Source organism: Streptomyces sp. NPDC052687, assembly GCF_040678395.1.
Taxonomy (GTDB): domain Bacteria; phylum Actinomycetota; class Actinomycetes; order Streptomycetales; family Streptomycetaceae; genus Streptomyces.
The window spans coordinates 1-56,611 of sequence record NZ_JBFATR010000022.1 but is presented as its reverse complement, the minus strand read 5'-3'; the positions used below and the strand labels follow the sequence as shown (position 1 = coordinate 56,611).

Annotated in this window: 52 protein-coding genes and 1 tRNA gene (1 of these 53 cut by a window edge); 12 read left to right on the top strand and 41 right to left on the bottom strand. The window is 72.0% G+C overall.

Going from position 1 to position 56,611, the window contains the following annotated elements; genetic code table 11:
* The 7 genes from AB0K92_RS19305 to hisI form a co-directional block, all read right to left on the bottom strand.
* Positions 1-169: the 5' portion of a tryptophan biosynthesis modulator TrpM gene (locus tag AB0K92_RS19305; RefSeq protein ID WP_165997571.1), read on the bottom strand. 44 nt of this gene lie to the left of the window's left edge; 169 of the gene's 213 nt are visible here — the first part of the coding sequence; it begins with the start codon at positions 167-169; the stop codon falls past the left edge of the window.
* Between the two features lie 22 nt (positions 170-191).
* Positions 192-1,001: an indole-3-glycerol phosphate synthase TrpC gene (trpC, locus tag AB0K92_RS19300; protein WP_165997573.1), complete on the bottom strand. Its 810-nt coding sequence runs from the start codon at positions 999-1,001 to the stop codon at positions 192-194.
* A 138-nt stretch (positions 1,002-1,139) separates the two neighbouring features.
* Entirely contained in the window at positions 1,140-1,673 is a 534-nt protein-coding gene (locus AB0K92_RS19295; RefSeq protein ID WP_365924364.1) for a DUF2752 domain-containing protein, read from the bottom strand.
* A 93-nt stretch (positions 1,674-1,766) separates the two neighbouring features.
* A complete protein-coding gene (locus AB0K92_RS19290; protein ID WP_365924362.1) occupies positions 1,767-2,051 on the bottom strand; it encodes an HGxxPAAW family protein in 285 nt (94 codons plus the stop codon).
* Positions 2,052-2,193: 142 nt separating this feature from the next.
* Positions 2,194-2,844, bottom strand: a complete 651-nt coding sequence (locus AB0K92_RS19285; protein ID WP_365924360.1) for a TIGR02234 family membrane protein — start codon at positions 2,842-2,844, stop codon at positions 2,194-2,196.
* Positions 2,845-2,904: 60 nt separating this feature from the next.
* Entirely contained in the window at positions 2,905-4,392 is a 1,488-nt protein-coding gene (locus AB0K92_RS19280) for an anthranilate synthase component I (RefSeq protein WP_365924358.1), read from the bottom strand.
* Between the two features lie 11 nt (positions 4,393-4,403).
* Positions 4,404-4,799 (bottom strand): phosphoribosyl-AMP cyclohydrolase, encoded by a 396-nt coding sequence (gene hisI, locus AB0K92_RS19275; RefSeq protein WP_165997583.1) that lies wholly within the window; start codon positions 4,797-4,799, stop codon positions 4,404-4,406.
* A 140-nt stretch (positions 4,800-4,939) separates the two neighbouring features.
* On the opposite strand from hisI, the gene AB0K92_RS19270 reads away from it, so the two are divergent.
* On the top strand, positions 4,940-5,575 hold the full coding sequence (locus tag AB0K92_RS19270) for a TIGR03085 family metal-binding protein (RefSeq protein ID WP_365924356.1): 636 nt from the start codon (positions 4,940-4,942) through the stop codon (positions 5,573-5,575).
* Between the two features lie 28 nt (positions 5,576-5,603).
* On the opposite strand, the gene hisF is transcribed toward AB0K92_RS19270, so the two are convergent.
* The 8 genes from hisF to hisD are packed head-to-tail and all read right to left on the bottom strand — an operon-like array spanning position 5,604 to position 11,307.
* Positions 5,604-6,359 carry an imidazole glycerol phosphate synthase subunit HisF gene (gene hisF / locus AB0K92_RS19265; RefSeq protein ID WP_165997585.1) on the bottom strand — a complete coding sequence of 252 codons (756 nt, stop codon included), beginning with the start codon at positions 6,357-6,359 and terminating at the stop codon, positions 5,604-5,606.
* On the bottom strand, positions 6,356-6,760 hold the full coding sequence (locus AB0K92_RS19260) for a RidA family protein (protein WP_365924354.1): 405 nt from the start codon (positions 6,758-6,760) through the stop codon (positions 6,356-6,358). The genes hisF and AB0K92_RS19260 overlap by 4 nt, the downstream gene beginning before the upstream one ends.
* Positions 6,757-7,482 carry a bifunctional 1-(5-phosphoribosyl)-5-((5-phosphoribosylamino)methylideneamino)imidazole-4-carboxamide isomerase/phosphoribosylanthranilate isomerase PriA gene (gene priA, locus AB0K92_RS19255; RefSeq protein ID WP_365924352.1) on the bottom strand — a complete coding sequence of 242 codons (726 nt, stop codon included), beginning with the start codon at positions 7,480-7,482 and terminating at the stop codon, positions 6,757-6,759. Before priA ends, AB0K92_RS19260 begins: the two co-directional genes overlap by 4 nt.
* A gap of 4 nt (positions 7,483-7,486) precedes the next feature.
* Positions 7,487-8,128 (bottom strand): imidazole glycerol phosphate synthase subunit HisH, encoded by a 642-nt coding sequence (hisH, locus tag AB0K92_RS19250; protein ID WP_165997592.1) that lies wholly within the window; start codon positions 8,126-8,128, stop codon positions 7,487-7,489.
* Positions 8,128-8,292 (bottom strand): hypothetical protein, encoded by a 165-nt coding sequence (locus AB0K92_RS19245; RefSeq protein WP_165997594.1) that lies wholly within the window; start codon positions 8,290-8,292, stop codon positions 8,128-8,130. The genes hisH and AB0K92_RS19245 overlap by 1 nt, the downstream gene beginning before the upstream one ends.
* Positions 8,289-8,882 carry an imidazoleglycerol-phosphate dehydratase HisB gene (gene hisB / locus AB0K92_RS19240; RefSeq protein WP_165997596.1) on the bottom strand — a complete coding sequence of 198 codons (594 nt, stop codon included), beginning with the start codon at positions 8,880-8,882 and terminating at the stop codon, positions 8,289-8,291. Before hisB ends, AB0K92_RS19245 begins: the two co-directional genes overlap by 4 nt.
* A complete protein-coding gene (locus AB0K92_RS19235) occupies positions 8,879-9,985 on the bottom strand; it encodes a histidinol-phosphate transaminase (protein WP_365924349.1) in 1,107 nt (368 codons plus the stop codon). Before AB0K92_RS19235 ends, hisB begins: the two co-directional genes overlap by 4 nt.
* Entirely contained in the window at positions 9,982-11,307 is a 1,326-nt protein-coding gene (gene hisD / locus AB0K92_RS19230; protein ID WP_365924348.1) for a histidinol dehydrogenase, read from the bottom strand. The genes AB0K92_RS19235 and hisD overlap by 4 nt, the downstream gene beginning before the upstream one ends.
* A 176-nt stretch (positions 11,308-11,483) precedes the next feature.
* Here hisD and AB0K92_RS19225 point away from each other — a divergent pair, with 176 nt between their 5' ends.
* The 3 genes from AB0K92_RS19225 (at position 11,484) to ybaK (ending at position 14,414) form a co-directional block, all read left to right on the top strand.
* Positions 11,484-13,064, top strand: coding sequence for an oxidoreductase (locus tag AB0K92_RS19225; protein WP_365924346.1), 1,581 nt, complete (start codon positions 11,484-11,486; stop codon positions 13,062-13,064).
* 95 nt (positions 13,065-13,159) lie between these two features.
* Entirely contained in the window at positions 13,160-13,900 is a 741-nt protein-coding gene (locus AB0K92_RS19220; protein ID WP_365924344.1) for an LON peptidase substrate-binding domain-containing protein, read from the top strand.
* 13 nt (positions 13,901-13,913) lie between these two features.
* Complete coding sequence (gene ybaK, locus AB0K92_RS19215; RefSeq protein WP_365924342.1) at positions 13,914-14,414, top strand: Cys-tRNA(Pro) deacylase; 501 nt, start codon at positions 13,914-13,916, stop codon at positions 14,412-14,414.
* A gap of 271 nt (positions 14,415-14,685) precedes the next feature.
* Here the strand turns inward: ybaK and AB0K92_RS19210 are convergent, their stop codons facing one another.
* From AB0K92_RS19210 to AB0K92_RS19195, 4 genes are all read right to left on the bottom strand, one after another.
* Positions 14,686-15,357 (bottom strand): AAA family ATPase, encoded by a 672-nt coding sequence (locus AB0K92_RS19210; protein WP_365924340.1) that lies wholly within the window; start codon positions 15,355-15,357, stop codon positions 14,686-14,688.
* A gap of 34 nt (positions 15,358-15,391) precedes the next feature.
* Positions 15,392-16,213, bottom strand: a complete 822-nt coding sequence (locus AB0K92_RS19205; protein WP_365924338.1) for an ABC transporter permease — start codon at positions 16,211-16,213, stop codon at positions 15,392-15,394.
* A 75-nt stretch (positions 16,214-16,288) separates the two neighbouring features.
* Positions 16,289-17,263, bottom strand: coding sequence for an ABC transporter ATP-binding protein (locus AB0K92_RS19200; RefSeq protein ID WP_365924427.1), 975 nt, complete (start codon positions 17,261-17,263; stop codon positions 16,289-16,291).
* Positions 17,264-17,434: 171 nt separating this feature from the next.
* A complete protein-coding gene (locus tag AB0K92_RS19195) occupies positions 17,435-18,652 on the bottom strand; it encodes an NYN domain-containing protein (RefSeq protein ID WP_365924336.1) in 1,218 nt (405 codons plus the stop codon).
* Positions 18,653-18,896: 244 nt separating this feature from the next.
* Between AB0K92_RS19195 and AB0K92_RS19190 the strand changes: the two genes are divergently transcribed.
* Positions 18,897-19,061: a hypothetical protein gene (locus tag AB0K92_RS19190; RefSeq protein ID WP_365924334.1), complete on the top strand. Its 165-nt coding sequence runs from the start codon at positions 18,897-18,899 to the stop codon at positions 19,059-19,061.
* 89 nt (positions 19,062-19,150) lie between these two features.
* Here AB0K92_RS19190 and dnaE read toward each other — a convergent pair whose 3' ends face one another.
* A complete protein-coding gene (dnaE, locus tag AB0K92_RS19185; protein ID WP_365924332.1) occupies positions 19,151-22,690 on the bottom strand; it encodes a DNA polymerase III subunit alpha in 3,540 nt (1,179 codons plus the stop codon).
* A gap of 181 nt (positions 22,691-22,871) precedes the next feature.
* Between dnaE and AB0K92_RS19180 the strand changes: the two genes are divergently transcribed.
* From AB0K92_RS19180 to AB0K92_RS19160, 5 genes are all read left to right on the top strand, one after another.
* Positions 22,872-24,221, top strand: a complete 1,350-nt coding sequence (locus AB0K92_RS19180; RefSeq protein WP_365924330.1) for a DUF2252 domain-containing protein — start codon at positions 22,872-22,874, stop codon at positions 24,219-24,221.
* 84 nt (positions 24,222-24,305) lie between these two features.
* The gene (locus tag AB0K92_RS19175) at positions 24,306-25,022 is read left to right on the top strand and encodes a hypothetical protein (RefSeq protein ID WP_365924328.1); all 717 of its coding nucleotides are present in this window, start codon (positions 24,306-24,308) and stop codon (positions 25,020-25,022) included.
* An 85-nt stretch (positions 25,023-25,107) separates the two neighbouring features.
* Positions 25,108-25,908 (top strand): DsbA family protein, encoded by an 801-nt coding sequence (locus tag AB0K92_RS19170; RefSeq protein ID WP_365924326.1) that lies wholly within the window; start codon positions 25,108-25,110, stop codon positions 25,906-25,908.
* 153 nt (positions 25,909-26,061) lie between these two features.
* Positions 26,062-27,720, top strand: a complete 1,659-nt coding sequence (locus AB0K92_RS19165; RefSeq protein ID WP_365924324.1) for an alkaline phosphatase D family protein — start codon at positions 26,062-26,064, stop codon at positions 27,718-27,720.
* A gap of 332 nt (positions 27,721-28,052) precedes the next feature.
* Entirely contained in the window at positions 28,053-29,087 is a 1,035-nt protein-coding gene (locus AB0K92_RS19160; RefSeq protein WP_365924322.1) for a zinc metalloprotease, read from the top strand.
* Between the two features lie 5 nt (positions 29,088-29,092).
* Here AB0K92_RS19160 and AB0K92_RS19155 read toward each other — a convergent pair whose 3' ends face one another.
* A complete protein-coding gene (locus AB0K92_RS19155) occupies positions 29,093-29,665 on the bottom strand; it encodes a dienelactone hydrolase family protein (protein ID WP_365924320.1) in 573 nt (190 codons plus the stop codon).
* A gap of 107 nt (positions 29,666-29,772) precedes the next feature.
* Between AB0K92_RS19155 and AB0K92_RS19150 the strand changes: the two genes are divergently transcribed.
* Positions 29,773-30,900 carry a mechanosensitive ion channel domain-containing protein gene (locus AB0K92_RS19150; protein ID WP_365924318.1) on the top strand — a complete coding sequence of 376 codons (1,128 nt, stop codon included), beginning with the start codon at positions 29,773-29,775 and terminating at the stop codon, positions 30,898-30,900.
* Between the two features lie 9 nt (positions 30,901-30,909).
* Here AB0K92_RS19150 and AB0K92_RS19145 read toward each other — a convergent pair whose 3' ends face one another.
* The 5 genes from AB0K92_RS19145 to AB0K92_RS19125 all read right to left on the bottom strand — a co-directional run bounded on the left by AB0K92_RS19145 (position 30,910) and on the right by AB0K92_RS19125 (position 36,231).
* Entirely contained in the window at positions 30,910-32,493 is a 1,584-nt protein-coding gene (locus AB0K92_RS19145) for a Na+/H+ antiporter (RefSeq protein WP_365924316.1), read from the bottom strand.
* Positions 32,494-32,559: 66 nt separating this feature from the next.
* Entirely contained in the window at positions 32,560-33,057 is a 498-nt protein-coding gene (locus AB0K92_RS19140; protein WP_365924314.1) for a GNAT family N-acetyltransferase, read from the bottom strand.
* On the bottom strand, positions 33,054-33,998 hold the full coding sequence (locus tag AB0K92_RS19135; RefSeq protein ID WP_165997635.1) for an RluA family pseudouridine synthase: 945 nt from the start codon (positions 33,996-33,998) through the stop codon (positions 33,054-33,056). Before AB0K92_RS19135 ends, AB0K92_RS19140 begins: the two co-directional genes overlap by 4 nt.
* 66 nt (positions 33,999-34,064) lie before the next feature.
* Positions 34,065-34,733: a signal peptidase II gene (gene lspA / locus AB0K92_RS19130; protein ID WP_365924312.1), complete on the bottom strand. Its 669-nt coding sequence runs from the start codon at positions 34,731-34,733 to the stop codon at positions 34,065-34,067.
* Between the two features lie 61 nt (positions 34,734-34,794).
* Positions 34,795-36,231: a TraR/DksA family transcriptional regulator gene (locus tag AB0K92_RS19125; RefSeq protein ID WP_365924310.1), complete on the bottom strand. Its 1,437-nt coding sequence runs from the start codon at positions 36,229-36,231 to the stop codon at positions 34,795-34,797.
* Positions 36,232-36,824: 593 nt separating this feature from the next.
* On the opposite strand from AB0K92_RS19125, the gene ileS reads away from it, so the two are divergent.
* Complete coding sequence (ileS, locus tag AB0K92_RS19120; protein ID WP_365924308.1) at positions 36,825-39,974, top strand: isoleucine--tRNA ligase; 3,150 nt, start codon at positions 36,825-36,827, stop codon at positions 39,972-39,974.
* Between the two features lie 92 nt (positions 39,975-40,066).
* Here the strand turns inward: ileS and AB0K92_RS19115 are convergent.
* The 15 genes from AB0K92_RS19115 to AB0K92_RS19045 all read right to left on the bottom strand — a co-directional run bounded on the left by AB0K92_RS19115 (position 40,067) and on the right by AB0K92_RS19045 (position 56,508).
* Positions 40,067-40,140, bottom strand: a tRNA-Ser gene (locus AB0K92_RS19115).
* Between the two features lie 175 nt (positions 40,141-40,315).
* Entirely contained in the window at positions 40,316-41,434 is a 1,119-nt protein-coding gene (locus tag AB0K92_RS19110; protein WP_365758776.1) for a DivIVA domain-containing protein, read from the bottom strand.
* A 53-nt stretch (positions 41,435-41,487) separates the two neighbouring features.
* Positions 41,488-41,772, bottom strand: coding sequence for a YggT family protein (locus tag AB0K92_RS19105; RefSeq protein ID WP_007448661.1), 285 nt, complete (start codon positions 41,770-41,772; stop codon positions 41,488-41,490).
* A 74-nt stretch (positions 41,773-41,846) separates the two neighbouring features.
* Positions 41,847-42,488, bottom strand: coding sequence for a cell division protein SepF (gene sepF / locus AB0K92_RS19100; RefSeq protein WP_165997644.1), 642 nt, complete (start codon positions 42,486-42,488; stop codon positions 41,847-41,849).
* Between the two features lie 129 nt (positions 42,489-42,617).
* Positions 42,618-43,337: a YggS family pyridoxal phosphate-dependent enzyme gene (locus AB0K92_RS19095; RefSeq protein WP_365924305.1), complete on the bottom strand. Its 720-nt coding sequence runs from the start codon at positions 43,335-43,337 to the stop codon at positions 42,618-42,620.
* Positions 43,338-43,343: 6 nt separating this feature from the next.
* Positions 43,344-44,075 (bottom strand): peptidoglycan editing factor PgeF, encoded by a 732-nt coding sequence (gene pgeF, locus AB0K92_RS19090; protein WP_365924303.1) that lies wholly within the window; start codon positions 44,073-44,075, stop codon positions 43,344-43,346.
* Entirely contained in the window at positions 44,072-45,277 is a 1,206-nt protein-coding gene (gene ftsZ, locus AB0K92_RS19085) for a cell division protein FtsZ (RefSeq protein WP_165997650.1), read from the bottom strand. Before ftsZ ends, pgeF begins: the two co-directional genes overlap by 4 nt.
* A 288-nt stretch (positions 45,278-45,565) precedes the next feature.
* Positions 45,566-46,360 (bottom strand): FtsQ-type POTRA domain-containing protein, encoded by a 795-nt coding sequence (locus AB0K92_RS19080; RefSeq protein ID WP_365924301.1) that lies wholly within the window; start codon positions 46,358-46,360, stop codon positions 45,566-45,568.
* A 35-nt stretch (positions 46,361-46,395) separates the two neighbouring features.
* Positions 46,396-47,493, bottom strand: a complete 1,098-nt coding sequence (murG, locus tag AB0K92_RS19075; protein WP_365924299.1) for an undecaprenyldiphospho-muramoylpentapeptide beta-N-acetylglucosaminyltransferase — start codon at positions 47,491-47,493, stop codon at positions 46,396-46,398.
* A 6-nt stretch (positions 47,494-47,499) separates the two neighbouring features.
* Positions 47,500-48,843 (bottom strand): putative lipid II flippase FtsW, encoded by a 1,344-nt coding sequence (ftsW, locus tag AB0K92_RS19070; RefSeq protein ID WP_365924297.1) that lies wholly within the window; start codon positions 48,841-48,843, stop codon positions 47,500-47,502.
* 221 nt (positions 48,844-49,064) lie between these two features.
* Positions 49,065-50,489, bottom strand: coding sequence for a UDP-N-acetylmuramoyl-L-alanine--D-glutamate ligase (murD, locus tag AB0K92_RS19065; protein WP_365924295.1), 1,425 nt, complete (start codon positions 50,487-50,489; stop codon positions 49,065-49,067).
* On the bottom strand, positions 50,471-51,541 hold the full coding sequence (gene mraY / locus AB0K92_RS19060; protein ID WP_166004785.1) for a phospho-N-acetylmuramoyl-pentapeptide-transferase: 1,071 nt from the start codon (positions 51,539-51,541) through the stop codon (positions 50,471-50,473). The genes murD and mraY overlap by 19 nt, the downstream gene beginning before the upstream one ends.
* Positions 51,541-52,947, bottom strand: coding sequence for a UDP-N-acetylmuramoyl-tripeptide--D-alanyl-D-alanine ligase (gene murF, locus AB0K92_RS19055; protein WP_165997658.1), 1,407 nt, complete (start codon positions 52,945-52,947; stop codon positions 51,541-51,543). The genes mraY and murF overlap by 1 nt, the downstream gene beginning before the upstream one ends.
* A 28-nt stretch (positions 52,948-52,975) precedes the next feature.
* Positions 52,976-54,496 (bottom strand): UDP-N-acetylmuramoyl-L-alanyl-D-glutamate--2,6-diaminopimelate ligase, encoded by a 1,521-nt coding sequence (locus tag AB0K92_RS19050; protein WP_365924293.1) that lies wholly within the window; start codon positions 54,494-54,496, stop codon positions 52,976-52,978.
* Positions 54,497-54,693: 197 nt separating this feature from the next.
* The gene (locus tag AB0K92_RS19045; protein ID WP_365924425.1) at positions 54,694-56,508 is read right to left on the bottom strand and encodes a penicillin-binding protein 2; all 1,815 of its coding nucleotides are present in this window, start codon (positions 56,506-56,508) and stop codon (positions 54,694-54,696) included.
* Between the last annotated feature and the right edge of the window lie 103 nt (positions 56,509-56,611).

Below are 56,611 nucleotides of genomic sequence, written 5' to 3'. Positions count from 1 at the left end.
GGGCGCGCTGCCATCGACGGCCGTTGACCTGGCCGGGCTCGTCACCGATGACGTACCGCACCCGGCGGCCGTGCACCCGGCGGGCGGGCGCGCGGCAGCCCCGGGGGCGGCAGCCGCGCGCGAGGCGGGCGTACCGGTCCGGGACGGCGAGGGTGATCGGGAGCGTCATCGTGGGCCCACTCTAACGAGGTTCAGCTCCGGCCGTGGCGCAGTGCCGGGTGCTCGCCCGCGGCCACCAGGTCGGCGACGGCCGTCTTCGGGTCCTTGCCGGTGACCAGGGACTCGCCGACCAGGACGGCGTCGGCCCCGGCGTTGGCGTAGGCGATGAGGTCGTGCGGGCCGCGGATGCCGGACTCGGCGATCTTGACGATGCTGTCGGGGATCTCCGGGGCCACCCGCTCGAAGGTGGAGCGGTCGACCTCCAGGGTCTTGAGGTTGCGCGCGTTGACGCCGATGACCTTGGCGCCCGCGTCGACCGCGCGCTCGACCTCGTCCTCGTCGTGCACCTCGACGAGGGGCGTGAGCCCGATGGACACCGCGCGCTCGATCAGCGACTCCAGCGCGGGCTGGTCCAGGGCGGCCACGATCAGCAGGGCGAGGTCGGCGCCGTACGCGCGGGCCTCCCACAGCTGGTACGAGGTGACGATGAAGTCCTTGCGCAGGACCGGGATGTCCACCCGGGAGCGGACCGCCTCCAGGTCGGCGAGGGAACCGCCGAAACGGCGCTGCTCGGTGAGGACGGAGATGACGGCCGCGCCGCCCGCCTCGTAGTCCGCGGCGAGTCCGGCGGGGTCGGCGATCGCGGCCAGCGCGCCCTTGGACGGGCTGGAGCGCTTGACCTCGCAGATCACCTTGACGCCGTCGCCCTTGAGCGCGGCGATCCCGTCCTTGGCGGCGGGAGCCTTCGCCGCGCGCTCCTTGAGCTCGTCGAGGCTGACGCGCGCCTGCCGTTCCGCGAGGTCGGCACGGACTCCGTCGATGATCTCGTCGAGCACACTCACGCGAGCGGCCCCCTTCCAGTCGGCTGACTGTCACAGCGGTCGGTCGAAACCTATGGTCACTGCGATGGTATCCGGAGGAGGGCGAAGGCCTCGCATCCGGTTGACGGCGGTCCCACTACCTGGACGTCCGTTCGATGATCAAGGATGCAACCAGCCGCCGAACGGCAGGTTCCGGACAACGGTGAAGACCAGCAGCAACGCGCCGGCCGCCCACAGGTGCGCGGAGCGCGGTTCGAGGCGGAACGGCCGGCCGCGGGCCGCGCGGACCACCCAGATGGTCCACACCACGGCGAACAGCGCGTACCCGGCGACCGCCACCGCGTTGGCCTGCAGCGCGGCCGGGAGATCGCCGTGGACGACGGCGTGGGCGCTGCGCAGTCCGCCGCAGCCTGGGCAGTAGACGCCAGTGAGGCGCAGCAGCGGGCAGGCCGGGTAGTGGCCGGGTTCGTTGGGGTCGACCGCTCCGACGTACGCGAAGGCACCTGCGACGGCCGCGAGCACCGCGGCGGGCACGGCCAGCCGGGCAGCGGTGGACCGGAGAGCGGTGGACCGGGCCGGAGCGGACCGGGCCGCGGGCGACCCGATGGGCCGGGCCGTGGTGGGTGCGGCGGCCGTGGTGGGTGCGGCGGGCCGGGCCGGGGCCGGTGTCGGGGGGCGGCGGTCGGCGGTCATTCCCGCATTGTGCCCCCGCGCGGGTGCGGACGCGCGTGAGGGGCGGCCCGTGGGCCGCCCCTCGACGAAGTCGCTGGTGTGTGCCGCGCCGGATCAGCTCTCGGCGGCGACGGGCTCGCGGGTGGCCGCGGGGGCCTTCTTCCCGGTCGTGGCGCCCTCGGCCATGCGCAGGGGCTGCGCCTTCGGCATGCCCAGGCCCATCGCACGCATCACGCCGCCGACGACACCACCGAGGGCCGCGAGGACCAGGCCGCCGACGACACCCAGCGGGTTGGCCATCACCATGAAGGCACCCGCGACGGTGAAACCGATGAAGGCGATGATGACACCGGTCCAGGCGGCCGGGGTGTGACCGTGCCCGTGGCTGCTGTCCGCCATTGCTTGCTCCTCGTAGCCGTGTACGTGTCCGAGCCTGACGCTCGTCGTCCATTGTCCCGTACGCGCGTGGGTGCCGTGCGCGGGGGTGGCCTCCCGGTGGCGTCTGTTTCGCCACATCCGGCCGGGGGGTCGCCGGGCCGGGTCAGGCCGGGCCGGTGCCGGTCGGGTCCTCGCCGCGGTCCAGGGCCTTCCACAGGTCCTCGGGCCGGTCCGGGTCGACCGCCGGGGCGGCGCGGCGCGGGCGGGGGGCGCCGGAGCGCTCGTAGCGGCCGGACATCGCGGGCCACAGCCGGCCGTAGCGCAGGGCGAGCAGTCCGGCCAGCAGGATCAGGACGCCGCCGGCGGCCGCGACGTACGGCCACGCGGTGTGGCTGAGCGCGTGGACGGTGGCGGAGGTGTCGCCGGAGGCGCGGGCGGCCCGCTCGTCGAGCGCGGTGGTGTCGGAGGCGCCGAGCAGGGCGGCCACGACGATGCCGGCGCCGGAGAGCGTGAGCAGCGCGGCGACCACGAGGCGGCCGGCGCGGCGGACGGCGAACACGGCGACGAGCGCGGCGAGGCCCACGACGGCCAGGGCCGCGGGGACGCCGGTCACGTCACTGCCGCGGGCGGTCAGGGGGAAGGAGCCGCCCGCCACCGTCGCGGTGCCCTGCGACCACTGCTGGCGGGTGGCCAGCAGCGCCACGGCCGCGCCGAGCGCGCCGCACAGCAGCGCGAGGGCGAGGCTGCGGCGTCCGGCGCGCGCGGACGGTGCGGCTTCGGGACGGGGGTGAGGTACGGCAGTCACGTACTCCACTATCGCCTGAGCCCCGGGCGGACCGTCACCCGGGGCCGACGTGATCCGTGCCCTACCTGCTCACCGGCTCCGTGCGCCGAGCCGGTTGGCGGTGTGGACGGCCCGCAGGACCGCCGCCGCCTTGTTGCGGCACTCGGTGTCCTCGGCGACCGGGTCGGAGTCGGCGACGACGCCGGCGCCCGCCTGGACGTAGGCGGTGCCGTCGCGCAGCAGGGCGGTGCGGATGGCGATGGCGGTGTCGGAGTCGCCCGCGAAGTCGAGGTAGCCGACGCAGCCGCCGTACAGGCCGCGCCGGGACGGCTCCAGCTCGTCGATGATCTGCATCGCGCGCGGCTTCGGCGCGCCGGAGAGGGTGCCGGCCGGGAAGCAGGCGGTGAGCACGTCGAACGCGGTGCGGCCGGCGGCGACCTTGCCGGTGACCGTGGAGACGATGTGCATCACGTGCGAGTACCGCTCGATGGACATGAAGTCGACGACCTCGACCGAGCCCGGTTCGCAGACCCGGCCCAGGTCGTTGCGGCCGAGGTCGACGAGCATCAGGTGCTCGGCGCGCTCCTTGGGGTCGGCGAGCAGTTCCTCGGCGAGGGCCTGGTCCTCCCGCGGGGTGGCGCCGCGGTGCCGGGTGCCCGCGATGGGGTGCACCATGGCCCGCCCGTCCTCGACCTTGACCAGCGCCTCCGGGGAGGAGCCGACGACGTCGAAGCCGTCGAAGCGGAACAGGTACATGTACGGCGACGGGTTCGTCGCCCGCAGCACCCGGTAGACGTCGAGGGCGCTCGCCGTGCAGGGCGTCTCGAACCGCTGGGAGGGCACCACCTGGAAGGCCTCGCCCGCGCGGATGCGTTCCTTGATGTCCTCGACGGCGGCCTGGTACGCGGGGCCGCCCCAGCGCGCGGTGTACTCGGGCAGCTCGGAGGGCGGCAGCACGGCGGGCGGCTGGGCGACCGCGCGGGACAGGTCGGCCTCCATGGCGTCGAGGCGGGCGACCGCGTCCGTGTAGGCCTCGTCGACGCCGGTGTCCAGGTCGTTGTGGTTGATCGCGTTGGCGATCAGCAGGACCGAGCCCTCCCAGTGGTCCATCACGGCGAGGTCGCTGGTGAGGAGCATGGTCAGCTCGGGCAGCCGCAGGTCGTCGCGCCCGCCGGGGCCGATCTTCTCCAGGCGGCGCACGATGTCGTAGCCGAGGTAGCCGACCATGCCGCCGGTGAACGGGGGCAGGCCCTCCTGGTGCGGGGTGTGCAGCGCCTCGATGGTGGCGCGCAGGGCGGCGAGCGGGTCGCCGTCGACCGGGACGCCGACGGGCGGGGCGCCCAGCCAGTGGGCGCGGCCGTCGCGCTCGGTGAGGGTGGCGGCGGAGCGGACGCCGACGAAGGAGTAGCGGGACCACGAGCGGCCGTTCTCCGCGGACTCCAGGAGGAAGGTGCCGGGGCGCTCGGCGGCGAGCTTGCGGTAGAGCGCGACCGGGGTGTCGCCGTCGGCGAGGAGCTTGCGGGTGACGGGGATGACGCGGCGGTCGGTGGCGAGCTTGCGGAAGGTCTCGAGGTCCATGGCGGCCGACCTTACTGATCCGAGGCCGGCGCGCCGGCGTCCTTGAGCAGCACGTCCTCGTCGAAGCAGGTGCGGGCGCCGGTGTGGCAGGCGGCGCCGACCTGGTCGACCTTGACGAGCACGGTGTCCGCGTCGCAGTCCAGGGCGACGGACTTCACCCACTGGACGTGGCCGGAGGTGTCGCCCTTGACCCAGTACTCCTGGCGGCTGCGCGACCAGTAGGTGCAGCGGCCGGTGGTCAGGGTGCGGTGCAGCGCCTCGTCGTCCATCCAGCCGAGCATGAGCACCTCTCCGGTGTCGTACTGCTGGGCGATGGCGGGCAGGAGACCGTCGGCGCTGCGCTTGAGGCGCGCGGCGATCTCGGGGTCCAGGCTGCTGGGCCTGCTGGGCGGAGGCGTGCTGGTCATGGGTGCCATTGTGCCGCGCGGGAGCGGCACTCCCGGCCCGCTGTCCACCAGATGAGCGGGGCGGCGCGCAGCGCCTGGACGAGGGGCGGTGGCCGGGCGACGGGTGGGCGGACCGGGACTGCGGTCGTAGGCTGAACCGCATGTCGACCTTTGCCAAGCGTGAACGGCTACTTCTCGCCGAGCTCTTGGAGACCGCGGGCCCGGAGGCTCCCACCCTGTGCGAGGGCTGGCGGACCCGGGACCTCGCCGCGCACGTGGTGGTGCGCGAGCGCCGCCCGGACGCGGCCGGCGGTCTGCTGATCAAACAGCTCGCCCCCCGCCTGGACAAGGTGATGGAGGAGTTCGCGGCGAAGCCGTACGAGGAGCTGATCCAGCTCATCCGCAACGGTCCGCCGCGTTTCTCGCCGTTCGCCCTCAAGCAGATCGACGAGATGTCCAACACGGTCGAGTTCTACGTCCACGCGGAGGACGTCCGCCGCGCCCAGCCGGAGTGGTCGGCGCGGACGCTCGACCCGGTCTTCCAGGACGCCCTGTGGTCCCGGCTGGAGCGCACGGCCCGGCTGATGGGCCGTGGCTCCCCCACCGGCCTGGTGCTGCGCCGCCCCGACGGCCGGACCGCCGTCGCCCACCGGGGCACCCCGGTCGTGACGGTGACCGGCGAGCCGTCCGAGCTGCTGCTGTTCCTCTACGGCCGGCAGAGCGCGGCCAAGGTGGACCTGGACGGCGACGCGGACGCGATCGAGCGCCTGCACGACAGCAAGCAGCTGGGCATCTGAAACGGTCGCAGCGGCGCCCCGTGCCGGGTCAGCGGACGGGGTGCCCGGCTTCCCTCAGGGTCTGCTTGACCTCGCCGATGCGCAGGTCGCCGAAGTGGAAGACGGAGGCCGCGAGGACCGCGTCCGCGCCGGCCTCGACGGCGGGCGGGAAGTCGGCGAGCCGGCCGGCGCCGCCGGAGGCGATGACGGGGACCGTGACGTGCTTGCGCACGGCGCGGATCATCTCCAGGTCGTAGCCGTCCTTGGTGCCGTCGGCGTCCATCGAGTTCAGCAGGATCTCGCCCGCGCCCAGCTCGGCGGCCCGGTGCGCCCACTCGACGGCGTCGATGCCGGTGCCGCGCCGGCCGCCGTGGGTGGTGACCTCGAAGGAGCCCGACTCGGTGCGGCGGGCGTCCACGGACAGGACGAGGACCTGCCGGCCGAAGCGCTCGGCGATCTCCCGGATCAGGTCCGGGCGGGCGATGGCGGCGGTGTTCACGCCGACCTTGTCCGCGCCGGCCCGCAGCAGCCTGTCCACGTCCTCGGCCGTGCGCACGCCGCCGCCCACGGTGAGCGGGATGAAGACCTGCTCGGCGGTGCGGCGCACCACGTCGTAGGTCGTCTCGCGGTTGCCGGAGGACGCGGTGATGTCCAGGAACGTCAGCTCGTCGGCGCCCTCGGCGTCGTACACCTTCGCCATCTCGACGGGGTCGCCCGCGTCGCGCAGGTTCTGGAAGTTGACGCCCTTGACGACCCGGCCGTTGTCCACGTCCAGGCAGGGGATGACTCGGACCGCCAGGGTCATGACTGCTCGGCTCCTCTGAATGCCTCTACTTCGACCTCGACCAGGATGCGCGGGTCCACGAAGCCCTCCACCACCAGGAGGGTGGACACCGGACGTACCGTGCCGAAGATTTCCTTGTGGGCGCGGCCCACCTCGTCCACGTCCCGGGCGTGCGTCAGGTACATCCGGGTGCGGATCACGGACTCGACGCCGAGCCCGAGTTCACCGATCGCCTCCAGGGCGCTGGTGAAGGCCACCTTGGCCTGTTCGTACGGGTCGCCCTCGCCGTACAGCACGTCGCCCTTGAAGGACGTGGTGCCGCCGACGAGGACGCGGTCGCCCGCCGCGACGGCGCGTGCGAAACCGAAGGACTCTTCCCAGGGACTTCCGCTCTGCACACGCCGCACGGCTTCGGACGTCATGACGACACTGCCTCCAGGGCCTCTTCCAGGGTGAACGCCTTCGCGTACAGCGCCTTCCCGACGATGGCGCCCTCGACACCGAGCGGGACCAGCTCGGAGATCGCGCGCAGGTCGTCCAGGGAGGAGACGCCGCCGGAGGCCACCACCGGGCGGTCGGTGGCCGCGCAGACGTTCTTCAGCAGGTCCAGGTTGGGGCCCTGGAGGGTGCCGTCCTTGGCGATGTCGGTGACGACGTACCGCGCGCAGCCCTCCTTGTTGAGGCGGTCCAGCGTCTCGTAGAGGTCGCCGCCGTCGCGGGTCCAGCCCCGGCCGCGCAGGGTGGTGCCCCGCACGTCCAGGCCCACCGCGATCTTGTCGCCGTGCTCGGCGATGACCTTGGCGACCCACTCGGGGGTCTCCAGGGCGGCCGTGCCGAGGTTGACGCGGGTGCAGCCGGTGGCGAGCGCGGCGGCCAGGGAGGCGTCGTCACGGATGCCGCCGGACAGCTCCACCTTGATGTCCATCGCCTTCGTCACCTCGGCGATCAGCTCCCGGTTGTCGCCGGTGCCGAAGGCCGCGTCCAGGTCGACCAGGTGCAGCCACTCGGCGCCCGCGCGCTGCCAGGCGAGGGCGGCCTCCAGCGGGGAGCCGTAGGAGGTCTCGGTGCCGGACTCGCCGTGCACGAGGCGGACGGCCTGGCCGTCGCGGACGTCGACGGCGGGGAGCAGTTCGAGCTTGGCCATGTCTCTACAGGGTTCCGATCCAGTTGGTGAGCAGCTGCGCGCCGGCGTCGCCGGACTTCTCGGGGTGGAACTGCGTGGCCCACAGGGCGCCGTTCTCCACGGCGGCCACGAAGGGCTTGCCGTGGGTGGACCAGGTGACCTTGGGGGCCGCCATCGCCGGGTTGTGGGCCTCCAGCGTCCAGTCGTGGACGGCGTAGGAGTGCACGAAGTAGAACCGGGCGTCCGCGTCCAGGCCGGCGAACAGCTCGGAGCCGGCGGGCGCGTCGACGGTGTTCCAGCCCATGTGGGGCACGACGTCGGCCTGGAGCGGCTCGACGCTGCCGGGCCACTCGTCGAGGCCGTCGGTCTCCACACCGTGCTCGATGCCCCGCGCGAACAGGATCTGCATGCCGACGCAGATGCCCATCACGGGCCGCCCGCCGGCCAGCCGGCGTTCGATGATCCAGTCGCCGCGCGCCTCCTTCAGGCCGGCCATGCAGGCGGCGAAGGCGCCGACGCCGGGGACCAGCAGGCCGTCGGCGTTCATGGCCTTGTCGTAGTCGCGGGTGATCTCGACGTCGGCTCCCGCGCGGGCCAGGGCGCGCTCGGCGGAGCGGACGTTGCCGAAGCCGTAGTCGAAGACGACGACCTTCTTGGCGGTGCTCATCAGTTCCACACCTCCAGCCGCATGACGCCGGCGACGAGGCACATCGCGGCGCCGATGGACAGCAGCACGATCAGGCTCGTGGGCATCTTCTGCTTGACGAAGGAGATGATCCCGCCGATCAGGAAGAGACCGACGACGATCAGGACGGTCGACAATCCGTTCACAGCGCACCCTTCGTGGACGGCAGGATCCCCGCCGCGCGGGGGTCGCGCTCCGAGGCGTAGCGCAGGGCGCGGGCGAGCGCCTTGAACTGGCACTCCACGATGTGGTGCGCGTTACGGCCGTACGGCACGTGGACGTGCAGCGCGATCTGGGCCTGGGCGACGAAGGACTCCAGGATGTGCCGGGTCATCGTGGTGTCGTACTCGCCGATCATCGGCGCCATCTTCTCGGGCTCGGTGTGCACGAGGTACGGGCGGCCGGACAGGTCGACGGTGACCTGGGCGAGGGACTCGTCCAGCGGGACGGTGCAGTTGCCGAAGCGGTAGATGCCCACCTTGTCGCCGAGAGCCTGCCGGAAGGCGGCGCCCAGCGCGAGGGCGGTGTCCTCGATGGTGTGGTGGGAGTCGATGTGCAGGTCGCCCTCGGTCTTCACGGTGAGGTCGAACAGACCGTGCCGGCCGAGCTGGTCCAGCATGTGGTCGTAGAAGCCGACACCGGTGGAGATATCGGTCTTCCCGGTGCCGTCGAGGTCTATCTCGACGAGGACCGAGGTCTCCTTGGTCGTACGCTCCACGCGTCCCACGCGGTTCATGCGTTCATCTCCTTCTTCAGCTCACGGACCGCGTCGAGGAACGCGTCGTTCTCCTCCGGGGTGCCCGCGGTGACGCGCAGCCACCCCGGTACGCCGTTGTCCCGGACCAGGACGCCCCGGTCGAGGATGCGGCGCCAGGCCAGGTGGGCGTCGGCGAACCGGCCGAACTGGACGAAGTTCGCGTCGGACTCGGTCACCTCGTAGCCGATCGCCTTCAGCTCGCCGACCAGCCGGTCCCGCTCGGCCTTCAGCTGCTCGACATAGCCGAGGAGGGTGTCGGTGTGCTCCAGGGCGGCCAGCGCGGTCGCCTGGGTGACGGCCGACAGGTGGTACGGCAGCCGGACCAGCTGGACGGCGTCCACGACGGCCGGGTGCGCGGCGAGATAGCCGAGGCGCAGGCCGGCCGCGCCGAACGCCTTGGACATGGTGCGGGAGATCACCAGGTGCGGGCGGCCGTCGAGCAGCGGCAGCAGCGAGTCGCCGTGGCTGAACTCGACGTACGCCTCGTCCACGACCACCATCGACGGCTTGGCCGCCTGCGCGGCCTCGTACAGCGCGAGGACCGTGTCGGCCGGGACCGCGTTGCCGGTGGGGTTGTTGGGGGTGGTGATGAAGACGACGTCCGGCCGGTGCTCGGCGATGGCCTTCCCGGCCGCCGCGAGGTCGATGGTGAAGTCGTCGCCGCGGGGGCCGGAGATCCAGCCCGTGCCCGTGCCGCGCGCGATGAGCGCGTGCATCGAGTACGACGGCTCGAAGCCGATCGCGGTGCGGCCGGGGCCGCCGAAGGTCTGGAGCAGCTGCTGGAGGACCTCGTTGGAGCCGTTGGCCGCCCAGACGTTCGCCGGGCCGACCGCGTACCCGGAGGTCTTCGTCAGGTACTCGGCGAGCCGGGTGCGCAGCTCGACCGCGTCCCGGTCCGGGTAGCGGTTGAGGTCGCGGGCCGCCGCGCGCACCCGCTCGGCGATCCGCTCGACCAGCGGCTCGGGCAGCGGGTAGGGGTTCTCGTTGGTGTTCAGCCGTACCGGGACGTCGAGCTGGGGCGCGCCGTAGGGGGACTTGCCGCGCAGCTCGTCCCGGACGGGAAGATCGTCGATGCCGGTCACTTGCCCTGAGGAACCTTCCAGTCGAACCGGGCCTTGATCGCCGCGCCGTGCGCGGGCAGGTCCTCCGCCTCCGCCAGCGTCACCACGTGGTGGGCCACCTCGGCGAGGGCGTCGCGGGTGTAGTCCACGATGTGGATGCCGCGCAGGAAGGACTGGACGGACAGGCCCGAGGAGTGGCAGGCGCAGCCGCCGGTGGGCAGGACGTGGTTGGAGCCCGCGGCGTAGTCGCCGAGCGAGACCGGGGCCCAGGGGCCGATGAAGATCGCGCCCGCGTTGCGGACGCGTTCGGCCACGGCGGCGGCGTCGGCGGTCTGGATCTCCAGGTGCTCGGCGCCGTACGCGTCGACCACCCGCAGGCCCTCCTCGACGCCGTCGACCAGCACGATCGCGGACTGTGTGCCCTTCAGGGCGGGCACGATCCGGTCGTCGATGTGCTTGGTGGCGGCGACCTGGGTCTCCAGCTCGCGCTCGACGGCATCGGCCAGCTCGACGGAGTCGGTGACCAGGACGGCGGCGGCCAGCGGGTCGTGCTCGGCCTGGCTGATCAGGTCGGCGGCGACGTGCACCGGGTCGGCCGTGGCGTCGGCCAGGACCGCGATCTCGGTCGGGCCGGCCTCGGCGTCGATGCCGATCTTGCCGGTGAAGTAGCGCTTGGCGGCGGCGACCCAGATGTTGCCGGGGCCGGTGACCATGTTGGCGGGCGGGCAGGACTCGGTGCCGTGGGCGAACATCGCGACGGCGGTCGCGCCGCCCGCGGCGTACACCTCGTCGACGCCGAGCAGCGCGCACGCGGCGAGGATCGTCGGGTGCGGCAGGCCGCCGAACTCGGCCTGGGCCGGGGAGGCGAGCGCGATGGACTCGACGCCGGCCTCCTGGGCCGGGACGACGTTCATGACCACGGAGGACGGGTACACCGAGCGGCCGCCCGGCGCGTACAGGCCGACGCGGTCGACCGGCACCCACTTCTCGGTGACCGTGCCGCCGGGCACGACCTGGGTGGTGTGGGTCTCACGCCGCTGGGCGCGGTGGACGAGCCGGGCGCGGCGGATGGACTCCTCCAGGGCCGCGCGCACGGCCGGATCCAGTTCCTCCAGGGCGCGGGTGAGCGCCGCGGCCGGGACCCGGACCTGGTCGAGCTTGACGCCGTCGAACTTCTCGGCGAAGTCGATCAGCGCCGCGTCCCCGCGATGATGCACGGCCTCGCAGATCGGACGCACCTTCTCCAGGGCGGCCGCTACGTCGAAGTCGGCTCGGGGCAGCAGGTCGCGCAGGGCGGGACCCTCCGGGAGGGCGTCGCCGCGCAGATCGATTCGGGAGATCACAGGCTCAATTCTCGCAGACCGGTGACGGCGGTCGTCCGCGCGTATCAATGGCTGATACAGAACGCGTCGCGGACCCGGAAGATCCCCCTCACTATTCGTGTTCCTTCGGTCACACAGCGGGCATGAACGCTGTACGAGGGACGAACCGGCGAGTATCCGGGGAGGCAGGGACAACTGTGACCGAAGGGGCCGCTCCGCGCGCCGAGGACATCCCGGACGAGCTGACCGCCGCGGAGGCCGGCATGTGGCAGGCCTTCCGCGACGGCGCGGTGTACGACCTGCGCAGCGGGGACCCGGCCGTCGACGATCCGCACGGCGTGCATCCCTGGGGGCCGGAGCGGACCGTGCGGGCCCGCGTCGTGTGCTGGCTGCTGCTGGACGGCCCGCCCGCGCTGGCCGGCCGGGTGGCCTCGCTGAAGCTGACCGGGATCCAGATCAGCGGCTCCATCGACCTCGCGGGCGGCACGGTGGTGCCGTACGTCGAGCTGACCGGCTGCCGCTTCGAGCAGGAGGTGCGGCTGCCCGAGGCGCGGTTCACGACGGTGCGGCTGGTCAACTGCGCGGTGCCCCGGCTGGAGGCGGCCCGGGTGCACACCGAGGGCGATCTGCATCTGCCGCGCTGCCGGTTCCACGGCGGGATACGGCTCACCGACGCGCAGATCGGCACCGACCTGCTGCTCAACCAGGCGGTCGTGTACCGCGACCGCGGCGGCCGCTCCATCGCGGGGGACGGCATGAACGTCGGGCAGGACCTCCAGGCCGAGCTGCTGGAGTCGCACGGCGAGCTGAGCCTGCGCAGCGCCACCGTCGGGGTCTCGCTGAGCCTGCGCGGCGCCCGGCTGCGCAACCCGTACGGCAGGCTGGCGCTGAACGCGCCGCAGCTGACCGTCGAGCGCACCCTGTACCTGACCCCGGCGGGCCTCGGCGGCCTCCAGCTCAGCGGGCGCACGCCCGCGCAGGGCACCCGGGTGCAGCGGTTCGAGTGCCAGGGCGGGCTGCGGCTGGACGACGGCCGGTTCGGGGACGCGGTGGACTTCGAGAGCGCCCGGCTCGTCCTCACCGACGACCAGGAGCTGTCGCTGCGCCGGATCCAGGTGCCCGAGCTGCGCTTCCTCGGGGAGCGCCCGCAGCGGGGCAGGGTGGTGCTGTCCGGGGCGCGCATCGTCAACCTCGTGGACCGGGCGAGCAGCTGGCCCGGCCCCGGCCGGCTGCACATGCCGGGCTTCACCTACGAGAACCTGGTCCCGCAGGGCCCGTTCCCGCTGGCCGAGCGGCTGGAGTGGGTGGCCGCGGCGACCGCCGAGTACAACCCGGACCCGTACGAGCGGCTGGCGGCGGTGCTGCGGGCCGGCGGCGAGGACGAGGACGCCCGCGAGGTGCTGCTCGCCAAGCAGCGCCGGCGCCGCGAGACGCTGCCGCCGGCCGCGAAGCTGTGGGGGTACGCGCAGGACTGGACGGTGGCCTACGGCTACCGGCCGGGGCGCGCGGCGGTGTGGATGGCGGTGCTGTGGGCGGCGGGCTCGCTGGCCTTCGCCTCCGCCGGGCGCCCGGAGACCGGCGGCACCGCCGCGCAACCGCCGTGGAACCCGGCCCTGTTCGCCCTGGACCTCCTGCTGCCCGTCATCGACCTCGGCCACGCGGGCGGCTGGCAGCTGCGCGGCGGCTGGCAGTGGCTGGGCGCGGCGCTGGTGCTGCTCGGCTGGGTGCTGGCCACGACGGTGGCGGCGGGGGCGACGCGGCTGCTGCGCCGCAATTAGCGGACGTCCGGCTCCGCTCGGGGCGGCACCCGGAGGCGTGCGGTCTGCGGGCTGGGCGGACACGCCGGTGCCGGCGACCATTAGGCTCTGGGGTCGTGACCACCGTCCGGCTGCCGCTCTTCCCCCTGAACTCGGTGTTGTTCCCGGGACTCGTCCTCCCGCTGAACGTCTTCGAGGAGCGCTATCGCGCCATGATGCGCGCGCTGCTGAAGACCCCCGAGGACGAACCGCGACGTTTCGCCGTCGTGGCGATCCGCGACGGCCACGAGGTCGCTCCGAGCGCGCCCGGGATGCCCGATCCGACGTCCGTGCCGGAGCGCGGGCCCGCCGCCGGGTTCGGCACGGACCCGGCGAAGGCCTTCCACGGCGTTGGCTGTGTGGCCGACGCCGCCACCATCCGGGAGCGGCCCGACGGCACCTTCGAGGTGCTGGCGACCGGGACGACCCGGGTGCGGCTGCTGTCGGTGGACGCCTCGGGGCCGTACCTCACCGCCGAGCTGGAGACGCTGCCCGAGGAGCCCGGCGACGAGGCGGGGGCGCTGGCCGAGGGGGTGCTGCGGGCGTTCCGGCAGTACCAGAAGCGTCTGGCGGGCGCGCGGGAGCGCTCGCTGGCGACCGGCGCGGACCTGCCGGACGAGCCGTCCGTGGTGTCGTACCTGGTGGCGGCGGCGATGATGCTGGACGTCCCGACCAAGCAGCGGCTGCTCCAGGCGCCGGACACCGCGTCCCGGCTGCGCGACGAGCTGACACTCCTGCGCACCGAGACGGCGATCATCCGTACGCTGCCGTCGCTGCCCGCGGCGGAGCTGACCCGCGGGCCGACGAGTCTGAACTAGAGGCCGGGAGCCGATGGCGAAGAAATCGAGGAAGCAGCAGCCGGGCGGCACGCCCGCGACGGTCGCGCTGACCGCGGCGGGCGTCGCGTACACGGTGCACGCCTACGAGCACGACCCGTCCCACCCGTCCTACGGCGAGGAGGCGGCCGAGGCGATGGGCGTCTCCCCTGACCGGGTCTTCAAGACCCTGGTCGCGGACGTGGACGGCAGCCTCACCGTGGCCGTCGTGCCGGTGGCGGGCCAGCTCGACCTGAAGGCCCTCGCGGCGGCGGTCGGCGGCAAACGCGCGACGATGGCCGACCCCGCCCTGGCCGAGCGCACCACGGGCTACGTCCGCGGCGGCATCTCGCCGCTCGGCCAGCGCAAGAAGCTCCCGACGGTCCTCGACGCCTCCGCCTCCGCCCACGCCACGATCTGCGTCTCGGCCGGCCGCCGCGGTCTGGAGGTCGAGCTCGCGCCCGGGGACCTGGCCGCCCTCACCGACGCGACGCTGGCTCCGATCGGCCGGGCGTAGCGGCCGGCGGGCCCGCGGGTTCCGCGGACCTGCGGGTTCCGCGGATTCGCGGGCTCCGGGGGCCGGCGGCTCCACGGACCTGCGGCTTCCGCGGACCGGCGGGCTCCACGGACCTGCGGCTTCCGCGGACCGGCGGGCTCCACGGACCTGCGGGTTCTGCGGACCGGCGGGCTCCACGGACCTACGGCTTCCACGGACCGGCGGGCTCCACGGACCTACGGCTTCCGCGCCTGCGGGTCCCGTCGGCCCGTGGCCGCCGGTGCGGCACGGCTCAGTGCGGCGCCGGTTTCCCGGGGTACGGCTGCGGTTCCGGGTCACGGGGTCCCAAGAGGGCCGTCAGGCCGAGGTGGACGAGGAGCGCGCCTATGGACCAGGTGAGCAGCGCGCCCTTCGCCGCCAGCTTGAGCGGGGCGGAGAACGCCACGCCCCGGCCCGCCTCCTTGGCGTGGGCGAGGACGTCCTGGGCCGGGCCGAGCCAGACGCCGACGCGCCAGGCGAGCAGCGATCCGAGGAGGCCGCCGAGGCCGAGGGCCACCACGACGGGCACGCCCCCGCGCCGGCGCAGCAGGAAGACCAGGAGACCGCTGAGCGCACCGAAGGCCAGCGCGAGCAGGGTGAACGTTCCGTCGACCCCGGCGGCCTGCTCCCCCTCGGTGTCCCGGACGTAGACCACCCAGCGCCCGTCCACCACGTCCCCGACCAGCGGCACGCGCGGCGCCAGCCAGTTCCACGCCAGGCCGAGCAGCACTCCGCCGAGCGCCAGCGCCACCGTGATGACGGCGGCCTCGCGCACCTCGGTCCTCGTCCCGGGGCCGTCCTGTCCCGGCCCGCCGTGGGCTCCGTACGCGGTACCCCCGTACGTCCCGCCGGCGGCCGACGGCGGCCACTGCCGGTGCGCGGACGGTTCTTGGGGCGGCGGAGGGGGAGTCAACGGTGCTGTCACCCTGACATCGTGCCAGGCGCGCGCACCGCACGCGTCACCGGACGGCGGCCCGCCGGTACGCCCACGTGGCGACGGCCAGCGAGATCACCCCGACCCCGGCGCACACCGCGAGGTCACCGGCGACGGCGGCCCAGTCGGGGTGGGCCGAGAAGGTGTGCGCGTACGCCTCCACGCCGTACGTCGACGGCAGCAGGTCCCGGACGAGACGGATGAGCGCCGGCATCCGGTCGGGCGGCAGCACGCCCAGCAGCAGCGCCGCCGACATGCCCAGCTGCCCGAGCAGCGTGGCCAGCTCCGGCCGGGACGCGAGCAGTCCGCACGCGGCCCCGAGCCCGGCGAGCGCGGCCCCGGCGAGCGGGACGACCGCGAAGAGGATCCACAGGTGGGTGAGCGGGAGGCCGAACAGCAGGCAGCCGACGACCGCGGTCACGAAGGTGCCGGGGAGGGTGAACGAGGCATACGCGCCCGCCGCCCCGAGCACCACCGCGGCCGGCGGCACCGGCAGGGTGGCGTAGTGGTCGAGCCCGCCGGTGGCGCGCAGCTGCCCGAAGTACTGCGCGAGCAGGTTCAGCGCGACGAACGCGACGACCACGACCGACGAGCCGGCCACGACGTACCGCGCCTCGCCGCCGCCGTCCACCACCCCGCGCATCATGATCATGATGCCGATGGACTGGAAGGTCGCCACGAACAGCAGCGGGATCCGCGCCACCCGCGCCCGCGACAGCTGCGCCCGGTACACGGCGCACAGCGCCGGCCACAGCCGGGCGGCCGGCGCCAGCTCGGCGGCCGGACGGCGCGCCTCGTCGCCGGCCAGGGCACTCCCCGGCAGAACCTCTGCGGGTACGACACTCACGCGACGCTGCTCCTCTTCACTGCGGCGTTCCCTTGGCGGTGGCCCTGTTCCGTACGGACGCGGCGGCCCGGCTGCTCATGCCTTCACCAGACCCTGCCGCGCGGCCCCGCCGAGCGCCATGTACACGTCCTCCAGGCTCGGCGTGGTGAGCGTGAAGTCGTCCAGCGCGGCGAAGGCGGCCCCGCCGGTGACGGTGGAGACGACCGCGCGGGCCTCCTCGGGTGCCAGCCGCAGTGTCCAGCGGCGCCCCGACTCCTCGGCCCGGTCGCGCAGCGCGGCCACCTCCGGCACGTCCAGCGGCGCCCGCTCCCGCCACACCAGGTCGACCCGCACCTCGCCGGCCACCCGCTCCTTGAGCCCGGCGGGGGTGTCGCAGGCGATCACCCGGCCCTGGTCGAGCACGGCGACCCGGTCCAGGACGGTCTCCGCCTCGATGACGTTGTGGGTGACCAGCACGACCGTGGTGCCGCGCTCGGCCCGGCGCCGGTCGACGGCGGACCACACCGCGCGCCGCGCCACCGGGTCCATCGCGGCGGTCGGCTCGTCCAGCACCAGCAGCGGCCGCTCGCCCACCAGCGCGGCGGCGAAGCAGGCCAGCCGCCGCTGCCCGCCGGAGAGCCGCTTCAGCGGCCGGCCGGCGATCGGGGCGAGCCCGAGTTCGTCGAGTACGGCGTCCCGCTCGGCCCGGGCCCGCCGGGCGTCCAGGCCGCGCAGCCGCCCGGTGGTCTCGGCGGCGAGCGAGACGGTCAGCTCGTCCAGGGCGGTGGACTCCTGGCCCAGGTAGGCGAGGATGCGCGAGGCCCGCTCGGGGTGGCGCACGATGTCGTGGCCGAGGATCTCCACGCTGCCGCTGTCGGGCCGCATCAGCCCGGTCAGCTGGCGCACGAGGGTGGACTTGCCGGCCCCGTTCGGCCCGAGCAGCCCGAAGATCTCACCGCGCCGCACATCGAGCCGTACGTCGTCGGTGGCCCGCACCGCGGGCGTCCCCGGCACCCCGCGCCGCCCCCGGGTCGCGGGGTAGGTCTTGGTCAGTCCGCGCACCGCGCACACGACCTCACCCCTGTCCCCCATGACCTGTGCCGCGCGCGTACTCACAAGGGACGAGCCTACGGGGTGCCGGACCGGCCTCCGCGCGCGGGGCGCCCTCCGGATCGACGAATACGGCGGTCCCCGCCGCCGCGCCGCGTTCCGCGCGGCACGGTCCTCCCCGGCGACCTGCGGCTACTCGCCCACGGGCGTGCGCTCCGCCCCGGTGCGGGCGTCGACCTCGCGCCAGAAGCCGGCCCGGATGGCGTAGCGGTCGTGCTCGTCGATCTGGTCGTCCTTGTGGGCCAGCAGCCCGAACCGGGCGGCGTAGCGCAGCAGCTCCCCGTCGATGCGGTGCGGGATGCGCGGGTACATCGCGGACAGCCGCTGGAGGTGTCCCTGGTCCCCCAGCCGGGAGATCCACCGCCGGGCGAAGACCTGACCCACCTCGTAGGGGTCGCCGCCGACCGTGGTGATGTCCTCCTCCCGGTCGGCCCACCGCTGCTCGGCGGTGGTCAGCTGGGCGAGGGTCGGCATGGCCAGGGCCTCGGGCGGCTCGGAGGCGACGCCGGGGCGGTCCACCCACCCTTTGTCGGAGGACCAGCGCAGGGTGGCGGTGGCGGGGTGCTGGGCGGCCGGCTGGGTGCCGTGGGCGCGCAGGGCGGCGAGGTCCTTGGGCGTCGGTACGCCCTTGGAGGCGGGCACCCGGTCCTGGGTGCCGTTCTGCGCGGCGGCCGGGGTGGGATGCGGGGCCTGTTCGGCGGGCCGCTCGGCCGCGCCGAGCGCGGACTCGGGCAGCGGCGCGGACAGGATCGCGGCGATCTCGGGGCGCGGCGCGGGCGGCGGCGCGCACACCCCGCCCGTCTCCTTCGCGCGGACCGCCTTGGTGATCCACGCCCGGTCCAGCACGCGCCGCTCGTCGGCCTCGGCGACCAGGTCCTCGGACTGGTTGTAGTCGCCGTCGGCGGCCTGGACGGCCCACAGGTGGACGGCCACACCGTGTTCCTTGGCGGCCATCATGCCCGGCAGCAGATCGCCGTCCCCCGTGACCAGCACCACGTCGGAGCAGGCGCGGTTGCGGGCCAGCTCGGTCAGCTCGGCGTGCATCGCGGCGTCCACGCCCTTCTGCGCCCAGCGGCCGTCGCTGCGGGTCAGCGCGCCCAGCCGGACGGTGACCCGGGGCATCACGCGCAGCCGGCGGTGCTCGGGCTGCGGGACGCGGTCGGGGGCGCCGTCGAACCAGTAGATGCGCAACAGCGGCTGCTGGGTGTCCGACTCGGCGCGTTCCCTCAGCCCTTGGATGAGGGCGGCGTGGTCGACGGTGATCCGGGACCGCGAGGGCTCCCCGGCGAGGAGGCTCGCCGCGGCCCCCAGCAGATACCCGGCGTCCACCAGGACGATGCAGCGGTCCACGCGACTCACCCTCTTCCTGGGAGGTTTGCTTCGGGCTTCCTTCGAGTCTGCCCGACGGCGCAAGGGTTAACGGCCCGAACTCGATCTTCGGCGTGGCGTTTGTGGGAATCGGCCGCCGGCCGCGCCCCGCGCGCGCTCCGACGAGCCTTGTCACGCACGGTAATTGTCCGACATGCGCGGCGTGTCGGCCTGTGTGAATCTGGTCCCGGCCCTGGCCCCTAGATCCCCCACAGGAGGCAGAACCATGGCCAAGAACAAGAACCGTGACCGTAAGCCGTCGCAGCCCGAGCGTGCGCCGCGGCGAGCCGAGCACTCCGTGATGGAGTCGCCGGCCGAGCAGCCCTCCCCGCAGGTGACCCCCGGCGACCTGGCCCGCAAGGGCCGGCAGAAGCGCTTCGGCCACAACTGACGTCCGCCTGACGGGCCGTTGACGCCCGGGCACGCGAACCAGGGGCGCATCCCGCGGGGGGTGCGCCCCTTGCGCTGTGCCGCGTACGGCTAGCCGGCCAGGCAGGACGGGCCGAGCAGCACCTTGAGGTCGCCGAAGAGGGCCGGGTCGGGCTTCACCCGGTGCCGGTCGAGGCGCAGCACGGTCGTCTTGGTGGGCCCCTGGAGCTTGATCCGCACCTCGCTGTCGCCCTTGTGGTGGCTGAGGACCTCGCCGAGGCGGCTGACGAGCGGCGGGGTGACCTTGACCGCCGGGATGGTGAGGACGACCGGCGCGTTGGTGCCCGCGTTGGACAGGTCCGGGACCATCAGCTCCATCGCGACCAGCCGCGGCACGTCCTCCCGCTTGTCGAGGCGGCCCTTGACGAACACCACGGCGTCCTCGACGAGTTGGGTGGAGACCAGCTGGTAGGTCGCCGGGAAGAACATGCACTCGATGGAGCCGGCCAGGTCCTCGACGGTGGCGATGGCCCAGGCGTTGCCCTGCTTGGTCATCTTGCGCTGGAGGCCGGAGATGATGCCGCCGATGGTGACGACCGCGCCGTCGCCGAAATCGCCTCCGGTGAGCTGGGCGATGCCTGCGTCGGCCTTGTCGGACAGCACGTGCTCCAGGCCGAAGAGCGGGTGGTCCGAGACGTACAGGCCGAGCATCTCGCGCTCCTGGGCGAGCAGATACGTCTTGTCCCACTCCTCGGTGGAGAACTCGACGTCGAGTCCAAAGCCGGGCTCGTCGCTGCTCTCGTCGCCCATGCCGCCGAAGAGGTCGAACTGGCCCTCGGCCTCCTTGCGCTTGACCGCGACCACGTTGTCGATCATCGGCTCGTACTGCGCCATCAGGCCCTTGCGGGTGTGGCCGAGGGAGTCGAAGGCACCGGCCTTGATCAGCGATTCGGTGGTGCGCTTGTTGCAGACGACCGCGTCGACCTTGTCGAGGTAGTCGGGGAAGGAGGTGTACTTCCCCTTGGCCTTGCGGCACTTGATGATCGACTCGACCACGTTGGTGCCGACGTTGCGCACCGCGGACAGGCCGAAGAGGATCACGTCGTCGCCCTGGGCGGCGAAGTTGGACTCCGACTCGTTGACGTTCGGCGGGAGCACCCGGATGCCCATGCGGCGGCACTCGTTGAGGTAGACGGCCGACTTGTCCTTGTCGTCCTTCACCGAGGTCAGCAGTGCCGCCATGTACTCGGCGGGGTGGTTCGCCTTGAGGTACGCGGTCCAGTAGGAGACCAGGCCGTACGCGGCGGAGTGGGCCTTGTTGAACGCGTATCCGGCGAAGGGGACCAGCACGTCCCAGAGCGCCTGGATGGCCTCGTCGCTGTAGCCGTTCTTGCGGGCGCCGGCCTGGAAGATGACGAAGTTCTTCTCCAGCTCCTCCGGCTTCTTCTTGCCCATGACGCGGCGGAGGATGTCGGCCTCGCCGAGCGAGTAGCCGGCGATGATCTGGGCGGCCTTCTGCACCTGCTCCTGGTAGACGATCAGGCCGTAGGTGACGTCCAGGACCTCCTTGAGCGGTTCCTCCAGCTCGGGGTGGATCGGGGTGATCTCCTGCTGGCCGTTCTTGCGCAGCGCGTAGTTGATGTGCGAGTTCATGCCCATCGGGCCCGGCCGGTAGAGGGCCGAGACGGCGGAGATGTCCTCGAAGTTGTCGGGCTTCATCATGCGCAGCAGGGAGCGCATGGGGCCGCCGTCGAACTGGAAGACGCCGAGGGTGTCGCCGCGCTGGAGCAGTTCGAAGGTCGTGGGGTCGTCGAGCGGGAGGCTCAGGAGATCGATGTCGATCCCCTTGTTGGCCTTCACCATCTTGACGGCGTCGTCCATGATCGTGAGGTTGCGCAGGCCCAGGAAGTCCATCTTCAGCAGGCCGAGCGACTCACAGCTCGGGTAGTCCCACTGGGTGATGGTCACGCCGTCGGTGTGCCTCACCCAGACCGGGACGTGCTCGGTGATGGTCTCGCTGGACATGATCACGCCGGCCGCGTGGACGCCCATCTGCCGGACCAGGCCCTCCACGCCGCGCGCGGTGTCGATGACCTTCTTCACGTCCGGCTCGTTCTCGTACATCGCCCGGACCTCGCCCGCCTCCGAGTAGCGGGGGTGGCTGGGGTCGGTGATGCCGGAGAGCGGGATGCCCTTGCCGAGGACGTCCGGCGGCATGGCCTTGGTGATCCGGTCGCCCATCGCGTACGGGTAGCCCAGCACGCGCGCGGAGTCCTTGATGGCGTTCTTGGCCTTGATGGTGCCGTAGGTGCCGATCATGGCGACCTTGTCGGCGCCGTACTTCTCCGTCACGTACCGGATCACCTCGACGCGCCGGCGCTCGTCGAAGTCGATGTCGACGTCGGGCATCGAGATGCGCTCGGGGTTGAGGAACCGCTCGAAGATCAGGCCGTGCGGGATCGGGTCGAGGTCGGTGATGCCGAGGGCGTAGGCGACGATCGAGCCGGCCGCGGAGCCACGGCCGGGGCCGACGGCGATGCCCTGCTTCTTCGCCCACATGATGAAGTCGGCGACGACGAGGAAGTAGCCCGGGAAGCCCATCGAGATGATGGTGTCCATCTCGTACTCGACCTGCTTCATGCGGTCGTCCGGGATGCCGTCCGGGAAGCGGCGGTGCATGCCGCGCATGGTCTCCTCGCGGAACCAGCTGACCTCGGTGTAGCCCTCGGGGATGTCGAACTTGGGCATGAGGTCGCGCTTCTGGAACATGCCGGTGGTGTCGACCATCTCGGCGATCAGCGCGGTGTTGGCGCAGCCCTGCTGCCAGGCGTCCGAGGAGTCGATGGCGTACATCTCCTCGGTCGACTTCAGGTAGTAGCCGGTGCCGTCGAACTTGAAGCGGTCCGGGTCGGAGAGGTTCTTACCGGTCTGGATGCACAGCAGGGCGTCGTGGGCGCCGGCCTCGTGCGCGTAGGTGTAGTGCGAGTCGTTGGTGACCAGCGGGGGGATGCCGAGCTTCCTGGCGATGTCGAGCAGGCCGTCTCGGACCCGGCGCTCGATCTCGATGCCGTGGTCCATCAGCTCCAGGAAGTAGCGGTCCTTGCCGAAGATGTCCTGGTAGTCGGCGGCGGCCTTCAGGGCCTCGTCGAAGTGGCCGAGGCGCAGCCGGGTCTGCACCTCGCCGGAGGGGCAGCCGGTGGAGGCGACGATGCCCTCGGACCACTTCGCGATGGTCTCCTTGTCCATCCGGGGCCACTTCTGCAGCCAGCCCTCGGCGTAGGCGTCGGAGGAGAGCCGGAAGAGGTTGTGCAGCCCGGTCTTGTTCACCGCCCACATCGTCTTGTGGGTGTAGCCACCGGAGCCGGAGACGTCGTCGCGCTTCTGGTGCGGCTGGCCCCACAGGATCTTGCGCTTGTTGCGCCGGGACTCGGGGGCGACATACGCCTCGATCCCGATGATCGGCGTGATTCCGGCCTTCTTCGCGGAGTGGAAGAAGTCGTACGCGCCGTGCAGGTTGCCGTGGTCGGACATGGCGATGTGTGTCATGCCCATCTCATTGCAGGCGTTGAACATGTCCTTCAGCCGCGCGGCACCGTCCAGCAGCGAGTACTGGGTGTGGACGTGCAGGTGCGTGAACGGCGGCTTTGACACGGTGCGGCCTCCAAGGAGAACACTCGGTGATGGGTGGGCGGACAGTTCGGGGGTCAGCGTCGAAGTCTATGCCGCGGGACTGACACTCCGCGGGCACTCATGCGTACCGTCGGACGTTGCAAGAGGGCGGACGCTCCGTCCGCCCAGGTCACGCACCACCCGCACCAGGAGGCACCCAGCGATGTCGTTTCCGCAGCTCAGCGACGAGCACCGCGGCGAGGAGATCCTCACCGTCCTCGACACCGCCTTCGGCGAGCTCCTGGCCGCCGACCCGGCCGCGTTCCGGGTCAAGTTCCGGAAGATGGCCGCGTCGGCGTTCGCCTTCTACCGGGGCACGGCGTGCCTCTTCTACCACGACCTGGACTCCGAGAACGCCGGGCGGGGCGGCGGGAGGATACAGAGCGGCCCGTATCTGGACGAGCGGACCTCCCGGGTGTGGATCCACGGCGATCTGCACGCCGAGAACTTCGGCACGTACATGGACTCGACCGGCCGGCTGATCTTCAACGTCAACGACTTCGACGAGGCCTACGTCGGCCCCTTCACCTGGGACCTCAAGCGCTTCTCCGCCTCGATCGCGCTGATCGGGTACGCGAAGGCGCTCAGCGACGACCAGATCACCGAGCTGGTGCGGGTCTACGCGGGCGCGTACCGCGAGCGCATCCACGCGCTGGCCACCGGCGCCAAGAGCGACGAGGTGCCGCCCTTCACCCTGGACACCGCCGAGGGCCCGCTGCTGGACGCGCTGCGCGACGCCCGCGCGCTGACCCGGTTCGGGCTGCTGGACTCGATGACCGAGATCCGCGACTTCGAGCGCCGCTTCGCCCCCGGCGGCGGCGCCATCGAGCTGGACGCCGCGACCCGGTACAAGGTGCTGGCCGCCTTCGACGGCTACCTGGAGACCCTGCCGGACGCCTCCCTGGCCCGCCCCGACTCCTACCGCGTGAAGGACGTCGTGGGCCGCCGCGGCATCGGCATCGGCTCGGCGGGCCTGCCGTCGTACAACATCCTGCTGGAGGGCCACAGCGACGCCCTGGAGAACGACGTCGTGATCTACATCAAGCAGGCCCAGACCCCGGCCGTCTCCCGGCACATCACCGACCCGGCGATCCGCGAGTACTTCCACCACGAGGGCCACCGCACGGTGATCTCCCAGCGCGCCCTCCAGGCGCACGCCGACCCGTGGCTGGGCTGGACCGAGCTGGACGGCGCGGGCCAGCTGGTCGCCGAGGTCTCGCCGTACGCGGTCGACCTGGACTGGGGCGACATCGACGACCCGGAGGAGATCGCGGCGGTCGTCGCCGACCTGGGCCGGGCCACCGCGTCGATGCACTCGGCCGCCGACGACCAGTCCGGGGAGTCCCTGGTGCCGTTCTCCACCGAGCGCGCCATCGACGCGGCCATCGCGGCCGACGAGGAGGGCTTCGCCCCGCTGCTGGTGGACTTCGCGCACACGTACGGGGCACGCGCGCGTGCCGACCACCAGATCTTCCTCGACCTGTTCCGCAACGGCCGGATCCCCGGCCTGTAGCCCCGCCGTTCCGGACCGCCGGCGCTCCCTCACAGGAACCCTTTAGGGGTCTCTTACCGGAGCCCATGACACACTCTCCACGCGATGGACATATCAGGGACCCAGCTCAGAGCCGTACGCGCGGCGCTGTTCACGGCGATCGTCGTGGCGCTCAGCACCGCGTCGCACGTGCTGCTGTCGCGGGTCCCGCTGCCCCTGGGCACGGTCGCGGCGATCGCCGTCGCCGTGTTCGTGATCGCGTACGCGCTGGCCGGCCGCGAGCGCGGCTTCGGCCGGATCGCCGCGCTGCTGATCCCGCTGGAGCTGGCCGCCGACACGGTCTTCACCACCGGCCAGCACGCCTGCTACGGCCGCGCCGGCGGCCCGGTCGCCGGCCCGCTGCGCTCGGTCGGCCTGGACGTGCTGTGCGGCGGCGGAGAGGTGGGCACCCCGCTGGCCCGGATGGCGGGGAGCACCGACACCCACCGGATCTCCGCGCTGCTCGCCGACGCCCACCCGGAGACCGCCTGGCTGCTGCTCGGCGCGCATGTCGGCGTGGGGCTGCTGGCGGCGGCCTGGCTGCGCCGCGGCGAGCGGGCGCTGGCCCAGCTGCTGGACGCCATGACGGCCACCACCTTCCGCCCGCTGCTGCTCGCGGTCGCCGCGGTCGCCGTCCGGCCGGCCCGCTCGGGCGGGGCGGGCCGGCGGCTGCCGCGCCTCGCGCCGCGCACCGCGCCCGCCGCCCGTGACCTGCTGCTGGCGCACTCCCTGGGACGACGGGGACCGCCGTGTCCGACCGGTGCCGCACCCGCTCACATCTGAGCGAAGCGACACCGCCCCCGCACACGACCGGTCCTTTGTCCATACGCGCGCACACCGGCGCGCGACCCCCAGGGAGAGCACGAAGATGAGCAAGCGCAACAGCCAGACGGCGAAGACGGCGGCCCGGGAGCGGCTGCGCCAGGAGCGCGAGCGGCAGGCCCGGCGCGAGAAGACCAGGCGGCAGCTGATCGTCGCCGGTTCGATGGTCGCGGTGCTCGCGATAGCCGGCGGCATCGGCTACGCGGTTGTCCAGGGCAGCAAGCCCACCGGCTGGGAGGCCGCCGCCGAGGCGAAGGTCGTCGCCCCGGCCCACACCTCCGGCAAGGACGGCACCACGATCCTGCTCGGCGACTCCAAGACCGACGACGTCATCCACCTCTACGAGGACCCGCGCTGCCCGGCCTGCGCCTCCTTCGAGCAGACCATCGGCGAGACGGTCAACAAGGGCATGGAGGACGGCGACTACAAGCTCTCCTTCACCCTCGGCACCTTCCTCGACGGCAACCTCGGCGGCGAGGGCTCCAAGAACGCGCTGAGCGCGCTCGGCGCCGCGCTGGACGTCAGCCCCGACGCGTTCCTCGACTACAAGGCCGCGCTGTACTCGGCGGAGTACCACCCCTCCGAGCAGACCGACGAGTTCGCCGACGACGACTACCTGATCAAGGTGGCGAACACGGTGGACGCCCTGAAGAACAACAAGAAGTTCCAGGACGCGGTCGAGAAGGGCACCTACGACGCCTGGGCGATGCGGATGAGCGAGACCTTCGACAAGACGAAGGACGTCAAGTCGACGCCGACCATCAAGATCAACGACAAGGTCGTCACCAACCCGAGCACCGTCGCCGAGTGGGAGAAGACGCTGAAGGACGCGGGCGTCACCAAGTAACCGGAACGGCGTCGGCGCGGCTTGCGAGCGCGGCGGCGCCCGGCGCGACGGCGCGGCTTGCGAGCGCGACGGCGGGCGAACTCCACGCGGTTCGCCCGCCGTTCACGTCCGTCCGCTTACCAAGCCCCTTACCGATCAGTAATCTGATCGGCCGTGACCAGTCGTTTCAGATCCCACACCAGCCCCGACTCGCCCGCCCCGAGCCGCCGTACGGTCGTCAAGGCCGCCGCGGCCGGGGCCGTTCTCGCGGCCCCGCTGGCCGCCGCCGCCCCGGCGCGCGCCGCCGAGGCCCCCGCCTTCCTGCACGGCGTCGCCTCCGGAGACCCGCTCCCGGACGGCATATTGCTGTGGACCCGCGTGACGCCCACCCCGGAGGCCGTCCCCGGCTCCGGCCTCGGCCCGGATGTCGAGGTGGAGTGGACCGTCGCCCTGGACGCGGCGTTCACCAACGTCGTCGCCAAGGGCTCCGTCACCGCGTCCGCCGCCTCCGACCACACCGTCAAGGCCGACGTCCGCGGTCTCGCGCCCGCCACCGACTACTGGTTCCGCTTCTCCGCGGCCGGCACCGCGTCGCCCGCCGCCCGCACCCGCACCGCCCCGGCCGCCGGCGCCGCGGTGGCCAACCTCCGCTTCGGCGTGGTCTCGTGCGCCAACTGGGAGGCCGGGCACTTCGCGGCGTACCGCCATCTCGCGGCCCGCGGCGACCTGGACGCCTGGCTGCACCTGGGCGACTACGTCTACGAGTACGGCACCGGCCAGTACGGCACGCGCGGCACCGTCGTCCGGCCGCACGCCCCGGCCCACGAGATCCTGACCCTCGCGGACTACCGGATCCGGCACGGCCGGTACAAGACCGACCCCGACCTGCAGGCGCTGCACGCCGCCGCCCCGGTCGTCGCGATCTGGGACGACCACGAGATCGCCAACGACACCTGGTCGGGCGGCGCCGAGAACCACACCGAGGGCGTGGAGGGCGCCTGGGCCGCGCGCCAGTCGGCCGCCAAGCAGGCGTACTTCGAGTGGATGCCGGTCCGCCCGGCGCTCGCCGGCACGACCTACCGGCGGCTGCGCTTCGGCAAGCTGGCCGACCTGTCCCTGCTGGACCTGCGCTCCTTCCGCTCGCAGCAGGTCTCCTTCGGCGACGGCGAGGCCGACGACCCGGAGCGCACGCTGACCGGGCGGGCCCAGCTGGACTGGCTGAAGGCGGGGCTGGCGGCCTCCGACACCACCTGGCGGCTGGTCGGCAACCCGGTGATGATGGCGCCGTTCGCCATCGGCTCGCTCTCGGCGGACCTGCTCAAGCCGCTGGCGAAGCTGCTGGGGCTGCCGCAGGAGGGGCTGGCCATCAACCCGGACCAGTGGGACGGCTACACCGACGACCGCCGGGAGCTGCTGGCGCATCTGCGGGCGAACGCCATCCGCAACACGGTGTTCCTGACCGGCGACATCCACATGGCGTGGGCCAACGACGTGCCGGTGAACGCCGGGACGTACCCGTTGTCCGCCTCGGCCGCCACGGAGTTCGTGGTCACCTCGGTCACCTCCGACAATCTCGACGACCTGGTCAAGGTCCCCGAGGGCAGTGTCTCCGCGGTCGCCGCGCCGGTCATCCGCGCCGCCAACCGCCATGTCCACTGGGTCGACACCGACCGGCACGGCTACGGCGTGCTGGACCTCACCGCCGAGCGGGCACAGATGGACTATTACGTGCTGTCCGACCGCACCAAGGCGGACGCGACCTCGTCGTGGGCGCGCTCCTACCGGACCCGCAGCGGCACCCAGAAGGTCGAGCGCACCTACGACCCGGTGTGACCACCCCGCGTGAGGGGCTGTTTTCAGCCAACTTGAGCGACGCCCTGCGCCCTTGAGGCGAGATCACGACGCTCCTTCCCTCACTACGGCGGGTGGTGCGATCCGTGGCCGAATTCCGGACACACCACCCGCCCGGTCACGGCGTTCGTCACGGCCGGATCCCGAACCCCGGACGAGCCTGACCCGTTCACCTCCCCAATCCTCCGCGTTTGCCGGGAATTTGATTGGGCCTGATCACAGCTCTTCCCGTTTGGGCATGTCCACGTAATCTCCGGGCGGCGGCCAGGAAGACCCCTGTGCCCCCTTCCCCACCGCATCCGCTAGGAGCCAGCATGCGTGCGCTTGCCCGGATATCTCCCTCGACGCGCAGACGTGTTCTCGCCACCGCCGTCGTGGCCGGAACCCTGATGCTCACCCCCCTGTCGGCGCCGACGGGCGCCGCGGCGGCCTCCACCACCACCGCCGCCGAATGCGTCGAGACCACCCACGCGGACACCCACGCGGACGCCCCCACGGATGCGCACGCGGACACCCACGCCACGGCCCGCGAGGCCCGCCCCGGAGCCGGCGAGCACGCCGCCGAGCCCAACGAGGTGAGCGCCGCCAAGGCCCAGGCGATGGACGCCGACCTGCGCCGCAAGCTCGACAAGCTGCCGGGCAACGGCCGCAGTCTGTCGGCCACCGCCACGACCACGATCCCGGTCTACTTCCACGTCATCCACGACGGCGACGCCGGCCGGCTCGACTCCGCCGACATCACCGCCCAGATGAACGTGCTGAACGCCGCCTTCGGCGGCCAGGGCACCGGCAACACCGACTCCGGCTTCCAGTTCACGCTGGCCGGCACTGACTACACCGACAACCCCGCCTGGTACAACGTCTCCTCCGGCTCGGCGGAGGAGAGGGCGATGAAGTCCGCCCTGCGCAAGGGCGGCGCGAACGCGCTGAACATCTACACCGCCAACCTCGGCGGCGGCCTGCTCGGCTGGGCCACCTTCCCCAGCTCCTACGCCTCCAGCCCGTCCATGGACGGCGTGGTCCTGCTGGACGCCTCGCTGCCGGGCGGCTCGGCGGCCAACTACAACGAGGGCGACACCGCGACCCACGAGGTCGGCCACTGGCTGGGGCTCTACCACACCTTCCAGGGCGGCTGCAACGGAAACGGCGACTACGTCGAGGACACCCCGGCCGAGAAGAGCCCCGCCTACGAGTGCCCCGAGGGCCGGGACACCTGCACCCGCAAGGCGGGCGCCGACCCCATCCACAACTTCATGGACTACACGTACGACGCCTGCATGTACCAGTTCACCTCCGGCCAGGTGACCCGCATGCAGCAGAACTGGGTCGCCTACCGCGCCAACGGCTGAACCGGCTAGTCCAGCGAGTCCAGGAAGCCGAGCGCCACCCGCCAGGTGGCCTCGGCGGCCTCCTCGTCGTAGTCCGGCAGGCCGGGGTCGGTGTACAGATGACCGGCCCCGGCGTACCGGTACACCTCCACGTCCGCGCCCGCGCGGCCCATCTGCAGATACCAGGAGCTGAGCCAGTCGTCCGTCTCGAACGGGTCCGGCTCGGCGACGTGCAGCTGCACCGGCAGTCCGTCCACCGAGACGTTCGGCGCGAGGTCCGAGGTGCCGTGCAGGAGCAGCAGGCCCTTCGCCTTCTCGTCGCCCAGCGCGAGGGTCTGCGCGATCGAGGCGCCGAGCGAGAAGCCGGCGTAGACCAGCCCCCTCTCCGAGTAGGGCGCGGCGGCGAGCACGGCCCGCTTCAGCAGCTCGTCCTTGCCGATCTCGTCCTGGGCCGCCATGCCCTCCTCGACCGAGTCGAACGTGCGCCCCTCGAAGAGGTCCGGCGTCCACACCTCGTGCCCGGCCGCGCGCAGCCGGTCCGCCGCGGCGCCAACCGCGGGCCTGAGGCCATAGGTCGAGTGGAAGAGCATGATGTTCATGAGCCCATGGTGCCAGCCGGGTGTGACATCCCAGGTGGCGGGCACTACCCGCAACGTCGGACGAATCACAGGTTCGTCCCGGCCATGGGCTGGTTACGTTCCTGGGCATGGAGAACATACTCCGACCGCTGATCGTGGTCGGTGGTTCCGTGCTGCTCACTCTGCTGATCGGCTGGGCCACCGACCTGCTGCTGCGCAGGGCCGACCAACGACAAGGAGACACCCCGCTGTGGGGCCTGCTGCGCCGTGGCCGCACCCCCTTCCAGCTCGTGCTGTGCTCGGCGCTGCTCAGAGCGTCCTACGTCGAGGCACGGGTGTTCCCCGACCACCGGGTCGGTGTCGGCCGCACCCTCACGGTCGTGCTCATCGGCTCGGCCGCCTGGCTGGTCATCCGGATCGCCGCGGCGGTCGTCGAGACCTCCTACAGCCGCTACGCCCACTCCCGGGCGCAGCGCGACCCCGCGCGGGTACGCCGGGTGCGCACCCAGGTCACGCTGATCATGCGGGTGGTCGCGGCGGCCGTCGGGGTGGTGGCGGTGGCGGCGATGCTGCTGACCTTCCCCGCCTTCCGCGCGGCGGGCGCCTCGCTGCTGGCGTCGGCGGGCATCCTCGGCATCGTCGCGGGTGTCGCGGCGCAGTCCACCCTCAGCAACATGTTCGCCGGGTTCCAGATCGCGTTCGGCGACATGGTGCGCATCGGGGACACGGTCGTCGTGGACGGCCAGTGGGGCACCGTCGAGGAGATCACCCTGACCTATCTGACGGTGCGGACGTGGGACGAGCGCCGGGTCACGATGCCGGTGTCGTACTTCACCTCCAAGCCGTTCGAGAACTGGTCGCGCGGCACCCCGCAGATGACCGGTGTCGTCTTCTGGCACCTGGACCACTCCGCGCCGGTGGAGGCGATGCGCGACAAGCTCCGCGACCTGCTGCGCGAGTGCCCGGCCTGGGACGGGCGCGCCTACGACCTGTCGGTCACCGACACCACGCCCAACACCATCGAGGTACGGGCGCTGATGACCGCGAAGGACGCCGACGACGTGTGGACGGTGCGGGTCACGGTCCGCGAGCGGATGATCGACTGGCTGGTCCGTGAGCACCCGTACGCCCTGCCGCGGGTCAACACGGCCGACGCCCTGCTGCCGCCGGGACGCCCGCCGGGCCCCCGCACCTCCCCCGACGGGCTGCCCAAGCGCCGCGCGGTGGAGTCGCCCCGCGCGGACCGGAGCGGCTGAGCGGCCGGCTCAGCGCAGGCTGCGCACGTCCAGCTGGCGCAGCACCCGGTCCACCACCTCGGGATCCGATCCCGGTTCGCTGCGCGCCGCCAGGACCTCGTGCCTGGCGGCGCTCAGCATCTCCCCCTCGATGCGCCGCACCCGTCGCATCCGCTGCGCGCGCTGGGCGTGCGCCTCCATCCGCTCCTCCTCGCCGAGGTCGGGGCTGATCCGCACACCGATCTCGAAGGCCCGCCGCAGCATCCGCTCGGACAGCTCCTCGGGCAGCTCCTCGACCTGCTCGATCTCCCGCAGCCGCCGCTTGGCCGCCTTGGCCGCCCGCACGGCCAGCGCCTTCTCCAGCTCCTTCTCCCGCCCGGTGTCGGCCTGGACGCCGAGCCGCCGCACCAGCCAGGGCAGCGTCAGCCCCTGGAGCACCAGCGTCGCCATGATCACGCCGAACGCGATGAACACGATCTCGTCGCGGTCGGGGAACGGCGACCCGTCGTCGGTTGTCAGCGGGATGGCCAGCGCCAGCGCCACCGAGGCCACGCCGCGCATCCCGGCCCACCACATGACGACGGTCTCCCGCCAGCTCATCGGGATGTCCTCGTCGTCACGCCGCGCGTGCAGCCGTTTGGTCAGCCAGGTCGCGGGGAGCAGCCACAGCAGCCGCACCAGGATCACGACCCCCGCGACGGCCGCTGCCCAGCCCAGCATCTCGCCCCAGCGCCCGGACGCGGTGCGGATCGCGTTGTGCAGTTCCAGGCCGATGAGCCCGAAGGCGACCCCGGTGACGAGGGTGTCGACGACGCTCCAGAAGGTGTGCCCGGCGAGCCGGGTCATCACGTCGTCGGCGTCGGTGGCGTACTCGGCGAGGAACAGCGCGGCGGTGAGCACGGCCAGCACCCCGGAGCCGTGCAGCTCCTCGGCGAGCACGTAGGCGGCGTACGGCACCAGCAGGGTCAGCCCGATCTGCAGGGTGGCGTCGTCCAGCAGGTCCATGAGCCGGTTCGCGCCCCAGCCGAGCACGAGCCCCGCCAGCACCGCGACCACGGCGGACAGCACCAGGTCGAGCCCGGCCTGCCAGGGCGAGAAGGTGCCGCTGACCACGGCGGCGATCGCCACGTGGTAGAGCACGATGGCCGTCACGTCGTTGAACAGGCCCTCGCCCTCCAGGATCGACACCAGCCGGCGCGGCAGCCCGAGCTGCCCGGCGACGGCGGTCGCGGCGACCGGGTCGGGCGGGGCGACCAGCGCTCCGAGCGCGAGGGCGGCGGCGATCGGCAGCCCCGGCACGATGGCGTGGGCGACGGCGCCCACACAGAGCATGGTGACGAACACGAGCGCCACGGCGAGCAGGAAGATCGGCCGTTTGTTCGCCGCGAACTGCCGCCAGGAGGTGCGCCGTACGGCCGCGTAGAGCAGCGGCGGCAGCAGCAACGGGAGGATCAGCTCCGGCGGGATGTCGACGTTCGGCACGAAGTCGGGCAGCGCCAGCACGATCCCGAGCAGGGTCATCAGGACCGGCGCGGGCAGCCGCAGCCGGTCCCCGGCCGGTACGGACACCACGGCCCCGAGCAGCAGCACGAACAACAGGGCCAACTGATCCACGCTCAGCGCTCCGACGGTCTGGACGATCAAGGCCCCCGGCTCCAGGGTGCCACGCGCCGGCCGATGCTAGAGGGCGCGCCGCATCGCCCGGTGCGGAATCCCGGCCTCCAGGTACTCCGGGCCGTACGCCTCGTAGCCCAGCCGCTCGTAGAAGCCCAGCGCGTGCGTCTGCGCGTGCAGGTCGACCGCCGTGAGGCCCCGCGCGCGGGCCGCGTCCTCGATCGCCCGGACCAGCGCCACGCCGATGCCCAGCCCGCGCGCGTCCGGCAGCACCGCGAGCCGCCCCAGGGCGCCCACGGACGGGTCGCCGCCGGTGCGTTCCGCGGCGCTCTCGCCGTACAGCAGCCGCCCGGTGCCCAGCGGGGCCCCGTCCTCCCGCACGGCGAGCACATGCAGCGCGACGGCGTCGTACGCGTCGTACTCGATGTCCTCCGGGACGCCCTGCTCGGCGACGAAGACCTGCTTGCGCACCGCGAAGCACGCCTCGCGGTCACCGGGTTCCTCGGCGACACGGACGGTGTACGGCGGCGGAGTGGCCGGACCCGCCGGGGTGGGCGGGGTCATCCGTAGGTCTCCTCGCGGACCTGGTCCAGCGCCTGCTGGAGGTCCTCGGGGTAGTCGCAGGCGAACTCGACCCACTCGCCGCTGCCCGGGTGCTCGAAGCCCAGGCGGACGGCGTGCAGCCACTGCCGGGTCAGCCGCAGCCGCTTGGCCAGCGTCGGGTCGGCGCCGTACGTCAGGTCGCCGACGCAGGGGTGGCGGTGCGCGGACATGTGCACACGGATCTGGTGGGTGCGGCCGGTCTCCAGCTTCACGTCGAGCAGGGAGGCCGCGCGGAACGCCTCGATGAGGTCGTAGTGCGTGACGGAGGGCTTGCCCTCGGCGGTGACCGCCCACTTGTAGTCGTGGTTGGGGTGGCGGCCGATGGGGGCGTCGATGGTGCCGCTGGTCGGGTCGGGGTGGCCCTGGACGAGCGTGTGGTACCGCTTGTCGACCGTGCGCTCCTTGAACTGGCGCTTCAGTGACGTGTACGCGTACTCCGACTTCGCCACGACCATCAGACCCGAGGTGCCGACGTCCAGGCGGTGCACGATGCCCTGGCGCTCGGCGGCACCGGAGGTCGAGATCCGGTAGCCGGCGGCGGCGAGGCCGCCGATGACCGTGGGGCCGGTCCAGCCGGGGCTGGGGTGGGCGGCGACACCGACCGGCTTGACGATGACGACCACGTCATCGTCGTCGTGCACGATCTCCATGCCCTCGACGGGCTCCGCCACGACCTGCACGGGCGCGGCTGCCTGCGGCATCTCGACCTCCAGCCAGGCGCCGCCGCGCACCCGCTCGGACTTGCCGACGACCGCGCCGTCGACCAGCACCTTGCCCGCCGCGGCCAGCTCCGCGGCCTTGGTACGGGAGAAGCCGAACATGCGGGAGATGGCGGCGTCGACGCGCTCGCCCTCCAGGCCGTCGGGCACGGGCAGGGTACGGATCTCGGGAATCGTGCTCACCCGTCGAGTATGCCGGACGGGTGAGACAGTCCCGAACGCGCGCCCTCGGCGGCGGCCGGTCCCTGGCTAGTCCTTGTGGACGGTCCCGTCCGGGTCGAGGCCCCTGAAGGACAGCAGCACGATCAGGATGCCGCCGCACACGATCGCCGAGTCGGCGAGGTTGAAGACGGCGAAGTGCTTGGGCGCGATGAAGTCCACGACGGCGCCCTCGAAGACGCCGGGCGAGCGGAAGATCCGGTCGGTGAGGTTGCCGAGCGCTCCGCCCAGCAGCAGGCCGAGCGCGATCGCCCAGGGCAGGCTGTAGAGCTTGCGGGCGAGGCGGGCGATGACCACGATCACGGCCGCCGCGATCACCGTGAAGATCACGGTGAAGGCCTCGCCGAAGCCGAAGGCCGCGCCCGCGTTGCGGATCGCCTCGAATCGCAGCCAGTCGCCGATGATCTCGATCGGCTCCTGGTGCTCCAGCTTCTCGACCACGATTATCTTGCTGACCAGGTCGAGGACGTAGGCGATGGCGGCGACCACGAACAGCACCGCGATCCGCCGCTGGCCGCGGGGCCGCGCGGGAGCGGCCCCGGACTCGGCCCCAGACTCGGACTCGGCCCCGGCGTCGCCGAAGGCGCCGTCGCCCGTCCCGCCGGCGCCGGTGTCGTCGACGCCCGGCCGCTCCGGCTCCTCGCCCCGCGCCGCGTCCGGGTTGTCCGGCGTACCGATGATGCGCTCCGCCTCTGCCACGTGAGTCCCTCAGCCTAGGTACCTGACTGAGGACGAGGGTACGGCACGCCTTCCGTCCCGATCAGTACCGGCGTTCCTGCTTCTGCTTGCACTCCACGCACAGGGTGGCGCGCGGGAAGGCCTGCATCCTCGCCTTGCCGATCGGGTTGCCGCAGTTCTCGCACAGGCCGTAGGTGCCCGCGTCCAGGCGTTGCAGGGCGCGCTCGGTCTGGGTCAGCATCTCGCGCGCGTTGGCGGCGAGCGCCAGTTCGTGCTCGCGCGTGATGTTCTTGCTGCCGGTGTCCGCCTCGTCCTGGCCGGCGCCGTCCCCGGAGTCGCGCATCAGGCCCACCAGGGACGCCTCCGAGGAGGCGATCTCGGCGCTCAGCCGCTCCATCTCGCCCGACAGCTCCGCGCGGGCCTCCTCGACCTCCTCGGGGGTCCAGGGGTCCTCACCGGGGCGCACCGCCAGGTCGCCGGGCTCCGCCGCGGCGACACGTGCCTTGGGAACGGCGGTCTGGGCCGCCGGGGCCGTGCCAGGAGTCTTCTTCGCAACCACCGTCGTGGCTCCCGTCTGCTTCGCGGCCTCGGCCGCGCCCGCCTTCTTCGCCGTACTCTTCCCGGCCCCGCCTTCGACGGGACCCGTCACACCACCGGCTTCCCCGCCGGCACCCGCCACCTCCCCGCGCGGTTCCTTCCCGGCCGCGGCCTTCTTGTCCGCGGTCTTCCTGACCTCGCTCTTCTTGACCTCGGTCTCCTTGACCTCGGTCTTCCGGCGTTCGGTCGCGGACTTCTCGGCTGCCGTTTCCTTGGCCGCGGTTTCCTTGGCCGCGGTCTTCTTGGCCGCAGTCTTCTTGGCAGCGGTCTTCCTGGCTGCGGCCTTCTTGGCTGCGGCCTTCTTGGCTGCCGTCTTGCCGGGTACGGCCTTGTGGGCCGCCGTCTCCAGCGGCTCCGGCTCCTCGGCCGCCGCCCCGGCCACCACCGTCTTCTTCGCCGCCGCCTTCTTCCCGACCGCCGTCTCGGGCACCGCCTTCTTCGCGGCCGCCTTCTTCGCGGCCACCTTCTTGGTCACCGCCTTGTCGGCGGCCACCTTCTTGGCGGTCGCCTTCGTCCCAGTCGCCTTCTTGGCCGCGGCCTTCTTCGCAGTCGCCTTCGTCGCAGTCGCCTTCTCGGCCGTCACCTTCTTGGCCGCGGCCTTCTTCGCCGCGGTGCTCTTCACGGCGGTGGTCTTCGCCGCAGAGGTCTTCACACCCGCCTTCTTCGCGGCCGTCTCCTTCACGGCCCCCGCACCCGCACCCGCCGTCGCCCGCGCAGCCGCCTTGGCCCCCGCACCCGCCGTCGTGCCCGCCCCCGCGCCCTCCCCGCGCACCGGCTTCACCGCGTTCACCGCGCGTTTCGCGACCGCCGCCGTCCCCCGGGCGCTCTTCTTCCCGCTCACGTCCTTGGCCGCGCCGCCGGAGGCACTGGCGCCTGTGGCCCTGCCGGACGCCGACTGCTGTACGGCGGTCTTCTTCGCCATGGCCGCGGCCCCTTCACATATTGTGATCTTGCTCGCGAATCGTGCTGGGACGATAAATCGACTCGAGTCCCGCGGCAACGGGGCACGCCGCCCGATTCGCCCGCCCCACGCCCCCCGCGCGACCGGCATGCATGCGTTGTGCCCAGCTCCCGGCCGGGTATGCCGCCCGGCCGGACTTCCCCGGATCCCGGCCCGCGCACGTGACCATTCGGGTCATCCCCGGCGGCGCGCCCCGCCCTCCGCAAAACCGGTCGGCCGCTGTCCGTGGGGCGCCGTACACTGGGCGGAGCGAGAAGCGTGGATGGGGACGAGTAGCGGCGTACGCAGCCCAGAGCGACCCGGGGACGGTGGAAGCCCGGGGGCGAGCGCGTCGTGAAGATCACCCCGGAGCCGCCGGAAGAAAGCCGCAGCCCAGACCGCCGCGGTGAGTAGAACCGGCTTCGCGACCCCAATGAGGGGGCTCACCGGCGCACGACCCGCGCCGGAGGGCCAAGGAGGGTGGTACCGCGGGAGCGCGCCGAAGGCGGCGCAGGAATGACGTAGCTCTCGTCCCTCCGACGGAAGGCAGCAAGTCCGCCGGAGGAAGATCGCTGATGACGACAGCGCCGACGTACCGCCAGGTGCCCGCCCAGGTCGACCTGCCCGCGCTCGAGCACGCGGTGCTCGAGTTCTGGCGCGAGCAGAAGATCTTTGCCAAGAGCCTGGAGCAGTCCCAGGGCCGCCCCGAATGGGTGTTCTACGAGGGCCCGCCCACCGCCAACGGCATGCCCGGCGCCCACCACATCGAGGCCCGCGTCTTCAAGGACGTCTTCCCCCGCTTCCGCACCATGCGCGGCTACCACGTGGCCCGCAAGGCGGGCTGGGACTGCCACGGCCTGCCGGTCGAGCTGGCGGTCGAGAAGGAACTGGGCTTCTCCGGCAAGCAGGACATCGAGGCGTTCGGCATCGCCGAGTTCAACGCCCGGTGCCGCGAGTCCGTGACCCGCCACACCGACGCCTTCGCCGAGCTGACGACCCGCATGGGCTACTGGGTCGACCTCGACGACGCGTACCGCACGATGGACCCCGAGTACATCGAGTCGGTCTGGTGGTCGCTGAAGGAGATCTTCAACAAGGGCCTGCTGGTCCAGGACCACCGCGTCGCCCCCTGGTGCCCCCGCTGCGGCACCGGCCTGTCCGACCACGAGCTGGCACAGGGCTACGAGACGGTCGTCGACCCCTCGGTCTACGTCCGCTTCCCGCTGACCTCCGGCCCGCTCGCCGGCGAGGCCGCCCTGCTGGTGTGGACGACCACCCCGTGGACCCTGGTCTCCAACACCGCCGTCGCCGCCCACCCCGAGGTCACCTACGTCGTGGCGACCAACGGCGAGGAGAAGCTGGTCGTCGCCGAGCCACTGGTCGCCAAGGCCCTCGGCGAGGGCTGGGAGACCACCGGGCAGACCTTCACCGGCGCCGAGATGGAGCGCTGGACCTACCAGCGCCCGTTCGAGCTGGTCGCGTTCCCCGCCGAGGCCCACTTCGTGGTCAACGCCGACTACGTCACCACCGAGGACGGCACGGGCCTGGTCCACCAGTCCCCCGCCTTCGGTGAGGACGACCTCAGGGTCTGCCGCGCCTACGGCCTGCCGATGGTGAACCCGGTCCGCCAGGACGGCACCTTCGAGGAGGACCTGCCCCTGGTCGGCGGCGTCTTCTTCAAGAAGGCCGACGAGGCCCTCACCGAGGACCTCGGCGCCCGCGGCCTGCTCTTCAAGCACCTGCCGTACGAGCACAGCTACCCGCACTGCTGGCGCTGCCACACCGCGCTGCTCTACTACGCGCAGCCGTCCTGGTACATCCGCACGACGGCGATCAAGGACCGTCTGCTCCAGGAGAACGACAAGACCAACTGGTTCCCGGACACGGTCAAGCACGGCCGCTTCGGCGACTGGCTGAACAACAACATCGACTGGGCGCTGTCCCGCAACCGCTACTGGGGCACCCCGCTGCCCATCTGGCGCTGCGAGGAGGGCCACCTCACCTGCGTCGGCTCCCGCGCGGAGCTGACCGAGCTGACCGGCACCGACCAGTCCGGCCTCGACCCGCACCGCCCGTTCATCGACGACGTCACCTTCACCTGCACCCACGAGGGCTGCTCCCTCGACGCGGTGCGCGTGCCCGAGGTCATCGACGCCTGGTACGACTCGGGCTCGATGCCGTTCGCGCAGTGGGGCTACCCGTACAAGAACAAGGAGCTGTTCGAGAGCCGGTACCCGGCGCAGTTCATCTCCGAGGCCATCGACCAGACCCGCGGCTGGTTCTACACGCTGATGGCCGTCGGCACGCTCGTCTTCGACAAGTCGTCGTACGAGAACGTCGTCTGCCTCGGCCACATCCTCGCCGAGGACGGCCGGAAGATGTCCAAGCACCTGGGCAACATCCTCCAGCCGATCCCGCTGATGGACCAGCACGGCGCCGACGCGGTGCGCTGGTTCATGGCGGCCGGCGGCTCCCCCTGGGCGGCCCGCCGCGTCGGCCACGGCACCATCCAGGAGGTGGTGCGCAAGACGCTGCTCACCTACTGGAACACGGTCGCCTTCCAGGCCCTGTACGCGCGCACGTCGAACTGGGCGCCCTCCGAGGCCGACCCGGCCCCGGCCGACCGCCCGCTGCTGGACCGCTGGCTGCTGTCCGAACTGCACGCGCTCACCGACCAGGTGACCCAGGCGCTGGAGGCGTACGACACCCAGCGCGCCGGCAAGCTGCTGTCCGCGTTCGTCGACGACCTGTCCAACTGGTACGTCCGCCGCTCCCGCCGCCGCTTCTGGCAGGGCGACAAGGCCGCGCTGCGCACCCTGCATGAGGTCGTCGAGACGGTCACCAAGCTGATGGCCCCGCTGACCCCGTTCATCACCGAGCGGGTCTGGCAGGACCTGATCGTCCCGGTCACCCCGGGCGCGCCGGAGTCGGTGCACCTGGCGTCCTGGCCGGAGGCCGACCTCGGCGCGATCGACCCGGAACTGTCGCGGCAGATGGTGCTGGTGCGCCGCCTGGTGGAGCTGGGCCGGGCCACCCGCGCGGAGTCCGGCGTCAAGACGCGTCAGCCGCTCAAGCGCGCGCTGATCGCGGCGACCGGCTTCGAGGCGCTGGACCCCGAGCTGCACACCCAGATCACCGAGGAGCTGAACGTCGAGGCGCTGGCGTCGCTCAGCGAGGTCGGCGGCTCCCTGGTCGACACCACGGCCAAGGCCAACTTCCGCGCGCTGGGCAAGCGGTTCGGCAAGCGGGTCCAGGACGTGGCCAAGGCGATCGCGAACGCCGACGCGGCGGCGCTGTCGCTGGCGCTGCGCGAGGGCAACGCCTCCGTGGAGGTCGACGGCGAGACCATCACCCTCGCCCCGGACGAGGTGATCATCACCGAGACGCCGCGCGAGGGCTGGTCGGTGGCGTCCGACGCGGGCGCCACGGTCGCCCTCGACCTGGAGATCACCGAGGAGCTGCGCCGGGCGGGCCTCGCCCGTGACGCGATCCGGCTGATCCAGGAGGCCCGCAAGAACAGCGGCCTCGACGTGGCCGACCGGATCGCGCTGCGCTGGACGGCCACCGACCCGGCGGTCGTCGCGGCCCTGACCGAGCACTCCGCGCTGATCGCCGACGAGGTGCTGGCCACGGACTTCGCCCAGGGCGAGGCGGACGACTCCGGCTACGGCGAGCCGTTCACCGACGAGGGCCTGTCCCTGACCTTCCGCCTGCGCAAGGCGTAGGGCACACGCAGAAAGGCCCGGTCCCCCGCGAGGGGGGCCGGGCCTTTCCGCGTCGCCCGTCGTCACAGTTCACGGAAGGGCGACGAGCGGACCGGGGCGGGCCGGGTTCGAACCGGCGTGCCCTCGACTGTCGTCGAGGTGCGCCTGCCTCTGCGCTACGCGCCCCCGAGCACCCTACGTGACTCCGAGCGCCCCATGGCAACCCGGGGCGCTCCCCCGGAAGGACGAGCGAAAGGGCAGGCACAAGGGCGGAGAAAGGGCGGACAAAAGGGCGGGGCCCCGGATCGGAATCCGGGGCCCCGCCCTGAACGCTGCCGACGGCTACGCCGTACTACGCGCTGTCAGTTGTCGTCCTCGTCGATCAGGAACCCGCGCATCGGCGAGGGAGCCTGGCCCATCGGCGACGGACCCTGCGGCCGGACCGGAGCCATCGGCTGGGTCATGGCCGGCGACATCTGCTGCTGGCCGCCGTAGGACGGAGCGGACGGGCTCGGCGCGCCACCCATCGACTGGTTGCCGCCGTACGACGGGGCGCTCGCGCCGGCCGGGGCCATGGAAGGCGCCGGGGACGGCGGGAGGGACGCGGTCGCCGGGGTGCGCGGCGGGGCCAGCGAGTCGTCGGCCTGGGTCTCCAGCTGACGCAGCTGCGACTCCAGGTACGACTTCAGGCGCGTGCGGTACTCGCGCTCGAAGCCGCGCAGGTCCTCGACCTTGCGCTCCAGCGTGGCGCGGGCGGACTCCAGGGAGCCCATCGCGACACGGTGCTTCTCCTGCGCGTCCCGCTCCAGGGCGTCGGCCTTGGCACGGGCGTCCCGCTCCAGACCCTCGGCGCGCGAACGGGCCTCGCCGACGATCTTGTTGGCCTCGGAACGGGCCTCCGCGATCGCCTGGTCGGCGGTCTGCTGGGCCAGCGACAGGACACGGGCGGCGCTGTCGCCACCGGGGCCCTGACCGGGGCCGCCCATCGGACCGCCCATGGGGCCGCCCATCGGACCCGGGCCCATCTGGCCCTGCATGGGGCCACCCTGGCCCATCGGACCCTGGCCCATCGGACCGGGACCCTGCGGACCCTGACCGCCGGGGCCGGCGGGCAGCTGCGGGGCACCGCTCGGCAGCTGGGGCGGGCCACCCATGGGGCCGCCCATCTGCTGCTGCGGCGGGCCCGATATGCCGGCGGGCACCGGAGCGCCGGGACCTCGCATGCCCTGCTGCGGCATGCCCTGCGGAGGCTGCTGCTGGTCCTGCTGCTCCTGCGGCTTGCGCATGTTCTGCTGGTTCTGCGCGGCGGCGCGGGTGGCCGCGGCCAGCTTCGCGCGCAGATCCTCGTTCTCGCGGAGCAGACGGGTCAGTTCGGCTTCGACCTCGTCGAGGAAGGCATCGACCTCGTCCTCGTCATAGCCTTCTCGGAGGCGGACGGTCGTGAACTGCTTGTTCCGCACGTCCTCGGGGGTCAACGGCATCTCTTCACCTCAACGTAGTCGTCGGCATTCGGCAAGACGGTAGGTCACATCGCTCACAGCCGGCTCACGATCGAGATCAGGATGTAGACGATGATCATCAGTACGAAGAAGGACAGGTCGAGCGCCACGCCCCCGAGACGCAGCGGCGGAATGAACCGCCGCAGAAGCTTGAGCGGTGGATCAGTGACAGTGTAGGTGGCCTCCAGAACGACCACCATCGCCTTGCCGGGTTGCCACGAGCGGGCGAACTGGAAGACGTAGTCCATGACCAACCGGAAGATGAGCACGATGAGGAAGCACATCAGCGCGATGTAGACGACATCCAGGACCACGCTCATGCCCGTGCTTCCCTCTCCCCTGTTTCCCGTGCTGTGTGGGTACTGCTTTGTACCGCTTTTTCCGGTCGTGCGTCTCAGCTCTGGTTGAAGAACCCGCCCTCTGCGATGCGGGCCTTGTCCTCCGCCGTGACATCGACGTTAGCAGGCGACAACAGGAACACCTTCTGCGTCACCCGCTCGATGCTGCCGTGAAGACCAAACACCAAACCGGCCGCAAAGTCGACAAGTCGCTTCGCGTCTGTGTCGTCCATCTCAGTCAGATTCATGATCACCGGGGTGCCTTCACGGAAGTGTTCCCCGATGGTACGGGCCTCGTTGTAGGTCCGCGGGTGAAGCGTGGTGATCCGGTAAGGCTCTCGTTCCGATACGACCTTGGGCATGATCACCGGTGCGTTCTTCTCCAGGCTTGCGCGTTCTTGTGTGATGGATGCCACGGGCGCGATGCGCGCGGGGCGACTCGATTCCGCGGGTAGCGAAGCGGAGTGCGCCACCGGCTCGCGGGGCGTGGGCGGATGCACCACTCGCACCGATTCTTCCCTCTGGGGCTGATGTGAACCATGCGACTGGTGGGACGGTTCATGCCGTCGGTGATCCCGCTCGGGCTCCGGGTCCAGTTCGGGCTCGAAGTCGTCGTCGGGATCGAATCCCCGGCCGTCGTACCCATCGTCCTCCACGAGGCCGAGGTAGACCGCCATCTTGCGCATCGCGCCGGCCATGCTCTGAGTCCTCCGCTCTGTGGTGGATCGGCTGACGACTGCCAAGTCCCTGCGATCCACGAGGTCGTTATGTCCGCCCTTCGACGGTAATGACCATATTTTCTGCTGTGGTCCGACTTCTTGGCGACGTTACCCGAGCCTGGGGCGGACTCCGAGTACCGCGGTGCCGACGCGTACATGTGTCGCTCCGGCGGCCACGGCCTGTTCGAGGTCCGCGCTCATCCCTGCCGAGACCATGTTCGCAGCCGGATGGGTGCGGCGCAGGTCGGTCGACAAATCCATCAACCGCTCGAACACCGCCTGTTGGCGACCGGCGTACTCCCCGGTCAGAGGTGCGACGGTCATCAGCCCGGCGAGCCGCAGCCCGGGCGAGTCCGCGACCAGGTCCGCCAACTCCCCGATCCCCTCGGGCGCCACGCCGCCCCGCTCGCCCCGGCCGCTCGCCCCCGCGTCGAAGGCGACCTGGATGAGGCAGCCGATCTCGCGCCCGGCCCGTACGGCCTCCTTGGACAGGGTCGTCACCAGCCGGGCGCGATCGACGGACTGCACCACATCCGCATAACCGACGACGGATCGGACCTTGTTGGTCTGCAACTGGCCGACGAAGTGCCAGGAAAGGGGCAGATCCGAACAGGCGGCGGCCTTGGGTGCCGCGTCCTGGTCACGGTTCTCGGCGACATGGCGCACACCGAGTTCCGACAGGATCCGCACATCGTCGGCGGGATAGGTCTTGGTGACCACGATCAGGGTCACCTCTTCACGCTTGCGGCCGGCCGCAGCGCAGGCCGCGGCGATGCGCTCCTCGACCCGCGCCAGGTTTCCGGCGAGTTCGTCCCTACGGTCCGTCATGCCCCATCAGTCCAGCCAGACATAGCCCGCCAGCCGACCGGTGGTGCGGTCGCGGCGGTACGAGAAGTGGTCGTGCGACTCGAGCGTGCACACCGGCGACTGCGCCCGGTCGCACACCCCCAGCCGTTCGAGCTGCGCGTGCACCCCCGCGGTCACGTCGACCGCCGGAGTGCCCCAGCTGGTGACGGCGTGGGCCGCCGGCTCGACGGCGGCCACCTCGGCGCGCATCGCCTCCGGCACCTCGTAGCACCGGCCGCAGACGGCCGGTCCGGTGCGGGCGACGATCCGGGAGGGCTCGGCGCCGAGTGCGGTCATGGCCCGGACGGCGGCGGGGACGACCCCCGCGACCATTCCCGGCCGGCCCGCGTGGGCGGCGGCCGCCACCCCGGCGACCGGGTCGGCCAGCAGCACGGGGGTGCAGTCGGCGGTGAGCACGGCGAGGGCGAGCCCCCGGCGGGCGGTGACCACCGCGTCCACCGAGGGGATCTCGGCGGCGGAGCCCCACGGCCCGTCGACCACCGCCACGTCGTTGCCGTGCACCTGGTTCATCCAGACCACCCGGGCCGGGTCGAGGCCCAGCGACTTCGCCGCCAGCTCCCGGTTGGCCGTCACGGCGGCCGGGTCGTCACCGACCGCGCCGCCGAGGTTGAGCTCCTCATACGGAGCGGCGCTCACCCCGCCCCACCGGTCGGTGAAGGCGAAGTGCGCGCCGCTCACGCTCTCGCGCTGTCCTATCACTTCAGGAAGTCCGGGACGTCCAGCTCCTCGGCCGCGCTGTCCGTGTAGGTCCGGGGTGCCGGGGTGACCGGCGGGGCGACCGGGATGTCGTTCACCGGCTCCGGCGCGGGCTCCGGCTCCTCCTTCGGCGTGACGCTGCCCAGCGAGCCGAAGGACGGGCGGCTCTCCGGCTGCCGCGCCGGCGGAGCGGGCTCCTCGCGGCGGGCCGGGGCCGAGGAGGCCGAACCGAGGACGTTGTCCCGGCGGGCCGGCGGCTGACCGCCGTCGAAGCCGGCCGCGATCACGGTGACCCGCACCTCGTCGCCGAGGGCGTCGTCGATGACCGCGCCGAAGATGATGTTCGCCTCGGGGTGGGCGGCCTCGCTGACCAGCTGGGCGGCCTCGTTGATCTCGAACAGGCCGAGGTCAGAGCCGCCGGAGATCGAGAGCAGCACGCCGCGGGCGCCGTCGATGGACGCCTCCAGCAGCGGGGAGGAGATCGCCATCTCGGCCGCGGCCACCGCGCGGTCGTCGCCGCGGGCCGAGCCGATGCCCATGAGGGCCGAACCGGCCTCGGACATGACCGACTTGACGTCGGCGAAGTCCAGGTTGATCAGGCCGGGGGTGGTGATGAGGTCGGTGATGCCCTGAACGCCGGAGAGCAGGACCTGGTCCGCCGACTTGAAGGCGTCGAGGACCGAGACCTGGCGGTCCGAGATGGACAGCAGGCGGTCGTTCGGGATGACGATGAGGGTGTCGACCTCTTCGCGCAGCTCGGCGATGCCGTCCTCGGCCTGGTTCGCGCGGCGCCGTCCCTCGAAGGTGAACGGGCGCGTGACCACGCCGATGGTGAGCGCGCCGAGGGAGCGTGCGATGTTGGCCACGACGGGCGCGCCGCCGGTGCCGGTGCCGCCGCCTTCACCGGCCGTCACGAAGACCATGTCGGCCCCCTTGAGGACCTCCTCGATCTCCTCGCGGTGGTCCTCGGCGGCCTTGCGGCCGACGGCCGGGTTGGCTCCGGCGCCGAGTCCGCGGGTGAGTTCGCGGCCGACGTCCAGCTTGACGTCGGCGTCGCTCATCAACAGAGCTTGCGCGTCGGTGTTGATGGCGATGAACTCGACGCCCTTGAGACCGACCTCGATCATCCGGTTGATGGCATTGACACCACCGCCGCCGACACCGATGACTTTGATGACTGCGAGGTAGTTCTGCGGTGCTGCCACGTCGAAGGCCTCTCGCCTCGAGTTACGTGTCGCCGTACCGGCGTGGGCACTGCGCCCGCGCGATCCGACGACTGATGCCGAATGGGACGGTCCGTATCGCCGACCCGAACCCTAACGTTGAAGTTTAGGGTTACCAGTGTGTCTGTTCCCTGGAGTCTTCTGAACAGGACACTAAGTCGACAAGTGGCGCACGTTCAACGAACACGCCGAACCTCCCGTTTTTCTTTTCACCCTATGTGATCAGCCATAGCGGTGCCCAACCAGGGTGCTGGCCTGCGCGGATGTGCGTCAACTCCCCGATGACGCGGGGGCGGTGGGGACGCTCACGTCGAAGTGCCGCGCGGACGGGGCCGCTTTCAGCAGAGCGGTGAGGGTACGGGCCTTCGCGGCCCCCTTCTCGCCGCTTCCCCAGGCCACGGTGCGCCCGTCCTTCAACTTCAGCGAGATGTCGTCGTAGGAACGCACCTTGACCGCGCGGGTGCGGTGCGCGACCGCCTCCGGCAGCGCCCCGGCCACCCGGACCGCCTCCCGGACCAGCCGTCCCTCCCCGAAGCGGCGCAGGCTGGCCGCGGCGGAACGGGACCGCGACGGCCTCAATTCGAGAAGGGGAACGCCTTTCGGGGCGTGAGAAACCGTGGCGAAACGGACGCCTTCCTTGTCCACTTCCACGAACTTCCCGCCCTTTTTCACCAGCAGAACCGGAGTGCGCTCGGTTACTTCCAGCCCGATTCCCCGCGGCCAGGAACGGACCACATCAACGGCGGCAATTCGGGGCAATTTCCTGCGCAGCCGGTTCTCCATGGCCCCCGTGTCGACGGAGGCCAGCGGAGCCCCGAGGGGCGCGTCGGCCGCCTCGCGCACCTGCGCCGGGGTGAGCACCCGGGTACCGGAGACGGAGACCTCCTCCAGCCGCAGCCACTGCGAGCCGTACAGCACCCAGCCGCCGCCCGCGCCGAGCAGCGCCAGGGCGACGGCCAGGGCGACGAGGGTGCGGAACGCGGGCGGCCGCGGCCGCCGGGCGGGAGGCGGGCCGGACGACTCCTGCTGGCGCGCACCGCGCTCGGCGGTGGTGGGTCCGGCCACGCTCCCTGCCTTCCGCTCACATCGACATACGGTTCCTAGTGGCGTGCACGGTGGGCGGCGATCGCCTCGTACACCATGCCGACCAGCAGCTGGTCGGCGTCCCGGCGGCCGAACTCGGCGGCGGCACGGGACATCTCGTACAGCCGGTGCGGGTCGGCGAGCACGGGCAGGACGTTCTGCTGCACCCACTCGGGGGTGAGTTCCGCGTCGTCGACCAGCAGGCCGCCGCCGGCCTTGACCACCGGCTGGGCGTTCAGCCGCTGCTCGCCGTTGCCGATGGGCAGCGGGACGTAGGCGGCCGGGAGTCCGACGGCGGAGAGTTCGGCGACGGTCATCGCACCCGCGCGGCAGAGCATCATGTCGGCCGCGGCGTACGCGAGGTCCATCCGGTCCAGGTAACTTACCGGGATGTAGGGGGGCATCCCCGGCATCTGGTGCACCTGCGGCAGTTCGTTCTTCGGGCCGACCGCGTGCAGGATCTGGATCCCGGCCTGCTGCAGCCACGGCGCGACCTGCTGCACGACCTCGTTCAGACGGCGCGCGCCCTGCGAGCCGCCGGAGACGAGCAGGGTCGGCAGGTTCGGGTCGAGCCCGAACATCGCGCGCGCCTCGGGGCGGGCGGCGGCCCGGTCCAGGGTGGCGATGGAGTGCCGCAGCGGGATGCCGATGTAGCGGGCGTTGCGCAGCTTGCTGTCCGGGGTGGCGACGGCGACCTGCGCGGCGTACCGCGAGCCGATCTTGTTGGCGAGGCCGGGGCGGGCGTTGGCCTCGTGGATGACGATCGGCACGCCGAGCCGCTTGGCGGCCAGATAGCCGGGCAGCGCCACATAGCCGCCGAAGCCGACCACGACGTCCGCCTTGGTGCGCTCCAGGATCTGCTCGGCCGCCTTGATGGTGCCGCGCAGCCGGCCCGGGACGGTGATCAGCTCGGGGGTGGGCTTGCGGGGCAGCGGTACGGCCGGGATCAGCGCCAGCTCGTAGCCCCGCTCGGGGACCAGCCTGGTCTCCAGACCGCGCTCCGTGCCCAGGGCCGTGATGCCCACGGTCGGGTCCTGCCTGCGCAGGGCGTCCGCGAGGGCGAGCGCGGGCTCGATGTGGCCCGCGGTGCCCCCGCCGGCGAGTACGACATGCACCGAAATTCACCGCTCTCCGGACGAGCGCACCGCCGAGGTGCGCCGTCGCATCGTGTTCCATCTCCGGGGCCCCGCAGAACCCCCAGCCCCCCGCTTTCTACCAAAGCGGGGTTGCCGCATCGCAAGCGCCGCCCGCGCAGCGGGCTCGTCGCGCGCGAAGGCGATCAGCAGCCCGATGGCGAACATGGTCGGCAGCAGGGCGGATCCTCCGTAGGAGAACAGCGGGAGGGGGACTCCGGCGATCGGCAGCAGGCCGAGCACCGCACCCATGTTGATCACGGCCTGGGCCGTGATCCAGGTGGTCACGCCTCCCGCGGCATACCTGACGAAGGGGTCCTCCGTGCGTCCGGCCACGCGGATACCCGCATAGCCTAGAGCGGCGAAGAGGGCGAGCACCGACAGCGTCCCCGCGAGGCCCAGTTCCTCACCGGTGACGGCGAAGATGAAGTCGGTGTGCGCTTCGGGGAGTTGACCCCATTTTTCCACACTCGCGCCGAGGCCGGAACCGAAGAGTCCACCGGACGCGAGGGCGTAGATCCCGTGCACGGCCTGCCAGCAGGAGCCGTCGGGGCCCATCTCGGTGGCGCCGATGCAGGCGAAGCGGTCCAGCCGGTTGGAGTTGGTCTGGATCAGCAGCGCGCCGATCGCCCCGGCGACCCCCAGCACCCCGACGAACAGCCGGGTGGGCGCCCCCGCCAGCCACAGCAGCCCGAACAGGATCGCCGTGACGATGATCGCGGTGCCCATGTCGCCGCCGAGCATGATCAGCCCGAGCAGCATGAACGCCACCGGGACGAGCGGCACCAGCATGTGCTTCCACTGCGCCAGCAGCTTCTTGTCCTGCTTGCGGGCGAGCAGGTCGGCGCCCCACAGCACCAGGGCGAGCTTGCCGAACTCGCTGGGCTGGATCTGGAAGGAGCCGCCGAGCGCGATCCAGTTCTGGTTGCCGTTGACCGCCATCCCTATCCCGGGCACCTGCACCAGGGCCATCATGAAGACGGCGCCGGCGAGGATCGGGTAGGCGAGCGCGCGGTGCAGCCTCACCGGCATCCGGGAGGCCGCGTACAGCAGTCCGGCGCCGATCACGGCGGCCAGCAGCTGCTTGCGGAAGAAGTAGGAGCCCGGCAGCGACATCTGCAACGCGGTGATCTGGGAGGCCGAGTAGACCATCACCAGGCCCAGGACGGTGATCAGCAGGCTGCCGCCGAGGATCAGGTAGTAGGCGGTCAGCGGGCGGTCCCAGGCCCTGCGGGCGCGTGTGTAGTACCGCGTGACCGGGTTCTCGCGGGGGGCGGCGAGGGGCCGCGCCGCGCGCGGCACCGGGGGACGGCCCGTACGGCTACCGGGCATGGCAGGCCCCCGTCCTCCGGCCGCGGCGGTACGCCCCGGCGGGGGTCGCGCCGGTCCCGCGTGTCCTTCGGGCCGCGCGCGGGAGGCCGGAGGCCGGCGGGCGGGCGGGCCGTCGCCGTGCCGCGCCGCCGGCGGGCCCGCACCGGGCTGTCTGGAGCCACATCCGAGTCACTCGTCCCTCCCAAGGGTCCCGAAGCACCCGCCGTGGTCGAGACCCGCCGTCAGGCGCCCGCTCCGAGTTCGCGGACCGCCGCCGCGAACGCGTCACCGCGCTGGTTGTAGTTGACGAACATGTCCATGGAGGCGCAGGCCGGGGCCAGCAGCACCGTGTCGCCGGGTCCGGCGAGGCGCCGGGCCTCCTGGACAGCCGCGAGCATCGCCCCAGTGTCGGTCCGGTCGAGGTCGACGACGGGTACTTCCGGGGCGTGTCGCGCGAGCGCTTCGCGGATCAGCGCGCGGTCGGCGCCGATCAGAACGACGCCGCGCAGCCGCTTCGCCGCGCTCGCGACCAGTTCGTCGAAGGTGGCGCCCTTGGCGAGGCCGCCCGCGATCCACACGATCGACTCGTAGGCGGCCAACGAGGCCTGCGCGGCGTGCGTGTTGGTCGCCTTGGAGTCGTCGACGTACGCGACGCCGTCCACGTCGGCGACGTGCGCGATGCGGTGGGCGTCCGGGCGGAAGGCCCGCAGCCCGTCGCGTACGGCCTGTGGGGGCACCCCGAAGGCGCGGGCGAGGGCCGCCGCGGCAAGGGCGTTGGCGATGTTGTGCGGGGCCGGCGGGTCGACGTCGGCGACCTCGGCGAGCTCCTGGGCGTTCTTGTGCCGGTTCTCGACGAAGGCGCGGTCGACGAGGATGCCCTCCACGACGCCGAGTTGGGACGGCGCGGGGGTGCCGAGGGTGAAGCCGATGGCGCGGCAGCCCTCCTCGACGTCGGCCTCGCGCACCAGGTCCTCGGTGGCCTTGTCGGCCACGTTGTAGACGCAGGCGACCCGATTGCCCTCGTAGATGCGGCCCTTGTCCTTGGCGTACGCCTCCATGGAGCCGTGCCAGTCGAGGTGGTCGGGGGCGAGGTTGAGGACGGCGGCGGAGTGGGCGCGCAGGGACGGCGCCCAGTGCAGCTGGTAGCTGGACAGCTCCACGGCGAGGACGTCGTACTCCTCGTCGCCGAGCACCGCGTCGAGCAGCGAGACGCCGATGTTGCCGACGGCGGCGGTGCGCAGCCCGGCGGCCTTCAGGATGGAGGCCAGCATCTGCACGGTGGTGGTCTTGCCGTTGGTGCCGGTCACGCACAGCCAGGGCGCCGAGTCGGGGCGGCGCAGCCGCCAGGCCAGCTCCACGTCGCCCCAGATGGGGACCCCCGCCTCGCGGGCCGCCGTGAACAGCGGCTTGTCCGGCTTCCAGCCGGGCGCGGTGACGATCAGCTCGGTGCCCTCGGGCAGGGTCGCGCCGTCGCCGAGGCGGACGGTGACGCCCAGGTCCCGCAGCTCGTCGGCCTGTGCCCGGGCCCGCTCGTCGTCGCCGTCGTTGACGACCGTGACGATCGCGCCGAGCCCGTGCAGCACCTTGGCCGCCGGGACGCCGGAGACGCCGAGCCCGGCGACGGTGACGCGCTTTCCCTGCCAGTCGGTCACTTCTCTGCTGCCCATCCCGCGTAGAAGAGGCCGAGTCCGACGATCACGCAGATGCCCTGGATGATCCAGAAGCGGACCACCACGAGCACTTCGGACCAGCCCTTGAGTTCGAAGTGGTGCTGGAGCGGGGCCATCCGGAAGACCCGCTTGCCGGTCAGCCGGAAGGAGCCGACCTGGATGACCACCGACATGGTGATGAGGACGAACAGGCCGCCGAGGATGGCGAGCAGCAGCTCGGTGCGGGAGCAGATCGCGAGACCCGCGAGCACACCGCCGAGCGCCAGCGAACCGGTGTCGCCCATGAAGATCTTGGCCGGCGAGGTGTTCCACCACAGGAAGCCGAGGCAGGCGCCCATCAGCGCGGAGGCGACCACCGCGAGGTCGAGCGGGTCGCGCACCTCGTAGCACGCGCCGGGGTTGGTGAGGGTCTGCGCGTTGGCGCAGGACTCCTGGAACTGCCAGACGCCGATGAAGGTGTAGGCGCCGAAGACGAGGACCGAGGCGCCGGTGGCCAGGCCGTCCAGACCGTCCGTCAGGTTCACGCCGTTGGACATGGCGAGGATCATGAACAGCGCCCAGACCACGAACAGCACCGGGCCGATGGTCCAGCCGAAGTCGGTGATGAACGACAGCTTGGTGGAGGCCGGGGTGTTGCCGCGGTTGTCGGCGAACTGGAGCGAGAGCACCGCGAAGGCGATGCCGACGATCAGCTGGCCGGCCATCTTCGCCTTGGCGCGCAGGCCCAGCGAACGCCGCTTGACGATCTTGATGTAGTCGTCGAGGAAGCCGACCAGGCCCATGCCGACCATCAGGCCGAGCACCAGCACGCCGGAGTAGCGCGGCGGCTCGCCGCTGATCACCTTGGAGAGGAAGTACGCGGCGACCGTCGCCAGGATGAAGGCGATGCCGCCCATGGTCGGCGTACCGCGCTTGCTGGCGTGCTCGCGCGGGCCGTCGTCCCGGATGTACTGGCCGTATCCCTTGCGCGCCAGCAGCTTGATCAGCAGCGGGGTGCCGATCAGGGTGAGGAAGAGACCAATGACGCCTGCGAACAGGACCTGATTCATCATCGGGCGGCAACCTCACCCTCGGCACCGGTCTCGAGCAGCGCCTCGGCCACCTTCTCGAGCCCGACCGAACGGGACGCCTTCACGAGCACGACGTCCCCCGGGCGCAACTCGCTGCGCAACAGGTCGACCGCCGCCTGTGCGTCGGACACGTGCACCGACTCCTCACCCCACGAACCCTCGTTATATGCGCCCAGTTGCAGCCAGGCGGCTTCCCTGCCCCCGACCGCGACGAGCTTGCTGACGTTGAGCCGGACGGCGAGCCGTCCGACCGCGTCGTGCTCGGCGAGCGATTCGTCCCCGAGCTCGGCCATCTTGCCGAGCACCGCCCAGGTCCGCCGCCCCTTGCCCATGGCCACCAGCGCGCGCAGAGCGGCCTTCATGGACTCGGGGTTCGCGTTGTAGGCGTCGTTGACGACCGTCACGCCGTCCGGGCGCTCGGTGACCTCCATCCGCCAGCGGGAGAGGGAGCCCGCCTCGGAGAGCGCGGTGGCGATCTCTTCCGCGGACATGCCCAGCTCATGGGCGACGGCGGCCGCGGCGAGCGCGTTCGACACGTGGTGCTCACCGTACAGGCGCATGGTCACGTCGCTGCACCCGGAGGGTGTGTGAAGGGTGAAGGAGGGCTGCCCGGTGTCCGTCAACCGCACGTTCTCGGCGCGTACGTCCGCTTCGTCGGCCTCGCCGAAGAGGAGCACCTTCGCCTTGGTACGGGAGGCCATGGCCCGTACGTACGGATCGTCGGCGTTCAGGACCGCGGTGCCGTCCTCGGGGAGGGACTCGACCAGCTCGCCCTTGGCCTGCGCGATCTGCTCGCGGCCGCCGAACTCGCCGATGTGGGCGGAGCCGACGTTCAGCACCAGCCCGATCTTCGGCGGCGTCAGCTCGGTGAGGTAGCGGATGTGGCCGATCCCGCGGGCGCCCATCTCCAGGACCAGGAACCGGGTCTCCTCGGTGGCGCTGAGCGCGGTCAGCGGCAGCCCGATCTCGTTGTTGAGCGAGCCGGGCGTGAACACCGTCGGCGCCTTGCGCCGCAGGACCTGGGCGAGGAGGTCCTTGGTGCTGGTCTTGCCCGCCGAGCCGGTGAGCCCGATCAGGGTCGTGCCGAGCTTCGTCACGACGTGGCGGGCGAGCGCGCCGAGCGCGGCCTGGACGTCGTCCACGACGATCGCGGGCACGCCGACGGGGCGCGAGCCAAGCACGGCGGCCGCGCCCGCCGCCACGACCTGTGGCGCGAAGTCGTGGCCGTCCACGCGTTCGCCGACGAAGGCGACGAAGAGGCTGCCGGGTCCCGCCTCGCGGGAGTCCCGGACGACCGGCCCGGTCACCAGGACCGACGGATCCGGTATGTCGTACGTCTGCCCGCCGACGACTTCTGCGATCTCGGCGAGAGAGAGGGCGATCACAAGTTCATCCCCTGGATCTTTCGGGATTTCATCCCTGGGTCTTCTGGATGGCTTCGCGAAGCACCTGGCGGTCGTCGAAGGGACGGACCACTCCGGCGATGTCCTGGCCCTGCTCGTGGCCCTTGCCCGCGACCAGCACGGTGTCGCCGGGCCGGGCCCGCTCGACGGCGGCGGCGATCGCGGCGGCGCGGTCCTCGAACAGCACGACCTCGCCGCGCTCGTGCACCGGCACGGACGCCGCGCCCTGCAGCATGGTCGCGAGGATCGCGAGGGGGTCCTCGGAGCGGGGGTTGTCCGAGGTCAGTACGGCGGTGTCGGCGAGCCGTGCCACGGCGGCGCCCATCGGGGCCCGCTTGGTGGTGTCCCGGTCGCCGCCGCAGCCCAGGACGACGTGCAGCCGGCCCTTGGTGACCTTGCGCAGCGCCTTCAGCACCGATTCCACGGCGTCGGTCTTGTGGGCGTAGTCGACGACCGCGAGGTAGGGCTGGCCGGCGTCCACCCGCTCCAGGCGGCCGGGGACGCCCGGTACGGCCGCGACGCCGTCGGCGGCGGTCTGCGGGTCGAGGCCGGCGGCGGCGAGGGCGACCAGCGCGGCGAGGGTGTTCGCCACGTTGAACGGGCCGGGCAGCGGGGACTTGGCGGCGATCCGCTCGCCGTTCGGGCCGAGCACGGTGAACGTGGAGTCGAGCTGACCGATCGTCACGTCCTCGGCGCGCCAGTCGGCGTCGGGGTGGCCCTCGGCGGAGTAGGTGACGACGGGGACGGTGGCCTCGCGGGCGAGGCGGCGGCCGTACTCGTCGTCGACGTTGACCACGCCGAGCCTGCTGCGTCGCGGTGTGAACAGCTGTGCCTTGGCCTGGAAGTAGTCCTCCATGCCGGAGTGGAACTCCATGTGTTCCGGGCTGAGGTTGGTGAAGACGGCGACGTCGAAGACGCAGCCGTCGACCCGGCCGAGGACCAGGGCGTGGCTGGAGACCTCCATGGCGACCGCCTCGACGCCGCGTTCGCGCATGACGGCGAACAGGGCCTGCAGGTCGGTGGCTTCGGGGGTGGTGCGCTCGGACTTGATGCGCTCGTCGCCGATGCGCATCTCGACCGTGCCGACCAGTCCGGTGGACTTCACCGTCTTCAGGCCGCCCTCGACGAGGTAGGCCGTGGTGGTCTTGCCGGAGGTGCCGGTGATGCCGATCTGGAGCAGGTCCTGTCCGGGCCGGCCGTAGATCGTGGCGGCCAGCTCGCCCATGCGGGCGCGCGGGTCGTCGACGACGAGCACCGGCAGACCGGTCGCGGCGGCGCGCTCGGCGCCGGCCGGGTCGGTCAGCACGGCCGCGGCGCCGAGACCGGCGGCCTGGGTGACGAAGTCGGCGCCGTGGGCGCGGGCGCCGGGCAGGGCGGCGTACAGGTCGCCGGGGCGGACGGCGCGCGAGTCATGGGTGATGCCCGTGACCCCGGCCGTGTGCTCCGGCGCGGCGACACCCAGCTGGCCGGCGAGTTCCGTGAGGGGGGTGGCGGACACCCGCTCCGGCCGGGGCGGTCCCGGGTAGGTCACGGGATGGCCCTTCTGGGTGGTTTGGGACTGATCAGCGTGTGGCACGGCGGTGAGCGTACCGGGCGTACCCGCTTCGGAGCGAAGCGAGGGGCGGGGGGCGCCGTGGTTCCCGGAATCCGGGGTGATGGTTGTCACGGGTGGTTCCTGGTTGCTCGGTGTTGCTCGGTGCTGGTCAGGACTGATCAGGACGTGACTGATCAGGGTTTGTACGTCACCGGCAGCTTCGCCGGCGGGGCGCCGGTGGGCGGGACCTGGAGGCTCTTCAGCGCGAACCGCATCACCTGCTTGTAGACGGGTCCGCAGATCTGGCCGCCGAAGTAGCTGCCCTGGGTGGCGTTCTGGATGGCGCAGTAGACGGTGATCCGGGGCTGGTCCGCGGGGGCGAAGCCGGCGAACGACGAGGTGTAGCCGCGGTACTTGCCGGTGGCCGGATCCACTCGGTTGGCGGTGCCGGTCTTGCCCGCGACCCGGTAGCCCGCGATGCGGGCCTTGGTGCCGGTGCCCTCCTCGTCGTCGACCACCGACTCCAGCATCCGGGCCAGCGTCTTCGCGGTCTTCTCACTGACCACCCGCGTCCTCTCGGGCTTCGGGGCCGGGTCGAAGCGTCCGTCGGGGCCCTTGGTGCCGCGGATCAGGGTGGGTTCGATCCGGACGCCGCCGTTGGCGATCGTCGTGTAGACGGACGCCGCCTGCATCGCGTTGATGGACACGCCCTGGCCGAAAGGAATCGTGTACTGCTGCGAGGTCGACCACTCCTGCGGCGGGGCGAGGATGCCCGGGGTCTCGCCGGGGAAGCGCAGTCCGGTGGGCTCGCCGATGCCGAACTTGCGCAGGTAGGAGTAGAGGACCTTGTTGGCCTCCGCCTGTGTTCTGCCCAGCTGGCCGGTGGCGAGGATGGTGCCGATGTTGCTGGACTTGGCGAGCACGCCGTTCAGCGTCAGGTACCAGGTCGGGTGGTCGATGTCGTCCTGGAAGAGCCGGTCGCCGCGGTGCAGCCGGTTGGGCACCACGACCCGCGTGGTGGGGGTGGCGACCTTCTCCTCCAGTACGGCGGCCATGGACATGACCTTGGCGGTGGAGCCGGGCTCGTAGGCGTCCTGGAGGGCCGCGTTGCCCATGTTCGCCGAGGTGGCGCGGGACAGGTCGTTGGGGTCGAAGCCGGGCGAGTTGGCCATGGCCAGGATCTCGCCGGTCCGGGTGTCCTGGACGATCACATAGCCGCGGTCGGCGCGGGACTTCTCGACCTGCCGCGCGATGGCGTTCTGCGCCGCCCACTGGATGTCGCGGTCGATGGTCAGCTCGACGTCCGAGCCGGGCACGGCGGGCGTCTCCTCGGCACCCACGGTGGGCACCTGGCGGCCGCCGGACTGGGCGTAGCGGATCTCGCCGTCCTTGCCGGCCAGCTGCTTCTCCAGCTGCTGCTCGATGCCGCCGCCGCCCTTGCCCTCGGCGTTGACCCAGCCCAGTATCCCGGCGGCCAGTTCGCCGTTCGGGTAGACCCGCTTGCTGCTGGGGGTGGCCAGGACGCCCGCGAGGACGTTCACCGTGGAATCGTCCGACTGCTGCTTCTTGGCGAGCGCGGACTTCAGGTCCTTGATCTGCTTCCAGACCTGCGGGGTCTGCCGGTCGGCGAGCTTGACGTAGCGGAGGTTCTCGTCCTCGGGCCGCAGCTTCCCGACGATGTCCTCCTGGTCCTGGCCGAGGATCGGCGCGAGGAGGGCGGCGGCCTGCTCGGGGCCGTCGTCGATCTTCAGCTGCTCGCGGGTGAACAGCGTCGGGTCGGCGGTGATGTCGTAGGCGTCGACGCTGGTGGCGAGGGCGATGCCCGCGCGGTCGGTGATCTCGCCGCGCTCGGCGGCCAGCACCTGGCCCACGTACCGGTTCTGCTCCGCCTTCGCCGCGTACGCGCTCGCGTCGACGGCCTGCACCTGGAGCAGGCGGACGACGAAGACGAGCAGGACGAGGGTGAGCGCGACGCCGACCAGGCGCAGCCGCGGGCGGGGGCTGCCCAGCCGGAGGGGGCGCGAACAGGGTGGCGGGGGACAGCGCCTTTCTTTCCCCTTCCGGCGACCTCGATCACGCCTATTGACGCGGACTCTAACAAGCTGGGAGATT

What these genes read in the sequence shown, in the direction of transcription:
- sepF (WP_165997644.1), bottom strand. Translation starts at nt 42,488, where the DNA reads ATGGCCGGCGCGATGCGCAAGATGGCGGTCTACCTCGGCCTCGTGGAG.
- AB0K92_RS19260 (WP_365924354.1), bottom strand. Translation starts at nt 6,760, where the DNA reads ATGACGTCCGAAGCCGTGCGGCGTGTGCAGAGCGGAAGTCCCTGGGAA.
- priA (WP_365924352.1), bottom strand. Translation starts at nt 7,482, where the DNA reads ATGGCCAAGCTCGAACTGCTCCCCGCCGTCGACGTCCGCGACGGCCAG.
- AB0K92_RS19280 (WP_365924358.1), bottom strand. Translation starts at nt 4,392, where the DNA reads ATGGACCTCGAGACCTTCCGCAAGCTCGCCACCGACCGCCGCGTCATC.
- AB0K92_RS19295 (WP_365924364.1), bottom strand. Translation starts at nt 1,673, where the DNA reads ATGACCGCCGACCGCCGCCCCCCGACACCGGCCCCGGCCCGGCCCGCC.
- AB0K92_RS19160 (WP_365924322.1), top strand. Translation starts at nt 28,053, where the DNA reads ATGCGTGCGCTTGCCCGGATATCTCCCTCGACGCGCAGACGTGTTCTC.
- AB0K92_RS19105 (WP_007448661.1), bottom strand. Translation starts at nt 41,772, where the DNA reads ATGAGCGTGGTCCTGGATGTCGTCTACATCGCGCTGATGTGCTTCCTC.
- AB0K92_RS19140 (WP_365924314.1), bottom strand. Translation starts at nt 33,057, where the DNA reads ATGACCCCGCCCACCCCGGCGGGTCCGGCCACTCCGCCGCCGTACACC.
- hisB (WP_165997596.1), bottom strand. Translation starts at nt 8,882, where the DNA reads ATGAACCGCGTGGGACGCGTGGAGCGTACGACCAAGGAGACCTCGGTC.
- AB0K92_RS19190 (WP_365924334.1), top strand. Translation starts at nt 18,897, where the DNA reads ATGGCCAAGAACAAGAACCGTGACCGTAAGCCGTCGCAGCCCGAGCGT.
- AB0K92_RS19180 (WP_365924330.1), top strand. Translation starts at nt 22,872, where the DNA reads ATGTCGTTTCCGCAGCTCAGCGACGAGCACCGCGGCGAGGAGATCCTC.
- AB0K92_RS19170 (WP_365924326.1), top strand. Translation starts at nt 25,108, where the DNA reads ATGAGCAAGCGCAACAGCCAGACGGCGAAGACGGCGGCCCGGGAGCGG.
- mraY (WP_166004785.1), bottom strand. Translation starts at nt 51,541, where the DNA reads ATGAATCAGGTCCTGTTCGCAGGCGTCATTGGTCTCTTCCTCACCCTG.
- AB0K92_RS19290 (WP_365924362.1), bottom strand. Translation starts at nt 2,051, where the DNA reads ATGGCGGACAGCAGCCACGGGCACGGTCACACCCCGGCCGCCTGGACC.
- AB0K92_RS19175 (WP_365924328.1), top strand. Translation starts at nt 24,306, where the DNA reads ATGGACATATCAGGGACCCAGCTCAGAGCCGTACGCGCGGCGCTGTTC.
- ileS (WP_365924308.1), top strand. Translation starts at nt 36,825, where the DNA reads ATGACGACAGCGCCGACGTACCGCCAGGTGCCCGCCCAGGTCGACCTG.
- AB0K92_RS19095 (WP_365924305.1), bottom strand. Translation starts at nt 43,337, where the DNA reads ATGACGGACCGTAGGGACGAACTCGCCGGAAACCTGGCGCGGGTCGAG.
- hisF (WP_165997585.1), bottom strand. Translation starts at nt 6,359, where the DNA reads ATGACCCTGGCGGTCCGAGTCATCCCCTGCCTGGACGTGGACAACGGC.
- ftsW (WP_365924297.1), bottom strand. Translation starts at nt 48,843, where the DNA reads ATGCCCGGTAGCCGTACGGGCCGTCCCCCGGTGCCGCGCGCGGCGCGG.
- AB0K92_RS19125 (WP_365924310.1), bottom strand. Translation starts at nt 36,231, where the DNA reads ATGGCGAAGAAGACCGCCGTACAGCAGTCGGCGTCCGGCAGGGCCACA.
- hisH (WP_165997592.1), bottom strand. Translation starts at nt 8,128, where the DNA reads ATGAGCACCGCCAAGAAGGTCGTCGTCTTCGACTACGGCTTCGGCAAC.
- AB0K92_RS19270 (WP_365924356.1), top strand. Translation starts at nt 4,940, where the DNA reads ATGTCGACCTTTGCCAAGCGTGAACGGCTACTTCTCGCCGAGCTCTTG.
- hisI (WP_165997583.1), bottom strand. Translation starts at nt 4,799, where the DNA reads ATGACCAGCACGCCTCCGCCCAGCAGGCCCAGCAGCCTGGACCCCGAG.
- AB0K92_RS19150 (WP_365924318.1), top strand. Translation starts at nt 29,773, where the DNA reads ATGGAGAACATACTCCGACCGCTGATCGTGGTCGGTGGTTCCGTGCTG.
- AB0K92_RS19155 (WP_365924320.1), bottom strand. Translation starts at nt 29,665, where the DNA reads ATGAACATCATGCTCTTCCACTCGACCTATGGCCTCAGGCCCGCGGTT.
- murD (WP_365924295.1), bottom strand. Translation starts at nt 50,489, where the DNA reads ATGGGCAGCAGAGAAGTGACCGACTGGCAGGGAAAGCGCGTCACCGTC.
- AB0K92_RS19110 (WP_365758776.1), bottom strand. Translation starts at nt 41,434, where the DNA reads ATGCCGTTGACCCCCGAGGACGTGCGGAACAAGCAGTTCACGACCGTC.
- ybaK (WP_365924342.1), top strand. Translation starts at nt 13,914, where the DNA reads ATGGCGAAGAAATCGAGGAAGCAGCAGCCGGGCGGCACGCCCGCGACG.